Below are 57376 nucleotides of genomic sequence, written 5' to 3'. Positions count from 1 at the left end.
TCACCCCGTCGAGGTGCAGCAGTGCCAGCCGGCGCGGCGGACGGCCCAGGTTGTGCACCCGGGCCACCGTCTCCTGCCCCCGGTAACAGCCCTTGTCCAGGTGTACGGCGGTGGTCACCAGTCCCACCTCGGCCGGGATCGTCCGGTGGTCGGTCTCGAAGCCGACCCGGGGCAGCCGCTGCGCCACCCGTACCGCCTCGTACGCCCACAGTCCGGCGACCGGGGTACCGGCGGCGGTGAGCGTGTCGACCACCTCCGGCATGCTCGGCCGGGGCACCAGTAGGTCGACGCCGAGCCGGACCCGACGCGCCCAGCCGCCGCCGGGAAGCGCGCGTACGTCGTACACCACGGTCGGCCGGGGCGGCACGGAGCCTGCGGCGAACTTCGGACCCGGCACCCCGAGCAGGTCCGGTTCGGCCAGTCCGGTGACGCCGAGCGCGGCGACCGCCTCGGTCGCGCGCGGACCGACGAGCGAGAGCAGTGCCCAGTCGGCGGTGGCGTCGCGGGGGTCGACCGGGGTGAAGAAGCGCATCTTCTCCAGATAGCTGAGCAGCCCGCCGGTGTCGCCGGGCTCGGTGTCCAGCCAGGTGGTCTCGCCGTCCTCGGCGACCATGGCGTGCTGCTCGACATGCCCGTGCGGGGAGAGCACCAGCAGCTCGCTGCCCTGCCCGGCGGTGAGCGCCGCGAGGTGCTGGCTGGTCAGGGTGTGCAGCCAGCTCGCCCGCTCGGTGCCGGGTACGGCGATCACCCCCCGGTGCGACCGGTCGACCAGGCCGACGTCGGTGGCGAGCAGCCGCTGCTCGCGGCTCGGATCGCCGTAGTGCGCGGCCACCGGGCGTACCCCGGCCGCCGCGTGCTCCGGCTCCGGCTGGTCCCGGGTCTGCTCGTCGATCGCCTCGACGGCCACCGCCCCCGCGATGTCGATCATGCTTGCCGCCCCTCGGCCACCGCACCCGCGATATCGATCATCCTCGCCGCCCCTCGGCCACCGTACCCGCAGTCTCGATCATGCTCGCCGCTCCTCGCAGTCGCTCCGCCCGCAGACGCCGAAGAGCGCCACGTGCCCGATGTCGACCTGGAAGCCGCGTTCGGCCGCCAGCTTCTCGGCCAGCGGGCCGAAGACCTCCGGATCGACCTCATCCACCGCCCCGCAGACCCGGCAGACCAGGTGCACGTGGGTGTCCTCACCCGCGGCGTGGTAGGTCGGTGACCCGTGGGACAGGTGTGTATGGGTAACAAGCCCGAGGCGTTCGAGTAGTTCCAGGGTCCGGTAGATCGTGGTGATGTTCACTCCGGCAGCGACCTCACGGACCGCCGAGTGCACCTGCTCGGGCGTGGCGTGCCCCAACTCCAGCACGGCTTCGAGGACCAGTTGCCGCTGCGCCGTCAACCGCAGTCCGCGGGAACGCAGCATCTCCGCAAGTGACGATTCCGACACCGACAAAGCATAGTTCGGGTTGGCGAGGCCGGCTCCCCGGCGCCCACCTCCGGCGGGATGGCTACCCTCGGCGGCATGTCGAGCGAGCAGCCGATCGTCGTGTCGAGCGAGCAGCCGATCGTCGCCGTACTGGGTCGAGGGCTGGTGCCGCCCGGTGAGCCGGTCGTCCGGGCCGACGACCGGGGCGTACTCCGGGGTGACGGGCTCTTCGAGACGATGCACGTCCGGGCCGGCCGCCCCTGGCTGGTCCGGGAGCACCTGTCCCGGCTGGCCCGCTCGGCTGCGGTACTGGAGCTGCCGCTGCCGCACCCCGACGAACTGCGCGACCTGCTCGACACCGCCTGCGCCGGCTGGCCGGCCGAGACCGAGGGGATGCTGCGGCTGGTCTGCACCCGGGGACCTGAGAGCGGCACCGGACCGACCGTCTACGCCACCCTCTCCCGGGTGCCGGCCGCCGCCCGGCAGGCCCGGCGGGACGGCATCCGGGTCGCGACCCTGCCGCTCGGGATCGCCGCCGACGCCCGCACCGGCCGCCCGTGGCTGCTCGGCGGCCTCAAAACCACGTCGTACGGGCTGAGCGAGGCCGCCCGGCGCTGGGCCGCCGGCAATGGCGTGCACGACGTGCTCTGGACCTCGACCGACGGGTACGCCCTGGAGGGGCCGACCGCCAACCTGGTCTGGCTGACCGGCGGCGAACTGCGCACCGTGCCGGCCGAGCGGACCGGAATCCTGCCCGGCGTGACCGTCGACTGGCTGCTCGAACACGCCGACGACCTGCCCTGGACGCCGGCCCGCCGACTGGTCACCCCCGCCGAGCTGCACACCGCCGACGGGGTCTGGTTCGCCTCCTCGGTACGCGGCCTCGCCGAGATCCGCGAACTCGACGGACTGCCCCTGACCCCCTCACCGCACACCGCAGCGCTGCGGGACCTGCTCGGCTTCGAGTGTTAGGAGGGGGCCCTTCTACAACAGAAAACGATAAGAGGGGGCCCTTCCTTACATCTCAGCCGCCGACCCGGGTCAGCCGGGCGGAGAGGTGCGGGGAGAGCGGGTGCCCCACCGCGGCCATCTCCTGGGCGTAGAGCAGCGCCCCCTCCACGATGCCGAAGAGCCGGTGCCCGGCGGTGACCTCCTTGGCGGTCGCCGTACGCAGCACCGCGTCGGTGGCGATCTCCACCCGGGTACCGGTGACCTTGCCGAGGTGCAGCTCCATGATCCCGGTCGGGGTGCTGAGCATCACCTCCAGCTCGTCGGTGCCCTTGCCGTCGGCGTCGAGTACGGCCCGCCACCAGCCCACCTCGCGTCCGGCGGGCCGGACCGGCCGGCTCTGCTCGTCCAGGATCCAGGCCCGCGACTCGTAGTAGAGGAACGGCCGCCCGTCGTGGGTGATCCGGATCTCCTGGGCGTAGTCGAAGTCCTCGATGCTGGGGAACCCGCCCCGCCCCCGCCCCCGCCAGAGCCCGACGTACGGCAGCAGGCCGAGCAGCGCCGGGTGCAGGTCCGGCCCCTTGCGCAGGTCGTACGTCTCCTCGTACGGGTACGGGTCGACCGGCGGTGCGTTCAGCCACGGCGGCGGCTCGATGGGGTTGTCGCTCACTGTTTCCCTTCCGTTCGTGACTGCGGGGCTCGCAAACCCGGCTCACTCCTCGCACTCACCAACGTCCCTTCCGTTCGTGACTGCGGGGCTCGCAAACCCGGCTCACTCCTCGCACTCACCAACGTCCTCTCGAAATTCTGACTGCCAGATACACCAGGTAACCGGCGAGCGCGCCGAAACCCGCGACCAGCAGGCTGACGAACCCAATCTCGGTAACCATGACGGGTAGATCCTATGCTGGCGCCATGGCTCGTACCCTGGTCGTCAAGGTCACCGCAGGTTCGGATTCGCCGGAACGCTGCGCCCAGGCGTTCACCGTGGCCGCCACGGCGGTCGCCTCCGGGGTCGACGTGTCGCTCTGGTTGACCGGCGAGTCGAGCTGGTTCGCGCTGCCCGGCCGGGCCGAGGAGTTCGAGTTGCCGCACTCCGCGCCACTGGCCGAGCTGCTGCACGTGATCCTGAGCAGCGGTCGGGTCACGGTCTGCACCCAGTGCGCCGCCCGCCGGGAAATCGGCGAGTCCGACCTGCTTCCCGGGGTACGCATCGCCGGGGCGGCGGTCTTCGTCGAGGAGGCGATGGCGGACGGCGCCCAGGCGCTGGTCTACTAGTCAGCCACCTGGTCTACTAGTCAGCCACTTCGGTCAGCCGTCACAGCCTCGGCTGACGGCTACCCGGATCCGGCCCTCGCCGCTTTCGATAAGCACGCTGACCGGGCCGCTGCGGTAGACGTACAGCTCGGTGGTGTCGGCGATCACGACGGCGCCGGGCGGCCGGGGCAGCGCGGCGCTCGGCGGACCTGCCGGTGTTCCCCGGCCGGCGGCGTGCGCGGTCCAGGTGGTGCCCTGTCCCGGGCAGCGCGCGTCGGCCAGCTCGACCGGGGTCGGCTCGGTCGCGCCGAGGGCGGCGAGCACCCGCAGCGGGTCCGGCTCGGCCGGTGGCAGCGGCGGGACGGTCCGGTCGTCCGGGTCGCCCGAAACCGGTCGGCAACCGGTCCGGGCGGTCAACTCGACCACTCCCGGACCGACCCGACCGCCCTCGACTGCCACGAACTCGCCCGCATCGGCGCGCAGGGTGTGCCGGCTTCCGTCGGCACTGTGCCGGACCCCGGCCCGGTACGTCGCCGGCAGCCGGTCGGCGATCCGGTCCAGCAGTGCCGGTATGTCCGCGTCCGGCGCGTAGATCACGACCGTCGCCTCCAGCGAGGCACCGTCCCGCAGCAGGGTGAGATCGCAGTCCTCGGGCGCCCGCCCGGCGACGATCTCGACGGCGACGTCCGGGCCGGCCGCCGCGATCAGGTCACCGAGCGCCCGGTCCACCACGGGCTCGGCCTGCTCGATGGTGCGCTGCTCCGGCACGGTCGGCTCGTCGCGGTAGACCGAGACGACGGTGAGCACCAGCAGCAGCACTCCCCAGCCCACCAGGCCGACGAGCAGCCAGCGCCGCTGCCGGGGCGGGGTGGGCGGGTCCGGCCGAGCGGGCCAGGCCGGTGCCGGGGCGTCGAGGCTCACGCCCGCCATGGTGGCATGACGCCGCCGCGACGTCGGCACCGAGCCGGCCAGACCGGTCAGGCCGGCCACAGCGGTCAGGCCGGTATGCGGCACGGAGCCGACGACGACAGCGGTCAGGTCAACGCGGCGGGAGCGAGCGGGCCACCCGGACGGGGGTCAGTGCGCGGGGGCGAGCCGGTAGCCGACCCCGCGTACGGTCTGCACCTGCGGGGCGCCCTCGACGGCGCGCAGCTTGCGGCGCAGTCGTTTCACCGCCGAGTGCAGGATGGCTGTGTCGCCGAGGTAGGCGCCGCCCCAGACCGACCCGAACAGCCGCTCGTACGTCCACACCCCGAGTGGTGCGCTGGCCAGCCGGGCGAGCAGTTCACGTTCCAGCCGGGTCAGCGCAAGTGGCTCGCCCCGCCAGGTGACCAGGTGCCCGCCAGGGTCGACCGAGAGGTCACCGAGGCTCACCCGCCCCGGTCCGGAATCCGTCGGATTGCCGACCATCGGAAACAGCATTGCCCGCAACTCGGACAGGTCCGAACAGATCACGACCGTGCCGAAGTCGTCGAGTCGTCGGATCACCCGCTCGCGTACGGCCACATCCGTGGACACGCACACGACGAGCGGGACTTCTCCGTTTGCCACCTCGCTCCACTCCTCCCCCGCGGCTGCGGGCCCTAGCCAAACGGGTTTGACCGGACGAGTCAACAACGACGCTAACCGATATAGGTCGGCCGGCTAACTCCTGACCGAGACACGCCTAGTTACTGCCTAGATACTGGCCGACATCGGGCATTGATCACCACCCCTGGCGAGCAAGAGCATTACTCCAAGCCGATGTGGGGGGCGCTGTCCGTAAACGAAAACGTCGGACCACGCGTGCCGGCAGCCCGGACACCCGGAGCTGGGAAGTGGCTCCCGAGACCGCTCGGGAGGCCGAACAGTGGGGGAGGAACCATGCCGCACCGATCCGGACGGAACCGGGCTGACCGGCCAAGACGCTGGCGTTTGCTGGTCGGCGCGACCGCCGTGCTGCTCGGCGTCACCGCGCAGCCCGCGCTCGCCACGGCGGCCGGTCCCGAGGCGGAGGTGAGCCGGGAACTGCTCGCCGAACTCGCCACCGAGGGCACCACCACATTCAACGTCTACCTGCGCGAACGCGCGGAGCTGAGCGGAGCGGCGAAGCTGGCCGACGCCGACGACCGGGCCACCGCGGTCTATCGGACGCTCACCGCCACCGCCGACCGCAGCCAGCGCGACCTCCGCGCTGAGCTGGACAAACGCGGTACGACATACCGGTCGTACTGGATCGCGAACATGGTACGGGTGGAGGGCGACCGCGCCCTGCTGGACGCGATCGCGGCCCGCGACGACGTACAGAGCATCGAACCGAGTCGTACCTACGAACTGATCAAACCTGAGCCGTTCCGTGCCACCACCGACGCCGGTACCAACGCGGCTGAGTGGAACATCACGAACGTCGAGGCGCCCCGGGTCTGGTCCGAGTTCGACATCCGGGGCGAGGACGTGGTCGTCGCCAACATCGACAGCGGCGTGCAGTTCGACCACCCGGCGCTGCGGAACTCCTACCGGGGCAACACCGGCAGCGGCTTCGACCACAACTACAACTGGTTCGACCCGGCCGAGGTCTGCGCCAACCCGGCGCCGTGCGACAACAACGGCCACGGCACGCACACCATGGGCACCATGGTCGGCGACGACGGTGCCGGCAACCAGATCGGCGTGGCGCCCGGCGCCCGGTGGATCGCCGCCAAGGGCTGCGAGACGAGCAACTGCTCCGACGGCTCGCTGCTCGCCGCCGGCGAGTGGGTGCTCGCCCCGACCGACCTGAACGGGCAGAACCCCCGGCCCGACCTGCGTCCGGACATCGTCAACAACTCGTGGGGCGGCGGCCGCGGCGACGAGTGGTACAAGCAGGTCGTGGTCTCCTGGCGGACCGCCGGCATCTTCCCCAGCTTCTCCGCCGGCAACGACGGGCCGGGCTGCAACACCACCGAGAACCCCGGCGACTATCCGCTGACCTACGCGGCCGGGTCCTACGACAGCAACAACAACATCTCCAGCTTCTCCGGCCGGGGAACGTCCAGCATCGACGGCTCGGTCAAGCCGAACATCGCCGCGCCGGGCAGCAACGTCCGGTCCAGCCTGCCCGGCAACGGCTACGGGACGGGCAGCGGCACCTCGATGGCGGCACCGCACGTCTCCGCCACGGTCGCACTGGTCTGGTCGGCGGCACCCGGGCTGCGGGGCAACATCCCGGCCACCGAGCGGCTGCTCGACGACACCGCCACCGACGTCGACGCGCTGGGCTGCGGCGGCACGATCGACGACAACAACAACTTCGGCGAGGGGCGGCTCAACGCGTACCAGGCGGTGCAGGCGGCACCGCGCGGCGACTCGGGCCGGGTCACCGGCACCGTCAGCAGCGCCAGCACCGGTGACCCGGTCGCCGGTGCCGAGGTACGCAGCGGCGACTTCAGCGCTCTCACCGACGCCGAGGGCCGGTACGCCCTGGTGTTGCCGGTCGGCACCCACGAACTGACCGCCGCCGGGTACGGCTTCACCCCCGCCACCGCCACCGTGACGGTGGCCCGGGGCGACCTGATCACCCAGAACTTCGCCCTGGCCACCGCCCGGATGGTCACCGTCGCCGGCAAGGTCACCGACGGTTCCGGGCACGGCTGGCCGCTGTACGCGAAGATCGAGGTCTCCGGTCGGCCCGGCGGCCCGGTCTTCACCAACCCGGTGACCGGCGCCTACTCGTTCACCGTCCCCGGCAGCGCCACCTACCGGCTCGACACCACGGTCGTCTACCCCGGCTACCGTCCGGTCAGCACCGAAGTGGCGGTCGGTACCGGCTCGAAGACGGTCAACATCACCGCCACCGTGCTGCCGGCCTGCACCGCCGCCGGCTACGCGGCCGGGATCAGCGACCCGCTGCTGACGGAGAGCTTCGACGGCGCCTCGGCCCCGGACGGCTGGTCGGTGGTGAACCGCACCGCCTCCGGCGGCTGGAGCTTCGACGACCCGGGCGGCCGGACCAACCTGACCGGCGGCACCGGCAACTTCGCGATCATCGACAGTGACGCGCTGGGCAGCGGCAACCGGCAGGACACCGACCTGGTCACGCCGCCGCTGGACCTCTCGGCGACCGGTGCGCCGCTGCTGCGGTTCAACAGCGACTGGCGGGCGGTCGGGGTCAGCGACACCGCCGACGTCGACGTCTCCACCGACGGCGGTACGACCTGGACCAACGTCTGGCACCAGACGGCCAGCCGGCGCGGCCCACGGGTCGAGGAGGTACCGCTGGACGGGGCGGCCGGTGCGGCGAACGTCCGGGTACGGTTCCGCTTCACCGGCACCTTCGCCTGGTGGTGGCAGGTGGACAACGTCGCGTTGGTCAACCGGACCTGCACCCCGAAGCCGGGTGGCCTGGTGGCCGGCTTCACCACCGACGCCAACACCGGCGACCCGGTCAACGGTGTGACGGTGGTCAGCGGCAACCAGCCGGCCGACCGGGGCGTGTCGGCGGCGACGCCGGACGACCCGAACATCCCGGACGGCTTCTACTGGCTCTTCTCCAGCCTGACCGGGGCACAGCCGTTCACCGCCAGCCTGTCGCAGTACCGGGCGCAGACCAAGCAGGTGACGGTGACGCCGGACGCCACCCGGCGGGCCGACTTCGCGCTGAAGGCGCCCCGGCTGACGGTCACCCCGAAGTCCCTGGAACTGCACCAGCCGTACGGCACCACCCGGAACGTCACCCTGACGGTCACCAACACCGGTAACGCGCCGGCCACCGTGGCGACGATGGAGCGGGCGGCCCGGTTCAGCCAGTTGACGGCGAAGGGTGCCGAGCTGGTCGAGTACCGGATGAAGGGGCTGAGCAAGGGTCGCACCGGTACGGCGTACGGGCCGGGCACCGGGACCGCCGCCGCGGCGCCGCTCGTCGACCAGGCGTGGACCCGGGTGGCGAACCTCCCGGCTGCGGTCTACGACAACTCGGCGGTGACCCTGGACGGCAAGGTCTATTCGATCGGTGGCGGCTCCGCCACCGGCACCGAGCGCAAGAGTTGGGTCTACGACCCGGCGACGAACGTCTGGACGGCGTTGCCGGACATGCCGACCGCGCGCTCGAAGCCGGCGGTCGCCGCCCTGAACGGCCGGATCTACGCGGTCGGCGGCTGGGGCGACGGTGACACTCCGGTGGAGACGGTCGACATGTTCGATCCGGCGAACGGGACCTGGAGCACCCTGGCCGGGATCTCCAACCCGGCGCCCCGGGCGGCGGCCGCGTTCGCGACAAGCGGCGGCAAGCTCTACGTCATCGGCGGCTGCGGCGACAACGCGTGCTCGGTGGACAGCTCGGACGTGACGGTCTTCGACCCGCTGACCGGCAAGTTCGACACCGCCGCCGACTATCCGCAGGGCTCCTCCTGGATGTCCTGCGGCGGGATCGGCGGCCGGGTCTACTGCGCCGGTGGCGTCGGGGTGGCCGAGTTCAAGAACGGCTACGTCTACGACCCGGGGACCGACGCCTGGAGCCCGCTGCCCGACATGCCGCTCGACCTCTGGGGTTCGCAGTACGCGGCGGCCGGCGGCATGCTGGTGCTGGCCGGTGGCGCCACCGCGGCGTCGACCACGCTCACCAACCGGACGATCGGGTACGACCCGGTGGCCGGTGCCTGGGTGAACCTGCCGAACGCGCAGTTCGCCCGCTACCGGGGTGCCGGCGTCTGCGGGGCGTACAAGGTGGGTGGCTCGCCGAGTTCGTTCGTCGGGTCGGCCGAGAGTGAGCGGCTCGGTGGGCTGGAGGCGTGTCTTGAGGGCGGCGAGGCGCCCTGGCTGAGCACCACTCCGGCCAGCTTCACCCTGGCCGCCGGGGCGTCCCGGACCATCACGGTCAGCCTGACCGCCACCGCGGCGGCCGGGGTGGCGCAGCCCGGCACCTACAACGCCGAACTTGGCCTGATCACCGACAGCCCCTATCCGGTACCGGTGGTCGGGGTGGAGATGAACGTCTCGCCGCCCGGCAGCTGGGGCAAGATCCAGGGGACGGTGATCGGCCGGACCTGTGGCGGTGCCGAGGTGCCGTTGGCGGCGACGGTCCGGGCCAACCTGGTCGGCGATCCGGCCACCGGCTACACCCTGTCGACGAGCAGTCAGGGAAGCTACTCCTGGTGGCTGGCGAAGGGCCGGTACGACGTCATCGTCGCCAAGGACGGCTGGGTGCCGCAGGTGAAGCGGCAGCAGATCCAGGCGAGTCTGGTCAGCACCCTCGATTTCACCCTGGAACCGGTGAACCCGTGTCCGGAACGGCTGGGCGGAATCTGAGCGGCGGCTCGACCGGAGTGCCGATCCGGCGGTGACTGCCGAGCGGCGGTGCCCACCGTTCCCGTACGGGGACGGTGGGCACCGCCGCCTGCGTCGGGCTCCCAGCCGGTACCGGGTACGGGCGATCCGTTGTGCCGGAGGCGTTGACAGTGCGGCCGTACCCGTTGGTAACCTGCCGGGCGTGATCGACGAGGCCGAATCGACGCCACCGCAACATGTCCTATGTGTACTCGGCGCGGGGCTGGACCTCGACGTCGTCGCCCGGCTCGCGGCCGAGGTCGGCGGCCCGGAGTGCGCCCTCGATGCCGAGTACTCCCGTCCGGAACCCGATCCGAGGATGGTCGCCTCGTTCCGGCTGTCGCTGAGCGGCCCGAGTTTCACCGAGGCGGACCGGCGGGCGGTCAAGGAGCACGACACGGTGGCGTACCTGCTCTCGCCGCCGGCGACCCCGCAGACCGCGATCGAGGTGTCCCGGCGGATGCTGGCGTTGACCGCCGCGCTGCTGCGATCCGGTGCCACCGCGGTACGCAACGAGAGCAGTGGCCTGGCGCACGGCCGCGAGCGCTGGCTCGACCTGGCCGACCGGGCCGCCGCCGCGACCGACGAGCCGACCCTGGCGGTGGTGTTGCACCGGGCCTGGGTGAAGCGGCCGATCACCGACGGCGTCGCGGTCTACAGCTGTGGCATGCACCTGCTCGGTGCCCCGGACGTCGAGCTGCGCGCCGGGCGGCCGACCGGGCCGGCCGAGGTCGAGGAGCAGGTACGCCTGCTCGACGCCCTGGCCCGCTATCTGCTGACCGAGCCGGCGGGGCGGCAGATCCGCGACGGTGAGACGTTCGCGCTCGCGGCGGACAGCCCACGCTGGGTGCTGGGCGCCCGCGACTGTGCCCGCTACGACCCGGACGACCTCTACCGCAATCCGTACGGCTACTGGTGCCTGACGCCCGGATAGCCGCGTCCGGCGCGCGGTTAACTGGTCGGGGTTGCCGGTTTGGGCGTCGTCTCGAAACTGGGACAGGCGATGGCGAGCGCCAACATTCCGGCGAAGACCGCTATCCCTCCCTGCCCTGGATGTACGTCTTCGATGTCGGCGAACGGCGTGCCGAAGTGGACGGCGATCATCGACGCGAAGAGCAGCACCTGGAGTATGCCGGCCCAGGGAGCGTGCCTGCCGGGCCGACTCACCGCGATGGTCACGGCGGTGGCGACGAAGGCGACGACGGCGTGCAGCGGTCCCAGTCCGAGTGCGTAGGCGCGCTGCCATCCGCTGGCCGGCAGGTCGGCCGCGTCGATCCAGCCGGCGAAGTTGAGATAGTGCACGGCTATCGGCGGCACCCCGGGGCGGAGGATGTGGCCCCACGGCAACATCACGAAGCCGGCCACCAGTAGGCCGAGTGCGACGACCAGCAGCAGGATGCGCCAGGTGAACCAGAACACCAGCCGCCCGGGGTCGGTCGGAGGGACCGCCCCGGACCCCGTGCCCGGCCGAGCCGCTGGCGCACCGAGCGGAGGCGGCATGCCGGGCGGGGACGGCGCACCCGGCGGAGGTGGTGTATTCGGCGGAGGTGGTGTATTCGGTAACGGCGGTCCGGCGGGAGCGTCGGCCACGGCGGGCAGCGGGTCGACGACCGGCCGCTGCCATCCGTCGAGCGCCTGCGGTGTCCACTGTGTCCCGTCGAACCACCGGAGCGGGTTACGGCCGGACGGATCGGGATACCACCCCGGTCGCATACCGTCCTCCTGAGTCGGCAATCAGCCGAGTCTATTACGACTACCCTCCGGGCCAACGGATTGGCGCACGAGGAGCAAGCCCGAGTTCGAACGTCTGTCCACTTAGTACGGACAGCGGATCTACACCGTACAGTGCTATCGTCCGGGACGCCCGCGATCAACATCGGGCCGATCCGCATCACTCTGCAAACGGGGAGAACCAATTTTGAAGCAAAGATCCAGGCTGCCGCGTGTCCTGGGGTCCGCCCTGGCCACCACGATGGTGGCGACGGTCGCCACGGTCGGCGGCCTTTCCAGCCCTGCGGCGGCCGAACCAGTCGTCCCGGGCAATCTTGCCCCCTCAAGCTGGAGCTATGTCGACAGCACCCTGCCGACCAGCAACATCAAGGCCGCCGACCCGGACGTCCCGGTGGGCAGCTGGCGGGACGCCAGCAACGTCCTGCACACGACCCGGAGCTACATCACTTTCGACCCCAGTGCGTACGCCGGCCGGATCATGCAGGGCGGGCAACTCGTTCTCGACGAGTCGTGGGCCGCGAGCTGCCCGAAGCGGGCGATCGAGGTGTGGCAGACCGAGAACAACACCGCACCGACCTGGAACAGCCAGCCAAGGGCGTTGAGGCTCCTCGGCACGTTCGGCGATTCGACCCCCTGCCCGACCAGCCTCACCCTGTCGGTCAGCGAACTCGTCGCCGACGCGGTCGCCACGGGGCAGCGCCTGACCTTCATGGTGCGGGTCCCGGCGGCAAAGGAGGTGGACACCCAGTTCGCCCGCAGGTTCCCCTACTGGACCGCCAGCCGTGACCGCGGGGTCCGGCTCCGGGTGAGCTACCTGAACCCGCCGATGCTGGACAACGGCACCCGCCTGGTCAACGGCCAGTCGTGCGCGAGCGCCACGCCACCCCGGCTGCGGCCCATCACCCTCGGCGGAGTCGTCTGGGACGACGGGAGCGAGGCCATCCGGGCCGACTTCGCGTTCTGGCCGGTGAACGACCCGACGAGGCGCACCGTGGTCAGCGTGCCCGCCGAGCCGTACCGTCGGGTGACCACCGCCTGGCTGCCGGAGGGCGCCTTCACGCAGGGCGTGACCTACGGCTGGGCCGTCCAGGGCGTCGAGGTTGACGGGGAGCACCGTTCCGCCTGGTCGACGACCTGCACCTTCGTCGCGGACCTGACCGGGCCGGCCCGGCCCGCCGTCACCTCGACCAACTACCCGGAGGGTGGCACCGCGCCCCGCGCCACCCCCGGTCAGTTCGCCTTTGCCGCCAGCGGCTCCACCAGCACCGTCGCCTACCAGTACGGCTTCGGCAACCTGGTGCCGCCGCTGCCCGGCGACACCTACACCGGTACCGGCTGGGTCAAGCCGACCACCGCCGGTGGCTCGGCGACGGTCACGCTGGTTCCGCCCGCCGCCGGTCAGAACATCCTGCGGGTACGGGCCTGCGACACCGCCCAGCGATGCTCGACCGAGCGCACCTGGACGGTCAACGTGTCCGACACCACCCCGACGATCAGCCTGGACGGGCCGGTCTACGTCGGCGTGCCGTTCACGGTCACCGCAGCGGCTCCGGCCGGCCTCACCGGAGTGACGGCCTACGACTTCTACCCGTTCAACGCGACGGCTCCGAAGACCGTGGCTCCGAACCCGGACGGCACCGGGACCAGGGTGGACAGTGTTCCCGAGACCCAGGAGACCAGGTACCGGGTGGCTGCCCGCCTCGCCAACGGCTGGGTGACCCCGCAGGCCCTCGTCACCTTCCAGGGCGGCCGGGCCGTGGCGATCTCGTCGACCGAGTACCCGGCCGGGGAGACCTCGGGTGGGGTCGGCGTTCCCGGCACCTTCACCCTGACCAGGGCCACCGACAAGGTCACCACCTTCCGGTACTACGTCAACTCCGGAACGATGATCCCCGGGCAGTTCGACGCCAACGGCAGGGCGACCATCAACTGGACGCCGACCGCCACCGGCTTCCACCGTCTGGTGATCCAGATTCCGACCACCGTCGGCGGTAACACCTGGTACTCCATGGCCGCGGGGCACGACTTCTACGTGGCCGGCTGACCGCCTGAGCGCTGTCCGGGGGCAACCGGCGATCCCGGCTGCCCCCGGTTGCTCCGGCGCGGAAGGTGCCACGGTGTCACCAAGGTGACACCGTGGCACCTTCGTTCGGCAGGTTGGTACCGGTCGGCGCCGCTGCCGTCTCGCGGGTCTGCGTTTCGCGGATTTGCGTCTCGCGGGTCTGCGTCTCGCGGGTCTGCTCAGCGCCCCGCCCGCACGCACTCGACCAGCAGGTCGTACGCCCAGGCGGAGAACGGATGCCCGACCGGATCGGCCGGGGAGACCAGGGTCAGTTCCGTGCCGCCGCCCGACGGGTCCGGTCGATAGATCACGCTGACCGGGCCGTCGCCGTCCGGCATCGGGTCGTAGGCGTGATCGTCGGAGTAGGCGTCCATCTCGGCGTCCCGGAGCAGATAGAGCCAACCCTCGGTGGCCGGCAACGGCCGCATCCGCCGCTGCGCCCAGCTGATCTGGGCCTCCGACTCGTCGCCGGTCTGCACCGTGACCAGTAGCTCGGGCCAGCGTCCGGCCAGCCGGTCGAGGAAGCTCCGCAGCATGTGCGGCTCGACCGAGGGCGCCAGCAGGACGCTGTCGTACCCGGTGATCTGCATGTCGTTCCTCACCGCCCGGCGGCTGAGACTCGTCGGACCCGGGCCTGTCGGCGGCGCCTTCCGATTACCGCGAGGCGATTCTCGCAGGGCGACCAGTCGCGCGGTGGCGATCGAGCCGCTTCGCCAACTGCCGTAACCGTTCGGGATCGAGCCGTCGTCCGGGGCGCTGACGGACCCGGTCAGCGACGATCCGTCGTACGCTGCAATTCGCAGGTGATGGACGGAGGCTGAGGTGGCCGGGACGACGCTGACCGGGACGACGGTGGCCGAGGTGATGGCCGAACTGGCCGCGCTCGAAGACCCGAAGATGCGCGAGGTGAACGAGAAACACGGTGACGATCACGGTGTCAACCTCGGCAAGCTGCGCGCGGTCGCCAAGCGGCTGAAGACGCAACAGGAACTCGCCCGCCAGCTCTGGCAGACCGGTGACAGCTCGGCGCGGCTGCTGGCGCTGCTGATCTGCCGTCCGAAGGCGTTCGAGCGTGCCGAACTCGACGCCATGCTGCGCGACGCGCGCACCCCAAAGGTGCACGACTGGCTCGTGAACTACGTGGTGAAGAAGAGCCCGCACGCCGAGGAGCTGCGGCTGGCCTGGTTCGCCGATCCGAACCCGGTGGTCGCGAGCGCCGGCTGGGCGCTGACCACCGAACGCGTGGCCAAGAAACCGGAGGGCCTCGACCTCGCGGGACTGCTCGACACCATCGAGGCGGAGATGAAGGACGCTCCGGAGCGCCTCCAGTGGGCGATGAACCACTGCCTGGCCCAGATCGGGATCGAGCACCCCGAGCACCGGTCCCGGGCACTCGCCATCGGTGAGCGCCTGGAGGTGCTCAAGGACTATCCGACTCCCCCGGGCTGCACGTCGCCGTACGCGCCCATCTGGATCAACGAGATGGTGCGCCGACAGCACGGCGGGTAGGAGCGCGGTGGCCAGCGGCTCGACCCCGAGGCGACGCGAGCGGCCGTCGATCCGCAGCAGGTCCTGCGGCTGCGGTCTACCGGACATGCCGGGCCAGGACGTCCACCCGGGCCATCAACTCCATGCACGGTAGGTGCGGCGGGACGCTCTCCCAATGGCAGGAGAGCGGATCGTGGCCGCGTACCCACACCCAGAGGTGGCCGCCGTCGGAGCGGGTGATCCGCTTGTCGATCCGGACGACCCGGATGTCGACGTACCCGTGGACGTCGGCGCCCCGGTAGTAGTGGGACCACTCGCCGGGCTCCAGGCGTACCCGGGTGTCGATCGGCAGGTCCGGAATCTCCGGCGGCGGAATGTGCGGCGGCCGGGTCACCGGGCCGGCCCCGGCACCCGCAGCCAGCGTCGGCCGTCCCAGCGGTAGTCCCGCACCCGGCGGCGCCGGAGCCATCGTCGTACGGTCGTCAGCACGCGGTCACCTCCAGGATGCGCCCACGGCGCCCCGGAACACAGTTCACGGAGCGCCGCTCAGTGGGCGGATCAATGGGGCCGGTCCGGGGCGTCCGGGGGGACGGCGTCCCGGACCGGCAGAACACCGGCGGGGGCATCGGAGCCACATCCCCCCGGTCGGCGTTCCTACACGCAGCGTCGCCTGACAACCACGGTGCGATCCAGTAGGTCGCCGTCCGCTGCGATGCCCCGCTGTCCGCTACTGCGGCGACGGCTGGTACGCCTCGTAGGCGTCGCGCAGCTCCCGGGCTTCCCCGATTCCCGTGGCCTCGATGCTCGCGACCACCTCGGACGCCCGCCACCAGTTCGATGCCACCACCCGGCCGGACGTGATCGCCGCTTGGGCGGCAACGCTGGCCTCGTCCGGCTTGCCGGCGGCGACCAGCGCCAGGCCGAGGTCCAACCGCGCCGACGCGGTACGGCGTGGCCGGGTGGACCCGGCCAGCTCCGCGACCGCCGCTCGGGCGTACTCCTCGGCCGCCGGATCGCCTGCCCACGCCAGCGTGGTCGCGGTGTAAGAAAGCGCCTTCGCCGGGTCGTACCGGTAGTGGTGCTCTGGGCGGTCCGGCACTGCCAGCGGCGACACCAGCCGGGAGAGCCGGGACAGTGTTCGACGGGTCTCCCGCTGGTCACCCATCCGAGCCCATACCCGCCCCTCCTGCGCGGTCGCCTGGATGTACGCCGAACTGCCGCGCGGCGCCACTTCCTGGGCCTGACGGGAAAGGTCGAGCGCCCGCCGGTAGTCGCCTGCGATGAGCACGTCCCACGCCACGGTCTCCAGGCACCACGCCTGGATCTCTCGGTGCTCGGTCTGCTGCGCCATCTGCTCGGCGATCGACAGATGGGCAGCGGCAGCGCGGCGGTGTCGCAGGTCAATATGCACCGTGGCCCGTAACAGGCTGAGCCATCCACCGGCGACCAGTAGGCGCCGTCGCTGGTCGAGCGTCGCCCTGGCGTCGAGCAGCCGGCCGATCTGGGCGAGGTGCCGGCGGATTGGGTCGAGCAGTTCACCGGGCGGGGTGGTGGCGTACGCGCTCGCCAGGTCATCGACGGCCAGTTCGACGGCGCCGAGCACCTCGGCGCTGACGTCGGTCGCATCGATCAGGTGGGCGAGGGAGGCAGCTTCCGTCTCGTCCCGGGCGGACTGTACCGGGGACAGGCAGGCTGCCAGCGCACCGTTGGCGCCGAGCAGCTCATCGAGGTGCTGCACGACGTGGATCGTCGGGACCTTTCGGCCGGTCTCCAGCTCGTGCAGGTGGCTCTTTGACCGGTGCGCGAGTTGCGCCAGGGCGCGGATCGAGAGCCCTCGCTCTCGGCGTAGGCGGCGAAGCAGCGGGCCGAAATACGGATCGACGTTGTGCATCGAAGCCTCCCAGGTAGGGCTGGGGTGGCGGCGGCCCAGGCCCTACCTCGGACCGCCACTCCGGAAGGTACACCGAGCAGTCGCAGAGAGCGACCTCTTCACGCTCGACTAGCCTCCACACCTGCCCGCAGAATGCCCAACCTCCCCTTGCAGAATGCGTAGACCTCAGAGTCAAGCCCTACCTGGTCAACCCCTCTCCACCGTGGCTGCAACGGCCGCGCGACTAGCTTCCATCCTCGGAGGACTCAAGGTCGCCGAGGGCGCGCCACGCCAACTCGGCCAGCGTTTCTCCCGTGGCGATAGCCCACCGGGCAGTTCCTTGATTCGCGACTGGCCGCTCCTGCCATTTCGCCAACTCCCACATCAGCGATATCAGGCCCGATGGTGAATATTGAACACCATCTGCGGCCCAAAGTATCGGTTTGGTCCGATGCGGAACCCAAGTGGCCCTTGCTCGCTTCGGATCCTCGGCAAGCCAACCCTTCAGCGCCTCGGCTTCAACTCGATTTCCCAAGGAAAGCACCAGTGCATCCCCTTCAGCGAGGATGCCTTTATCAATCAGTACGGCAACAGCATTCGGACGCCGCTTGCGCCGGACAGGGACCCGACGATACTTGTTCGGATCAGTAGGCCTATCTTCCCCAAGGTCCATCAGTACTCGCTGCACGATTTCCCGACAACGAGACACATCGGAGCACACCGCCCGGATCTGCGAACGTTCGGTGTAGTCGTCGATAGCACTGGCAACCGCGGGCAGAAGTTCCTCAACCAATTGCCCCGTCTCCCCGACGGCACGATTGGCCCACTCAAGTCTGGAGTCGGGTTCGTCAATCGCATCAGTGTCGAGGCGACGAAATACCAGATGCGCAAGCAGGTATACGCCATGCTCGGTCAATGCGGAACCGCGACCCGTATAGCGAGGGCGCAGCTCGTGAAGGGTCCGCCTAACTTGCCTAAGGACCTGAACCGCGTTCCAGAGAAGGTACACTCCGGGTTGCGGCCGGAATAAGACATCGTAGATGCCTTGAGATCCCCGCTCCCATAGCACCTCGAGTTTCGTTGCGATACGTGCAGCGTATTGACTGTCAGAATGGGCACAAGCCAGTGCACACGCAGCTTCCACGACGGAGCAGCCAGTGTCCGGCTGGGGTTCCAATTCGCTGCGACGCACGCTGTAGTCAAGCCCTAGCTCGGTCCGCATCTCCTCCAGGATCGCAGCCTGGACAGGGTCGAGCGCAATGAAATCCCTTGCGTCGACACGGTTTTGGCGATTAGTGGCCTGGGTCGCCTGCTTGGCGAAATCCACCGCCTTCCCAGTGACGATAATGCGAACGCCAACTTGGGCAGAAGCGGCGGACTCATCGGCAGCAACAGCTTCGGCGATTGAACGAACTGTTTGCGCTCCGTTGACAACGCTAGCATTGTGCAACTTCAACCCAAGAGGACGCGTCTGCGGCGCCCGAATCGATTGTTCGACCTTTTCGACCGACTCGCAGAGGATAGTGATTCCGTTATTGAAGTACCAGAAGTGAGCGGGCTCCCGGCGAAGGGTCTCAATAATCTCATTGTTGATCGGGGTCCGCCCCAGAGGGTTTCGAATATTCAGACTGAAGAGATCTGGACCACGATCGACCCACTTCGATACCTGTTCCGCCTCCACGACCCCCTGGTACGATTCGTGAGGCGTGGTAATAGGAAACCACGGGAACAAACTTGCCGATAGTTCAACCGGCCTTGGCGCCATATCCTCCCGGACCGACATCCATAACTCCGGCGACAATATGATGCGATGGTCCAACACACTACCATGACGGTTGAACTCATTCTCACCGTTTTCGATTGCCAGCGCAAACCCTTGGTTCACCTCCTCAGCACGCATGAGCACGAAAACCTGGGTAACGGGCACAGGTCCTCGCGCCATGACGTTCTTAGCATGCTCAGCCAACTGCTGACCACGAGGATTGAAGGGCGCAAAGTCTTCGTCGTCGATCAACCGCAATCCGGTGAGAAGCTCCATAACTGCGGAGCGATCACTGCTAGCCTTACCGTTCTTGCTCCACTTTGCCTGGACTAGGACGACATGAGGATCCACGCCATCCACGACCGCGATCGCGTCTATGCCTTGATCCCCCACACCATCGATGACAGCCTGTGCAGCTTCCTGCGGCGTCCAACCCGTGACGAGCCGTACCGCTTGAGCAGTAAGAGCGCGTGACAATTCTCGTGGTTTGCGTTCCTCGTCTGGCTTGCCCTCAAGGTCGCTAAGATCCAGCAACCCACCCTCGATGTACACCCTCCGAAGGACCGCTTCGACTTGGCGAACCTGAAGGGCTACGTCTCGGTGGCCGGCATTCGGACTAGTCGGACTCAACTGTTACCCCTAAGCATCCTGGTGGCCGTCAAGATCGCTCGTTTGCCAACTCCTGATGGACCGCAGCGGGACCGGCTCCATCTGCGGAGGCAACTCAACTGCTTGGCTCCGGCGTAGAAATGGCTCTCGACGAGGCCAGTGCCTCGGCGATGGCGGTGAATTCGCGCAACGCCGCCTCCAGGTCCTCCACGATCTCCTGGGCGATCACCTCCGGCGGCAACAGCGCGTCGGCGTCCTCCAGCGAGGCATCCTTGAGCCAGGTGATGTCGAGGTTCACCTTGTCGCGGGCGAGCAGCTCGTCGTACCCGAAGGGCCGGAACCGTTCGGTCTCGACCCGCTCGGCGCGGTCCTTGCCCGGCAGATAGCACTCGACGAAGTCTTGGAGGTGCTCCCGGCGCAGCGGGTTCTGCTTCAGCGTGAAGTGCTGGTTGGTGCGGAAGTCGTAGACCCAGAGTTTGGTCGTCCACGGCTCCTCACGGGCGCGCTTGCGCTCGAAGAAGAGCACGTTGGCCTTGACCCCACCGGCGTAGAAGATCCCGGTGGGGAGCCTGAGCAGGGTGTGCAGGTCGTACTGCTTGAGCAGCCGGCGCCGGATCGTCTCGCCCGCGCCGCCCTCGAAGAGGACGTTGTCCGGCAGCACGACGGCGGCCCGGCCGTCGATCTCCAGCAGCGAGGCGATGTGCTGGACGAAGTTGAGCTGCTTGTTGGCGGTGGTGGCCCAGAAGTCGTTGCGCTCGATCTCCCGCTCCTCGCGGGTCGCCCGGCCATCCTCGCCGACCATCCGGATCGAGGAGCTGCGCCCGAAGGGCGGGTTGGCGAGCACCAGGCTGGCCCGCCGGGCCGGCTCCCGGCTCAACGCGTCCTGCACCTCGATCAGCGACGGCCCGTTGGGGGTGCCGATGCCGTGCAGCAGCATGTTCATCGCGGCCAGCCGGGCGGTACCGTCGACCAGCTCGGTGCCGGTGATCGCGCCACTGGCGAGCCGACGCCGCTGGTCGGGTGTGAGCGCGGCGCTGTGGTGGCGCTGGATGTGCTCGTACGCGGCGAGCAGGAAGCCGCCGGTGCCGCAGGCCGGGTCGGTGATCGTGTCGTCCGGCGTCGGCAACATGCAGTCGACCATGGCGGCGGTCAGGGCGCGCGGCGTGAAGTATTGCCCGGCGCCGGATTTGGTGTCCTCGGCGCCCTTGGCAAGCAACTCCTCGTAGGCGTCGCCCTTGACGTCGACACCCGCCTGCGACCACTTCTCCTTGTCGATCAGGTCCACGATCAGCCGCTTCAGCTTCGCCGGATCCTGGATCTTGTTCTGCGCCTTCCGGAAGATGGTGCCGAGCGTGCCGGGCTCGTGCGCCAGCCCGGTCAGGATCTTCCGGTACTGCACCTCCAGGTCGTCGCCGTCGGCGTCCAGCAGCGTCTGCCAGCTCAACTCGTCGGGGACGATCTGCTCCGGCTTGATCTCACGCTTGGCCCGCTCGTCGGCCATCTTCAGGAACAGCAGGAAGGTCAACTGCTCGACATAGTCGATTGTGGACACGCCATCGTCGCGAAGCACGTCGCAGTAGTTCCAGAGCTTCTGCACCAGCCGGCGCGAATCAACATTGCTCACAGCGGCAGCTCTCCCTGCTGGTAGTCACGGCCGATCGCCCTGGTCGGCGGCGCCGGCTTGTCTTTCTGGGTACGTCGTCCGCGCGCCGCCCGCTGCTTCGGCGGTACGGCCGCCCGCTCCGCCCTGATCCGCGCCAACAACTCGGACGCAGGCTCGTCATTCGGGTCCTGTGGTACGAGCCGACCGGCGAACGCTGTCGCCAGCAGTGCAGTGCGTAGCCCGACAGCCTTGCGACGGGCGGACTCGATAGCCTTTTCCATCCCGTCCAACAACGACAGGTATTTCTCTGCCAATTCAACCAAGGACGCCTGCTCGACTAACGGCGGAACAGGGACAGGGAACTCTTTCATCTTACGCAGACTAATCGAGGCGAGATTTACACTTTGAAGCCCGTTAACCTCAAACCATCGTCGCCCGAATCCATTCGCATGCCACGCTAGCAACTTGGGATGGAGGACGCCCTCGGAGATCCGGGCACGGAATACATGGTTCTGATGGATGCAACCGGGCACCTGATCCTCCCAAATCCAGCCCCGACCAAGCTTGTCCCGATCGCCCCCCTCATTGAGAAGCACGTCCCCATAGCGTAGCCGCAATTTCTCCGCCTTTTGCGGTGCGACCCGGATATGCGCCACTTCGGCAAGGTCCAGATAAGCCCGTTGCACATTCGCAACCCGTAGGTACGGAACCTCGACGAAGCTCGGATCAGATTGTCGCTTACTGTCCTTCGTAATTCCACCCACAACGTCAGCAATTTCCCGCAGTCGCATCCATTTCCACGCTTCAGGAAGAGGCGGCAGCTCACCGTCATCAACGCCGGCTGAGGCAGGACGGAAGGACGTGACACGATCGGAACGCAGGTTGAGTTGACCGGTACTTGCAGCCAGCATAACTTGATCACGAAAACGGTTGACACGAACGGCAAGCGCAGATAGCTGCGCAACTCCCGAGTCAAGTACCGATAGATGATTTCCAAGGATGTCTACTATGCGGCGCTGCTCAGCGAGCGGCGGAAGTGGCATCAGGAGGCTCTCCAGATAGGCCCGCGGCACGCGCCGAAGGCCGACCGCCCCCGTCATGTGCCGCTCAGCATCCTTCCGCACAGACGGCTGCAATAGAAACGACGCCAAGTATTCCGGGTCGACGGCTCCCGAGGAGCGTAGGGCGTAAAGCTCAGTACTGCCTAGCGCCCTGCCGCCGATTAATCCTCGCGCGACAGCAACCTTCCCGTTCTCCATGCAGGGTGTGACCTTGGCGAACAGCACGTCGCCCTCTTGGAATGGCGTCAAAGAACGCTGTTTGATGTCGCCGAAGATGGCGCCTTTGGTGGCATCAATGCGGCCAGTCTCCGCCTCGACCGACGCCATTGGTACAACCGAGATGACTTCGGCGTCATCCGGGGTTGTGTCGAATCGCCTGGGGTTGATTAATACAAGTTCACCAAGTGGCACGGTTGCCCAGCCGTTCGGAAGTCCGTTCACGCGGAAAGCTCCTGGTTGAGTTCGGTGATCAGGGGGGCGGCCCGGGTACCGAAGGCGTTCACGTACCCGTCGACGCCGCCGCGCTCGGTGAACGGTGCGCCGTCCAGGTCCTCGGGGGTGAGTTCCACGCTGACCGCTATCACGTCCTTGATCCTCTCCAGCCACCACACCTGGTCGGCTGTGAACGTAGCTCCACCCTGCTGCTGCTGGTGCAGCCACCCTCGGAAGCGCTCCTCGACCAGTGACCGGTACGGCTTCAACTCCTGGTCGATGCCCAGTTCATACCTGACCAGCGAGATCAGGTCGGTGACGCTCCGGTTGCCGGGCTCCGCCGCCGTCCGCCCCAGCAGGACGTACGCCTGCCAGAGCTTGTCCGGGGTCCATGCCTGCGGGGGGCGGGCGATCCGGGCGGCCAACTCCTTGAGCTGGTCGAAGCCGATCCGGCCCTTCCCCTCGTAGAAGACCTGCAACGCGGTGATCTCGTCCCGGTGCGTGTCCAGGTAGTCGTGCCAACTCCGGACGGTGACCTGGGCCCGCTCCTCCAGCGGTACGCCACGTGCCTCCAGCAGGGTGTCGATGTTGCCCTCGTCGATGACGATGTCGTGCGCCCGGCGGATCTCCATGATTCGTTCCCGCAGCTCGGGCTTGGCGGCGAGCGGTCGCAGTGCGGTCGCCATCAGTCCGCGTACCGCCTCCGGGCCGGCCTCCCGCGCGGAGTTCAACTGCTCCGGTGCCACCGCGTCGACCAGACCGCGCACGATCTCGGTCATCGGCTGGCCGGCCAACTCGTCCAACTCGCGCTTTTCGTCGTCGGTGAGCTTTTGGCTGAGCCTCGACAGCCGGGACGCGAGTGTGGCGACCTCGTCCGGGGTGGCGCTGAGCCGGCCGGCCTTGCCGAGCAGTTGACTGAGCGACACCTGCCGCTCGGTGTGCCGCTCCAGGGGTACGGCCTCGTCAAGGTCCGCCTCCGTCACCCCGACCGCGTCCACGAGAACGAACCGGTCTTTCACCTCGGCGTCCTCGGTGACCGCCTGGAACTCGGCCGGGTCGATCGTCCGGGCGCCGCGACCCTTCATCTGCTCGAAGTACGTGGCGCTGCGCACCGGGCGGAGGAAGAAGACGCACTCCAGCGGCCGTACGTCGGTACCGGTGGCGATCATGTCGACGGTGACGGCGATCCGCAGCTCGGGGCTGTTCCGGAACGCCTGGATCAGGTCGTCCGGGTTGTTCCCCTCCCGCCGCGAGGCGTAAGTGATCTTCTGCGCGAAGTCGTTGCCCTTGGCGAAGACCTCCCGCACCATTTTGACGATCTCCTCGGCGTGGTTGTCGTCCCGCGCGAAGATCAGCGTTTTCGGCACCTTCGACCGGCCGGGAAAGATCTCGACGAACAGCCGGTCCCGGAAGGTCTCCAGCACCAGGCGGAGCTGCCCCCGGGAGATGACGGAGCGCCCGACCTGGCCGCCCTCGTACGCGAAATCGTCCTCCAGCTCCTGGTAGCGCTCGGCCCGGGTCCGCCGGTCCCGCAGCGGCACCACCGTGCCGGCGTCGATCAGGTCACCGGACTCGGTGATGTGGGTCTTGATCCGGTACACGTCGAAGTTGACGTTGACGCCGTCGGCGACCGCCTGCTCGTAGGTGTATTCCGAGACGAGGTTCTGCTGGAAGAAGCCCATGGTCTGCTTCACCGGGGTCGCGGTCAATCCGACCATGAACGCGTCGAAGTATTCGAGCACCGCCCGCCACTTGCCGTAGATCGAGCGGTGGCACTCGTCCACCACGATCAGGTCGAACGTCTCCGGCGGGATCTCCGGGTTGTAGCCGACCTCGGCCGGCTCGTCCAGGTCGTAGTCGTCGTAGGCCTGGTCGTCGGAGTCGACGTCGGGCAGCTCACGCCCACGCAGCGCGCCGTAGAGCCGCTGGATGGTGGAGATGACGACCTTGGAGGAGCCGAGCATCCCCGCCCCGGAGAGCCGGTCGACGTTGTACAGCTCGGTGAATTTTCGCCCGTCGCCCGGCGTCTGGTAGGCCGCGTACTCCCGGAGAGTTTGCTTGCCGAGGTTGTTGCGGTCCACCAGGAAGAGGATCCGGTTCGCCCGCGCGTGCTTGAACAACCGGTAGCTGCTGGTCACGGCGGTGAAGGTCTTGCCCGCACCGGTCGCCATCTGGATCAGCGAGCGGAGCCGGTCCTCCGACAGCGACCGCTCCAGGCCCCGGATCGCGTCGACCTGCGCCGGCCGCAGGCCGTCGCCGTCGAGCACCGGCATCCGCCGCAGCCGGGCCCGCAGGGTCGGCGTCACCGGGTCGTCGTCCGCCTCCCGCATCCACCGCGCCAACGTTTCGGGCCGGTGGAAGGCGAAAACCTCCCGGGTACGCGGAGACGGGTCCAACCCGTTCACGAACGCCGTCTCGGTGCCGGTGGCCAGGTAGCCGAAGGGCAGCGGCTCGTCCCGCCGCCACGCCCGCATCCGCTGCTCGGCGGTCAACCCGCCCCGGTACCGGTCGAGCTGCGCCTCGGCACCCCGGGGCGCGGTGCCCTCCCGCTTCGCCTCGACGATGCCCACCAGCTTCTGGTCGACGTACAGCAGATAGTCTGCCCGGCCGGTGGCGAGGGTGACCTCGCGGACGGCCACGCCCTGCGCGGCGAAGAGGTTCAGTTGGTTCGCGTGCTGGACGACCCAGCCGGCCGCCGTCAACTGGCGGTCGATCTCCTCCCTGGTCTGCAACTCGTTGAGCGGCTCCCGGGACGCCCGCCGGGCCCGAGAGATGAACTCCTCCCGCTTGGCCGCCGAGACCCGCACCGGCTTGCGGCTGTCGAACTCGCGCTGGGCGTGCTCGGCCTGCGCCTCAAGGGTCGCCACCAGGTCCACTGTGGTCTCGCGGCGCGCGTCGGCCTCCCGCACCGCCCGGTCCGCCGCCGCTACCGCGTCCGCCCTGGCAGCCGCCAGCGACCTCTTGCCGGCCAGCAGCAGTTTCGTCTGCGCCAGCTCCTCCTGATAGCGGCGAAGCTCGGCGTGCAGCCCGTCCACCACCGTCTGCGGGACCTGCTGCGGCGGCGGGCTCGGCGGCACGAAACCGATCGGGGTACGGTCCCCGGTCAGCGCGCGGTGGAACCACACGCCGAGCTCGAAGCTGGTCCGCAACAGTTCCAGTGCGCTGCGCAGCTCGTCCAGGTGGTCGTGCACCGCCTTGTTGCCCACGTCGCGGAGGCGGTTGAAGGCGGCGAAGATGTGCGGCACCAGCGCGCCGCTGGCGTTGAGCGCCTGCACCTGGTGATAGAAACTTCCACCGGCCGGTTGTGCCCCGGTACGCCGTACCAGCTCCCGGGCCATCACGTCGCCGAAGGTGCGAGTCTTGAACATCGCCGCCTGGGCGTCCACATAGATCAGTGTCTCGGCGCTGGCGCCATACCAGAGCAGCAGCGGATGTGCCTGTAGGAAGCCGAAGTTGGCGGACTGCTCCGCCAGTTTGCGTATGTACCGAGGATCCATGTCCCACTCGCTCCGTGTGGCCGTCGGCGAACAGGTCAGGATAGTGGGCAGGCAACGGTGACAGAGACCCACGAACGGCGGACAAATAAGCTGCCGTAGATCGTTCAGTCGTTACCAGGGTTATGAATATCGGCTGCTCAGGCAAGTGTTGATCAGAGTGTCAGTCGCACTCCGATCCGGCCGGCGGGCAGCGTACGGCACTGTCGAGAAGCCGACACCGCAGCGGGAGCCCCGACCGCAGTGCCGGCCGGGGCTCCCGCATTCGGTATCAGGTCAACCGCCTATCGCTCTGCCTCGAAGTGCGCTTTCATCGCCGGGTAGTAGTCGTCGAATTTCGGCGCCGGCCGGCCCTCGTGCGAGGCGACAAGCGCGTCGAGGTAGTACTCCCAGCCCGGCCCGACCTCGCCGATCTCCTCGGTGGTGGTCAGGTGCTGGGTGAAGCGCAGCTCTGTCACGCCGGCGGTCTCGACCAGCGTCATGTCCAGGTGCCAACTGCCCTGCTCGTCCGTGGCGGAGACAGCCAGCCGGTGCGGCGCCTCGCACGCGTCGATGGTCACCTCCATCCAGGGCTGCCCCTCCTCGTACGCCATCTGGAGCTTGACGGTGCGGCCCGGTCCCGCGTCCCCCTGCCAGGGGCCGAACCAGCGTGCCGTACGCGTCGAGTCGGTGAGGCTCGCCCAGACATCGGCGATGGGTGCCCGGAAGGTACGGGTCAGTACGAGGTCGTTGCCGATCAGACGACCGGTGGGTGTCGGGCTCATGCTGTCTCCTTCTGGGATTGGTGCCGCTCGGCGGCCGTTTGCCGTCCGGCAGCCGTCTGCCGTCCAGTGGCCGTTTGCCGATCGGCGGCCGTTTGCCGCTCACGGCGGGTGCGGTAGACCTCGGTCTCCAGCGCGTCGAGGCGGTGTTGCCAGCCGGACGGGCGCATCAGCAGTCCCAGCCATCCGGTCAGCTCGTCGAGCGGCGCGGTGACCAGGGTGTAGACGCGTCGTCGTCCCTCGGCGGTGTCGCGCACCAGACCGGCCTCGCGCAACACCCGCAGGTGCCGGCTCACGGCCGGCCGGCTGATCACGAACCGGTCGGCGATCTGCCCTGCCGAGAGCGGTTCGTCACGCAGCATCAGCAGAATCTGCCGCCGCACCGGATCGGCGATCGCACCCACCACCTCGTCCACCCGTGAAGTGTAACCGATGAGTTACGCGTCTGCCGACAGGGCGCCCCGAGCCTCGAACGGCGGGGCCGATCCGACGACTCAGCGGGCCGAGCCGGCGAGCCGGCGGACTGAGCCGCGGAACGGCGGCGGCCCGGGCCGCGAAGGGCGGCCCGGGCCTTTGACGGATCGGGGTCAGGGGCGCAGGGCGAGCTTGCCGGTGGTGACCCCCGCCGCGAGTCGGGCCAGCACCTCCGGCCCCTCGGCCAGGTCGTGGACGCTCGGCTCGTCAGGGGTGTAGACCCCGGCGGCGACGAGGCTGTGCAGTTCGTCCAGCAACCCGCTGAAGACCTCCGGCGCGGCCTGCGCCAGCACCCCGATGTGCAGGCCGATGACCTGGATCTGGTGCCGGAACACCAGATCCGCGTTGGTGATCGACGCTTCGCCGCCGGCCAGCCCGTAGACGACGACCCGACCGGTGACCCTTCGGGTGGCGGCCAGGCTGGCAGCGAGTGTGGTGCCGCCGACCGATTCCAGCACCAGATCGGCACCGACACCCGAGGTCAGCCGCAGCACCTCCGAGGTGACGTCTGCGGCGCCCCGATCGAGGACGTGGTCGGCGCCGAGCTTGCGTACGGTGTCGTGCTTGCCCGGCGAGGCGGTGGCGATCACTGTCGCGCCGTAGTGCCTGGCCATCCGTACCGCCGCCTGGCCGACCCCGCCGGCCGCCGCATGGATCAGCACGGTCTCTCCGGCACCCACCCGACCCAGTGGCTTGAGCGCGGCCAGCGCGGTCGCCCAGTTGAGGACCAGACCCAGCGCCTGCTCGTCCGCCCAGCCCGTCGGCACCGGCACCGTACCGGCGGCAGGCATGGTCATGTACTCGGCGAACGCGCCGTACCCGGTGCCGATCACGTGGGCACCGATCGCCGGTACGGTCACCCCGTCCCCCAGCGCGACGACCTCGCCGACGGCTTCGAACCCCGCGAGGTACGGTGCCGCCGGCCCGCCGCCGTACGTCCCGTACGTCTGCATCACGTCGGCGAAGTTGACGCCTGCGGCGGTGACCCGGACCAGGATCTCGCCGGGGCCCGGCACCGGTACCGGCACGTCGGTGAGCAGGCGCATCCGCTCGGGACCGTCGAGGGTCGCCTGCTGGAGAGCGCGCATGGTGGCATCGTTCACGATCGTCATGCCACCGACGCTAGGACCCTGACGTTTGCGTGAGGGTCAAGCCCGTTGCCGGGCAGCCCCCAGGTAGGTGTCGAGCGCGTCGCGGTTACGGGTCAGGCAGGAGATGCGCCGGTCGAGCTGATCCCGCTGCCGTGCCAGCTCGTCGAGCATGTACGCGCACGGTTTCTCCGGCAGCAACTCCCGCGGGCCGTCCAGATAGGGCAGGATCTCCCGGATCAGCCGGGTCGGCAGGCCGCTCTCGATCAGCCCACGGATCTGCCGCACCGCCTCGACGGCGGAGTCGGGATACTCGCGATAGCCGTTGTCGCCACGACTCGGGCAGAGCAGCCCCTCGTCCTCGTAGTAGCGCAGCGCCCGCACACTGGCGCCGGTCAACCGGGCCAGCTCGCCGATCCTCATCCCCCACCCCTCCCAAGCAACCCATACCCACGGTACGGCTGCCGGCCCGGCCACCGACGTCGACCGACGCCGGGCCGACGGGCGCTGGGCCGGCAGACGCGACCTGGGCCAGCAGACGCGACCTGGGCCAGCAGACGCGACGATGCCTCCCGGCGGGGATCGCCGGGAGGCATCGTGCTGCGGTACGCCAGCGGAGCTACTTCGCGGTGGCCGGGGCGGGAGCCTCGCTGTGCAGGTCCTTGAGCACCGAGTCCGGCACCGGCTTGTCGAGCATCTCGCAGACCGAGGCTTCGGTCGCGGCCGTCATCACCCGGTAGTAGTGCTCCCAGCCGGGGTTCGGCGCGGCGTCGAAGGGCTCGCCGGTGGCGACGCTGACCACGGTACGCCGGCCGTCGACCGTGGCCAGGGCGACGCTGTGGTGCCCGAGGGTGTCACCGCCGTGGCCCCACACCGTGCCGCACGCCGAGTCGACCCGGATCACCCCGAGGCCGTAGCCACCCTTCATGCCGAAGCCCTCCGGCAGTTCGACGGTGGCCTTCATCTGGTTGAGCTGCGCCTTCGAGAAGAGCTTCCCCTGAAGTACGGCGGAGAAGAACCGGGCGAGGTCGTCGGTGTTGGAGATGACGGCTCCAGCCGCACCGCCCCAGCCGCCGATCGGCCAGCCGGTGGTGTCGACGTAGACCGGCTCCGGGCCGGCGTACTCGATCCCGTAACCGTGGGCGTAGCCCGGTCCGGTCTGCACCGCTCGCGGGTTGGCGTAGTAGGTGTGCTTCAGGCCGAGCGGTCCGGCGATGCGCTGCTGCACCAGTGCCGCCAGGCTCTTGCCGGTCAGCTTCTCCAGGATCATGCCGAGCAGGGTGTAGTTGGTGTTGGAGTAGGACCAGTCCTTGCCCGGCGGGAAGTTCGGGTCGTGCTTGAACGCCACGGCGAGCAGTTCCCGGTCGGTCCAGAGCCGCTGCGGGTCGCTCGCCAGTCCGGCCATGAAATCACTGTCGGCGGTGTAGCTGTACAGCCCGCTGGTGTGGTTGAGCAGCATTCGTACGGTGATGTTCCTGCCGTTCGGAACGACACCCGGCAGGTACCGCGAGACCGGTGCGTCGAGCTTGAGCTGTCCCCGGTCCACCAGTTGCAGGATGAGTACGGCGGTGAAGGTCTTGGTGTTGCTGCCGGCCTCGAACTGGTCGCGTGCGGCCATGGGGCGCTTGGTCTCGATGTCCGCCAGCCCGACTGCCGTACGGCTGACCCGCTGGTCCTTGCCGATCCGGGAGGCGAATCCGGGCGGGCCGGCCGCCAGCACGCTACGGCCGACGTCCTCCATCACGTCGTTCCTGCCGGGCCAACCCGGCCCGCCGGGCTTACCGGGCTTGCCCGGCTTGCCGATGGTCGTCGCCGCCGGGCGCTCGTCAGCCGCCACCGCAACGGCGGTGCCGGCACCGGTCGCGGTCAGCGCGGCCGCGGCGGCTACCGCGATCGCCGTCATTGCGACCAGTCGGGCTTTCCTGCCGGTGCTGTTCTGCGTCGTCGTCATGCGTCGATCCTGTCGAGCTTCCCCGGCAGAATCATTGCCGCCAACTAATCAATCCACGTGCAGGCTCTGATACCGACAAGGTAGTGCCAGCCCTACCTCGCCCACTTCAGAGAGCTGGCTCTGTCCTCGTAAAAGATCATTTCAGAAGATGTACCAACCAGTCACGATGCGACAAAAAACAGCCATAACGGCCTGAACCGGCTACCGTTGACGTAGAAAGCGTCACACCCAACCGCTACCCTGATCGCACCCAACAGCGGGATACCTTGGGGAGGTCCCGCGGGAGGTGGACACTACGATGGCCAACGTCTACGACGTCGCCGCCTACATCCTCGCCAAGCAGGGCGAGATGTCGTCGATGAAGCTCCAGAAGCTCGTGTACTACTCGCAGGCATGGCACCTCGTCTGGGACGACAAACCGCTGTTCCCGGAGCAGATCCAGGCATGGGCAAATGGGCCCGTCGTCTACGACCTGTACGTCCTCCACCGGGGCCAGTTCTCTGTCTCCGAGCTGCCGCGCGGCAACCCAGCCAACCTCGCGCAGCCGGAACGCGAGACGATCGACGCCGTGCTACACGCCTACGGGCACCTCGACGGCCGGAAGCTCAGTCACCTGACGCACGGGGAGGACCCGTGGGCGCATGCCCGGCGTGGCCTGCCGGCGACCGCTCGATCGAGCGTCGAGATCACGCCTGAGGCGATGCAGATGTACTACTCGACAATCGACACCGCTGAGGAAGCTGTCCCCGTGGAGGACATCAGCTGGGATGAGTGGGCAAGCGACAGCGGCGCTGAGCGGTAACCACCTGTGTCGCCGAGGAAGAGCCCGAAAACTGTCGCGGCTGCCCTGCAGAAGGCCGCAGGCGAACGGCAACCGAAGACGGTTGTCCGGCCCCAGGGCAACGATCGAAAGCTGACCTTTTCGTTCCAGTACGTCGATCGTGGCTACGACGGGATGTGGTCGTGGCCTCGATCTGACGGAGGCGACGCGCACGAGATCCTGACGTTCCTGTGCGAGGCCAGCCAGTGCACCTGGGGCGAGATCATGGCCCAGATGACCGGGCCGAGCCACAATCGGAAGAAGAAGCACCACGCGTACCCGCTCAGCAGCGTGTGCCCAGCGGCGCAAGCCCGAATTGCAGAGCTCCACCTGGATGAGATCTTCGATGAGCTGTTTCGGTTCCGGATCTCTGGGGAGCGGCGGCTGTGGGGATTCCGCGCCGAGGACGTGTTCCATGTGCTGTGGTGGGATCCCAACCATCAGGTGTACCCGACGGATCGAAACTAGAGTTTCGCGAATCCTGTGAACGAGCCACGCCGACAGCCGAAGACGGCGGAGCCGAACCCTGCTGCCAGCTCGTCACAACGCTCCCGATGATCGTGCCACCGCTGGTCCAGTAGTCGGCATCAGTCCGTCGCTCTACAGTCGATGTCAGCGTTGGAGTCAGGGCCTCCGCAGCCAGGTCTTCGGATCGGTCACGAAGACCCCCTTGCCCTGGTGCCGGTCGATGACGCCGAGTGCCTCAAGGCGGACGTTCACCAGGTTGATCGTCGACGCGCTGGTCCTGTAGAGAGAGCATTGCTCGGCTATGGATGGCAGCCTGTCACCAGGCTTGTACTTCCCTGACCGAACGTCGGCGATGATCTCGTCGGAGATCCGGATGTAATCCGGGGTCGCTGGCATGGCACTCCTCGCGTGGCTCCCCAATCTGATCACGCCCGAGGCGACACCTGCAACAACTCATTGACTTCCTCCAGTTCTTCCAATAACTTTCTCGCGGGCACTCCTCGCGTGGCAGCTGGGAGCGCTCATCCCCCCAGGTCGGGGCGGGTGACGGCAGGAAGGGGACTGCCCGTCCCGACCCCCTCGCAGACGGCCCTGTGGCCGTACCGCCGCTGGTCGAGGCTGCGGTCGCAGGGCGGGTGGCCCGGCTCACGACTCCCGATCGGCGAGCCGGGCCACCCATCCCATCGTCGGAAAGGTGCTCCGCATGCGCAGACTGTTCCGATCCTTCTTCCCGTCCTTCTTCCCGGTGGCAACCTCACCGCCACCGTTCACCCCGGCCGGGCCGCCGAACGCCGGCAACCACTACGCACGCGTCGCGTACCCGCCGTTGACCGCCGGCCAGATCCGCTTCCAGCAGTTTTCCGACTCACGTCGCGGGCTCGATCCAGAGGAGGTGCGGACCTTCCTCTACCGGGTCGCGGACGAGTTCGCCGACGTCCGAGCCGAGCTGGCCCGAACGCGCTCCGAAAACAACCGCATCAAGGGTGCCCTGCGCGCCTGGCAAGCCCACCACCAACGAACCAACCGCCCGTGACCCGGTCGGCCCCGCAAGATTCTTGGCGAGTTCCGGCTCAGCGTGGACCGTAAGTCGCCAAGAATCTTGGGGACTCCCGCCGCGCGGAGGCCGCGCGGAGCTATTCCAGGTTGGTGTTGAGCATGTTGTTCGCGCCGACCAGCAGCTTGCCGCCCCGCAGGTGATCGCTGGCGAGCATCACGTTGTCGCTGATCAGCCAGCGGTCACTGGTGCCGCTGGTGATGATCGGCCGGCCCTGCCGCTTCGGAGTGCCGAGATCGTAGAACTGGTTTCCGACCACCTGGCAGTACGCGGAGTCGTTGCCGCGTACGCCCGCGTCGCCGTTCTCGTGGATGTCCAGCCCGGTGACCCGGCTCCGGGGAGAGGCGTCGAAGCTCGCGCCGTTTGTGGCGTTGCGCCACAGCCGCCCGCCGACGATCTGGGTACCGGTGACCTGCCAGGCGTTCAAACCGCTGCCCGTACCGCCGGCTCCGTTCGTCTCCAGATAGACGTTCTGCATGACGGTACCGTCGGCGCCGCGCCGCAGTTCGACACCGTTGCCCCGGCAACCCCAGACGTGCAGGTTCGTCAGCAGGCATGCTCCGCTGGAGATCCGCATTCCCACCTGGCACTCGCCGATCCAGGTGTTCAGGAACTCGTTGTCGTAGCCGTACGGGCCGACGACGATACCGGTGCCGACGCAGTCGTCGATGTTGATGTCGGTGAGCTTGTTGGCGTGTGCGGAACTGCTCGCGGCCGTACCGACGAACTCGATCGCGTGCGATCCCGAACTGGTCAGGTGCAGCTGGCTGAACATCGATCGGGGCTTGCGGATGGTCAGCAGCACCCCGGAGGTGAGCCTTCCGTGGAACTGGAGGTGGGAGATCCGGTTCCAGCCACCGGTGCTGAGCAGCCTGCCGGTGTAGCCGGCCGAGGGTCGGATGACCGAGGCGCCGATGCTCGCGCCGGTCAGCGAGACGTTGGCCGGCAGGGTCACCTCCGCTCCCAGGCCGAGGATGCCGGGCGGGAGGTGGAGTTCACCGCCCCCGGGCAGCAGCGCGAACGCCGCCGCGAGTTTCGCCGCCTCGTTGCTGCCGTCCAGCAGGCAGCCGACCCGGGGATCCCGCAGGCTCAGCGGCCCCTCGACCACCGTCGCGGCGGCGGCTGCCACTGCCGGGCCGGGCAGCGTGGCCGCCACCGCGGCTCCCGCACCACCGGCGAAGAGCGCCCGCCGGCCGAACTCCGCCCGGGCCGACCGCCCGGCACCGCCCGCGCCCGCCGATCCAGCTCCCTCCGGTACGACCGCACCCGCTCGCTGTCCCGTGCTGTCCGGCTCCACGACGCCTCCCCCGGTTTGCCCCGCTCGCACCGACCGCCCCTGCGGACGCTGCCCGGATCCGGTGCTCGGATCCGGCTGCCCGGGATCCTAGCGAGCGCCCCGGCTTCGACCACTGTGGACCAGCCAGGCCAGGTCCTAGTCGGTGCCGGCCGGGTCGTAGTCGATGCCGGCCGGGTCCTAGTCGGTGCCGGCCGCGTCCGGTGCGGTGCCGGCCGCGTCCGGTGCGGTGCCGGCGGGCGGCTTCGCCAGCCGCTCCAGCCGGGTCCAACCGGCCCAGCCACGTTCACGCATCAGCCTGAGCAGCCGCCGCGCCCGAGGGTCGGATTCGATGGCGAGTGCGTGCATGAGGTCGAACGGCAGGGCGTCACCCAGCACCTCGCCGAGATCGGCCTGACCGGAGGCGTACGCCTGCTCCAGTATTCCGGCCATGAGGTCGGCGACCTCCTCCAGACGCGACTCGTCGCCCGCCTCGGCCGGGTCCCCGTCGACGATCTCCGACAGGAGCCGGTAGAGCTGGACGTGTCGAGGGTCGTCGAGCTGCGCGATCTTTCCGGGCATGAACTCGCGGATGTGATCGGGCCAGCGGGCCCCGAGCAGGATCCACCCGTCCCGCTCACCCTGCACGATCCGCTCCGACACCCCCGCCTCCCGCATCCGATCGAGATAGCCGGTCACCTCCGGCGGAAGTACCAGGCTGTCTCCGGCGGCAAGCTGCGCGATCTGCTTGCGGCTGGTCTCCAGCCGTTCGATCTCGTCGCGCAGTTGGCTGTCGATCCGCTCGACCGCTTCGGTGAAGCTCGACGCGTCGGCTTCGAGCAGTTGACCGATCTGGGCGAGCGGCACGCCGGCGTTGGCGAGGGTACGGATCTTGATGAGCGACACCACCGCCGTCGCGCCGTACCGCCGGTAACCCGAGGAGTCCCGTTCCGGCTCGGGCAGTAGCCCGATCTGGTGATAGTGCCGCACCGTCCGCACCGTGACACCGGCGTACGCCGCCAGTTGGCCGATCGTCAGCATCCCCTGATCCTGCCCCCACCCCGCCCGCGCCGGGTCAGGAAATCCTGCGCCGGTAGGTGATGTTCGCGAAGAGGTACGCGACGAGCAGGATGCCGACGCACCAGGCGAGGGCGATCCAGATGTCGTTGCCGACCGGTTGCCGGGTGAGCAGGTCGCGGATCGTGTTGACGATGGAGGTCACCGGCTGGTGCTCGGCGAAGGCGCGTACCGGGCCGGGCATCGTCTCGGTGGGCACGAATGCCGAGCTGATGAAGGGCAGGAAGATCAGCGGGTACGAGAACGCGCTCGCGCCGTCGATGGACTTCGCGGTGAGTCCCGGGATGACGGCGAGCCAGGTCAGTGCCAGGGTCAGCAGGACCAGGATTCCGACGACCGCGAGCCAGGCCAGCACCCCGGCCCCCGAGCGGAAGCCCATCAGCAGGCCGACGGCGACGACGACCACGAGCGAGATCAGGTTGGCGAGCAGCGAGGTCAGTACGTGTGCCCAGAGCACTCCCGAACGGGCGATCGGCATGGACTGGAATCGCTCGAAGATTCCGCCCTGCATGTCGGTGAAGAGCCGGAACGCGGTGTAGGAGATGCCGGACGCAATGGTGATCAGCAGGATGCCGGGAAGCATGTAGTTGACGTACGAGATCGACCCGGTGTCGATCGCGCCGCCGAAGACGTAGACGAAGAGCAGCATCATGGCGATCGGTGTGATCGCGGTGGTGATGATGGTGTCCATGCTGCGCGTGACGTGGCGCATCGTCCGTCCGGTGAGGACCGCAGTGTCGGCGAGGAAGTGCGTGGCCATTGTCGTGTCCCTACTTTCTGGTCGATCCGGCCGAGCCAGCATTGAGATCCCGGTCGCCGCCGTCGCGGTCGACGCCACCGTCACCGACGACCGCGAAGAAGACGTCTTCGAGGGAGGGCTGCTTCTCGACGTACTCGACCTTGGCTGGCGGCAGCAGTTGCTTCAGCTCGGCCAGGGTGCCGTTGACGATGATCCGGCCCTGGTGGAGGATCGCGATCCGGTCGGCGAGCTGTTCGGCCTCCTCCAGGTACTGCGTGGTGAGCAGTACCGTCGTGCCGCCCTGGGCGAGTTCCCTGACGGCCTGCCAGACCTCGATCCGCGCCTCCGGGTCCAGCCCGGTCGTCGGCTCGTCGAGGAAGATGACTGGCGGGTTCCCGATCAGGCTCATCGCGATGTCGAGCCGGCGGCGCATGCCACCGGAGTACGTCGCCACCCTCCGGCCGCCCGCCTCGGTCAGCGAGAAACGCTTCAGCAGGTCGTCCGCGATCGTGCCCGGGTTCTTGCGGTGCCGCAGCCTGGCGACCAGGACGAGGTTCTCCCGCCCGGTGAGGATCTCGTCGACCGCCGCGAACTGACCGGTCAGGCTGATCGACTCGCGTACCTCGGCGGCCTGGGCCGCGACGTCGAACCCGTTGACCCGGGCGGTTCCGGCGTCGGCCTTCAGCAGCGTACAGAGGATCTTCACCAGGGTCGTCTTGCCGGCCCCGTTCGAGCCGAGCAGGGCGAAGATGCTGCCCTGGGCCACGTCGAGATCCACACCGCGCAGTACCGACAGATCCTTGTACGACTTCTTCAGGCCCTGCACCTGGATGGCGGGCCCTCGGGCCCGATCGGTTGTTGACGGGATGCTCATGCCCGGCAGCATGGCGGGTTGACGTAGCGTCAGGGTCAAGCCCTGACCGCCGAGTTGGTGGTGTCCGACAGGTGACTCAGCAGGTGCAGGGCGAGCAGGGCGAGCCCGAGCAGGCCACTGACGATGACGATCCGCTGGTAGAGACCGGCGAGGTCGACCAGGCCGGGCACCTGAGCGAAGCCGGCGCCGGCCAGGATGTTCCCGGCCAGGGAGACGAGACCGGTCAGTGCGCAATAGCTGGCCCAGCCGTACCGGCGCTGGCCGACGAACCTGCGGGTGAAGACGAAGAAGACGGCGAGCAACGCCGGAAACCCGAACACGGCGCCCCCGTCGTGCAACGCGCCCGAGATGGTGTGCTCGGTCAGCCTGTCCGGAGTTCCGGGCGGATAACCGCTGACCGGGTCGGTGACGAACACACCCGCGTTGAGCAGGACGATCGCCCAGACCCCGATCAGCAGCGGTCCCCAGGTCCCCGCCCTGCCGCCCCGCAGCGTCCGGCGCACCCCGACGGCGAAGGCCAGGGTGAGTAGGCCGCACAACAGGAAGTTGGCCGTCTGGATCCAGCCGTACGGGCCGAGGGCGAGCGAGCTGACCGGATGCCGGAGCTGGTCGTAACCGTCGCGGGTGGCGCCCTGGAGCAGGAACGTCAGGACGAAGAGCGGTCCGGCGATGACGCCGCAGCGCAGAAGAACCCTTGTCGCCCGGCTCGGCCGGGTCGGTGGTGTGGTCGGGGGGACGAGAACGGTGGTGACCATCGCTGACTCCTGTCGGGAATCGCCACTCGGATGCGTGTCAACCTACGTTGACACGCATCGCGTTGTCAACCATGGTTGACAGCCACGGTTGGGTATCGGCCCAGGAACGCAGAGATTTATAGGATCTCCGGGACGTAACCGTTACTGCGCTCCATAAAGCTCGGGAAGACCCAGGGGACCTCGTCGCTGTCGCGGGGGATAGCGATTAGAGAGCGCATCTCCGGCATGCGATTGACGTAACGGTAGACCGTTCAATTGCCTAACAGAGCTGCTCGATTGGGCTGGCCGTTCCCTATACCGATGTGCGGCCGGACGAAGTGAATCACCGCTGGCCAAGGCCACAACCCCCGCCCGAACCGCAAGGCAACGAGACTTTTGTCTCTGCCGGCAGCGGAACCGAGCGACCTGGAGAAACCGGCCCTACGATGGCCACCGGAATGCTTCTGAATCGATCGCAATAAGAGGATTCGCGAATGCTCCGGAATTCTGCTCTGGACAACGGCACGGCGACCGCCGCAATCGCCGAGGAACAGGGCTTCCTCGACCGGGCCACGGCCCGGCGCGACAAACTTGCCGACCACCTGCGGGCCGAACTGTCGGCGGATGCGCTGGACGCGTTGGAGCGGGCGCGGCTGCGGATGCTCCGCGAGCAGTACGAGGAGCTACGTCGGGCAACCGAGGGATTGGTCTTCGGCCGCATCGACGGCCTCGACGGCACCGTGCGACACATCGGCAGGGTCGGCCTCCGCGACGACGAGGACGGCGAGCCGCTGCTGGTGGACTGGCGCGCTCCCGCGGCCCGGCCGTTCTACACCGCGACGGCCGTCGACCCGCAAGGCCTGGCCCGGCGCCGGCACATTCGCACGAGCGGACCAGTTGTGGTCGGCGTGGACGACGAGCCCCTCGACGGGACCATCACGACGGATCTCGTCGGCGAAGGTGCCCTCCTTGCGGCCCTGGACCAGCGGCGCACCGGCCGCATGTCCACGGCGATCTCCACCCTGCAACGCGAACAGGACGACATCATCCGAGCCGAGGCGACTGGCCCGCTTGTCGTCCAGGGCGGTCCCGGCACCGGCAAGACCGTGGTGGCCCTACACCGTGTCGCCTACCTGCTCTTCGCCCACCCGACAATCGCCGAACAGGCGGTCCTGGTCCTCGGCCCTTCCCCCCGGTTCCTCGAGTACATCGGCCAGGTGCTGCCCGCGCTCGGTGAGACCGCGGTCGTCGCGGCGACCTGCGACACCCTGCTGCCCGGGATCAGCGTGGGCCGCGACGAGAACCGGTCGCTCGCCGAGATCAAGGGCCGCGCCCTCTGGCAGCCCGCACTCGAGAACTACGTCGCGTCGCTGCTCCCCCGGGCCCGAGACCTCGCACTGCGCTGGGAGGGCGAGGTCTATGTCATCCCCGCCGCGACGGTGGCACAGGCGCTCGCCGCCGTGCGGGAACGGCCCTACCACCAGGCCCGCCGGGCGTTCGCCGAGCAGCTGCACAACATCCTGACCGACGCCGTCGTCGATCAGCACGAGACGCTGATGAACGAGATGGAGGAGGGCTTCGAGGACATCCTCGCCCGCATCGACCGGAGCATGCACTACGACCCCGGCGCCGCCGCCGGCAGCGACACCGACGGACTGCTCTCCGAGGAAGAAACCGAGAACCTTCGCCAGCGCATCGCGGAGAACGCCACCATCGCCCGTTTCGTCGAGGCCTGGTGGCCCACCCTCGACGCCGAGACCCTGCTGAGCGAATTCCTGACCGACAGTGACCTGCTGGCCCGGTTCGCCCCGCAGCTGTCCGCAGAAGAGATCGCCGCCGTCGCGGCCGAGCCCGCAGCATGGGCATCCAGCGACATTCCCCTGCTCGACGCCGTCGCCGATCTGCTCGGCGACGGCGACGCCCCGCAACAACAAGGCGAGTTCGTTGCCGACCACGCCCGCCGGCAGCGCGGCTGGGTATACGGCCACATCGCCGTCGACGAGGCGCAGGAGCTGTCCGAGATGCAGTGGCACATGGTGTTGCGGCGTTGCCCCAGCCGCTCCATCACCGCGGTCGGCGACATCGACCAGGCGGAGGCGGCGCACCGACACACCAGCTGGGCCCAGGCGGTGCAGGCCGTTCTCGGCAACCGTTGGACCCCCGCAGAACTCACCATCTGCTACCGGACACCGCGCGAGGTCATGGAGCTCACCGAACCGGTCCTGCGGCAAGCCGGCAGCCACAACGCCCCGCCCCGGGCCGTCCGTGCCTCCGGCATCTCACCCTGGGAGCTCACGGTGACGCCCGCCGAGCTCGGCAACGCGGCCGCCGAAGCCGTACGCGAATTGCGCGAACGCTGGCACGGCGGCACGGTCGGCGTCATCGCCCCGGCCAACCGCCTCGCCGGGCTCCACGCCGCGCTGGATGACGACGTGCCGGTGCTGACCGCGACCCAGTCCAAAGGCCTCGAATGGGACGCGACACTCGTCGTCGACCCCAAGGGCATCACCGCCGAACCACGCGGCTGGAACGGCCTCTACGTCGCACTCACCCGCTGCACCCAGGAACTCGGACAGCTCGTGCTCGCGTAGCAATTCGGCGGCCAGCTCGGTGGTGCGACCGAGCCACCAACAGCTGGCTTCGGTCGTGGGAATCGGCGACCAATCCGCAGGCCAACTGCCTCCCTGGCCATTCTCGCGCCAATGCTGAGCCTGGCCATTCTCGCGCCAATGCTGAGCTCCGCGCACCCGGCGCGCGTGGCGGCAAGGCTCCCCGGGACGGATGGCGGCACGGCCGGGCCATAGCCAGGTGAGCGCGATTCGTGCTCGGCTATGGCCCGGGTGCGGGCGGCCCGAGATCAGCTCGTCTGTCGAATGATCGAATCGGTGATTCGCTCGGTGAGCCCTGGGGAGAAGAACGGGTGGTGGCCCATGCCAGGCACGATCTCCAGCTGCGCCCCCGGGATCTGCGCCGCGAGCGCTTCGCCGTGAGCCGGGGGGAACAGCGGGTCATCGCTGCCGTGCAGGACCAAGGTCGGCGCGGTGATCGCGGACAAGGAGGCCCGACGGTCGTCGTCCCAGCGCCGCCCGGCGAGATCGTGATTCGAGGCAGCAGCAATGTTGTTGGCCCGGGCGTAACACTGTTCGACGAACCGCCGTGCGGCAGGCTCGTCAAAAGGTAGGACATCCCCGTTGAGCACTCGCCAGGTCTGCACGTCGGCGTCCATGCACTGCGCCAGCGTCGTCCGGGACGCCCTCGCCGAGGCCATCACGTGGGCGAGAAACCGTGCAGTCGGAGCCGGGAGCTCGCCGGCCGAGGCCGGTTCTCCTGCCATGGCTCGTGCCCAGGCCGGGCCGGGGTTGTTGCCCATCGGAGACGACGCCATCAAGGTCAGCGTGTGCACCCGGGCTGCCTGATGCACGGCAAGCCACTGCCCGATCGCCCCGCCCAGAGATATCCCCACGAGGTGCGCGGCTGTGACGTCGTAACCATCTAGAACGGCGAGCGTGTCGGCTGCCATGTCGGCGAGCGCATACGGATGCGCGGCGAAATCGACGGAATCGGAGCGACCGGTATCGCGGTGATCGAACCGGATCACCTGCCGGCCACTGGTCACCAGCGCCTTCACCAGCTCATCGGGCCAGCCGATGCCCTGGGTAGACGTGCCCATGACCAGCAGAACGGTCGGGTCAGCAGGCCGGCCGAAACGCTGTGCCCACAGCCGCACCCGCCCGGAACCAACAAACTTCTCGTCACCAGTAAGCACACCGGGCACCGTAGCGGTCGCCGGACCAACGACAACGAACTACCGGCTGTAGCCGAAAAGCGAGCTCATGAGATAATGGAGGAAGGCTGAGGGTGCCTGCGAGGCTCGCGCGACGAAGGCCGGTCAACGAAATTTGCCCAGCTCAAGCCCACTGTGGACAGCACAAACGTTCGACGGGTGCCACTGCCTGAGGATCGTCGACCAGCTCGAGAGCAAGCCTTGACGTTGCCGAACGCCCGACATCCCGGTTGCCCTCACGCGATACCCCTACCGTTGAGCACCTTGCCAGCGGGTGAGTCCTGGTAAACCCGCCGCCAGCCGCCTCACTTGTGGTCGACGCACTACTTCGGCAGACGAGCGTATGCAGAGGTGGCTAAAGATCTTGCCTTTGGGCTGCTCTGGAACCCGCAGTGCGACTATGCGTGGGGCGGGGTGGCTCTGTTCACGGTCGGCGTTCGGTCGAACTCGTCGCGGTTGCGGACGATGTCGCCCTGGTGATCACGGACCCAGTGCACGAGTCCATTGACGGCCTCGCTCAGCGAGCGGCCGAGCGGCGTCAGGGCATATTCAACCCTCGGGGGCACTTCCGGGTACGCGGTCCTGGTCACCAGCCCGTCGCGGTTGAGGGCACGCAGCGTCTGGCTGAGCATCCGTTGGGAGACGCCAGCGACCTGCTCGTGCAGCGCGGTGAAGCGCAGCGGGCCGGACGCCAGGACCGTGATGGTCAGCAGCGTCCACTTGTCACCCACCCGCGCCAGCACGTCGCGGACGAGCTCGATCGTCTGGATGCAGTCCGGCGCGACCCCGCGCTGCGCGAGTTCGGTACCAAGGAGGCTTGTCATGCTCTTCTGTTCCTCGCGCGTCAGTAGCTGACTTCAAAGTGCGTATTGGACAGCCGGACTAAATCCGGTGGACGCACGTTTCTTACTAATCGTAACTGACGTGCGGCCACCCGTTCGTGGCCGCAACAGCGGGAGGACGGCATGGTCCTACACGACACGTTCACCATCACGCGGCACCTCGACGGGCCACCGGGCGAGGTCTTCGCCGCGTTCGCCGACACCGCGATCAGGCGTCGATGGTTCCGGCTTCCCGGCAGCGGAGCCTCGTACGAGCAGGACTTCCGGGTGGGCGGTGGTGAGACCGCACGCAGCACCTTCACCGCGCCGGACACGGCGCCCGAGCGACTGGAATACCGGTCGCGGTACATCGACATCGCGGACGCACACCGGATCGTCTACGGCTACGAGGCCGTCGTCGACGACGTACTGCGGTGGACCTCGCTGGTCACTGTCCGGCTCGACGGCGAGACGAACGGAACCCGCCTGGAGTGGACCGAACAGGTGACCTTCCTCAAATACACCGGGGACGGCAGTACCGACCTCGCGCACCTCCGCGGCGGGAGCGTGCTGCGGCTGAACGGACTCGACGCCGCTCTGCAATCCGGACGTCCGCGGCGGTAATCCGCGCGACACCGCGTTCTCCGACCATCAGCAACCATCGAATCGACTAGAACGGACCACGCATGACGAACATCGGGATCATCCTCGGCAGCACCCGACCCGGCCGGGTCGGTCACCAGGTGGCCGAGTGGGTCGCGAAGCACGGCAGCCAGCACGATGGCATCGACGTCGAGGTGGTGGACATCAAGGACTACGACCTGCCGGTCTTCGACGAGCCACAGTCACCGCTACTCGGCTCCTACGTCCACTCCCACACCCGGGGCTGGAGCAGGAAGATCGCCGAGTTCGACGGATACGTCTTCGTCACCCCGGAGTACAACCGATCGATCCCCTCGGCGCTGAAGAACGCCATCGACTACCTCTACGCCGAGTGGAACAACAAGGCGGCCGGATTCGTCTCCTACGGCAGCAACGTCGGCGGCGCCCGCGCGGTGGAACACCTGCGCCTCATCACGGCAGGTCTCCAGTTGGCCGGCGTACGCACCCAGGTCAGCCTGTCACTCGCCACCGACTTCGCGGCCTTCACCACGTTCACCCCCGGCGACCGCCACAACGCCATGCTCGGCCAGCTCTTCGCCGAGGTGACCGCCTGGGCCGACGCGCTCGCACCACTGCGCCGACCCTGACGCAGACCGCGCATCAGGTCCAGCCCGGCTAGTCGGGCAGGCCACGCCAGGAGAGCCGGGGTTCGTCGGCCAACGTCGACCGGTAGTCGACCGCCGTCGTCTCCCGGCCCCACTGCGGCATCCCGACCGGCAGGTCCTGCGGGTCGAGGACCACCTCGACCACCGTCGGCCGATCGGGTACGCCGACCAGCTCGGCCAGCACCCGGGCCAGCTCGCCCTCGGTACTGACCAGGTGCGAGTCGACCGCGACCTGTCGGGTGAAGACGGCCGGCAGGTCGGCGTACCGCCAGTTGTCGATGTCGTTGTAGGGCTGGTGCCGCCCGTCGACGGACCGCTCCACTGTGTAGCCGGCGTTGTTGAGCACGAGGATGATCGGTCGCTGACCGGTGGCGATCATCCGGCTGATCTCCTGCGCGGTCAGTTGCAGCGAACCGTCGCCGGTGATCAGCACCACCCGCCGCTGCGGTGCCGCCGTCGACGCGCCGAACGCGGCCGGTACGGCGTACCCGATCGCTCCCCACAGCGGCGCCTGTACGCAGACCGCGCCCCTCGGCAGCCGGATCGAGGCGATCCCGAACGACGGCGTACCGGTCTCGGGCACCACGATGTCGCCCTCGGCGAGCATCGCCGCGACCGCCGGCCAGAGTCGGGCCTGGGTGATCGGCGCGTTGCTGGCCGGATCGAGCCGCGCTGCCGGCGGCCGGCCCGGATCGGGTGCGGTCGCCCAGTCGACCGCGCGGACCGGTCCGAGGGTGTGCAGCCGGGCCAGCGCGGCGGCCGGGGCGACCGGTTCGAAGAGTCGCCCGCCCACCGAACTCGCCCGCCGACCGATCGAGATGATCCTGGCCGGGTCGAGGTCGGCGGTGAAGAGGCCGTCCCAGTCGAAGAACTTGACGCCGACGCAGACCAGCGCGTCGGCGTCCTCGACGATCCGCCGTACCGGTTCGGCGCTGTCCCCGCCGTTGTAGACGCCGACGTAGTTCGGGCCGGTCTCGTCGAGCAACCCCCGACCGAGCCCCTGGGTCGCGGCCGGCCAGTGCCGGTCGGCGAGCAGCGCCGCGATCTCGGCACCGAGGCCGTACCGGAGAGCCAGGTTGCCGACCAGCAGGGCCGGGCAGGTGGCACCGTTGAGCAGCCGCTGGGCGGCGGCGTCGAACGCGTCGAGCTGCTCGCGGTCGACCTCCGGCGCCGGCCGGTCGAACCGCCGGGGCGGCTTCGGGACCGGCTGCCGGGCGACGTCGCCGGGCAGCCGGAGGTAGACCGGACGTCGCTGGGTCCAGCATTCCCGCAACACCCGGTCGATCTCGACGGTGGCGTTGTCGGCGGTCAGTGTGGCCTGGGCGGCGGTCACCTCCCGGGCGATCCGGACCCACCGGTCGAAGTCACCGTCGCCGAGGGAGTGGTGCATGGCGGCCCGCCGGTCCATGATCTCGGTCGTCGGGCCGCCGACGATCGAGACGACCGGCACCGACTCGGCCATCGCGCCGGCCAGGCCGTTGACCACCGACAGTTCGCCGGGGCCGAAGGTGGTGACGATCGCGGAGACACCGGCGAGCCGGGCGTACCCGTCGGCGGCGTACGCCGCGTTCACCTCGTTGCAGCTGCCGACCCACTCGATGTCCGGAAACGCCTCGACCTGGTCGAGGAACTCCATGTTGTAGTCACCGGGCAGCCCGAAGATGTGCCGTACGCCGAGATCGTGCAGCCGGCAGAGCAGGTACTCGCCCACGGTGGTGCTCTCGGCCGAGTTCTGCGGCATGACGTCCCCCGTCGACCGTTCCAGCCCGTTTTCCGCCACCCGAGCGGGTTCCCGTTCCCGACCGTCGCACACGTCCCGGCCCGCTGCCGGCGGCACGGACCCGGCCAGGCGGGCCAGCCCGTCCCGGGCCGCAGCTCCGGGTCAGCTCGGGGATTCCGGGTCAGGCTTCCCGGCTACGGCGGACCGCGCGCTCGACCGTGGCCTTCAGCGCCCGTCGGGGTACCGGGCCCAGGTCGTCGACGACGTCGATCAGCAGGGCGAGCTGTTCGAGGGCGGCGAACGCCCGGTCGGCTCCCGCCCGGTCCACACCCTCGTAGAGTTCGAGGCCGACGAACGCCCCGGAGATCGCCCGGGCCAGCCCGCCGACGTCGGCGATCTCCGCGAAGGGGGAGTTCACCAGCAGCCGGCGGAGCACCGACTCGATCTCGTCGACCCAGAGCCCCAGCGCGGCGGCGACCGGCTCGGCGAGCCGCTGGTCGGTCTGGGCGCCGGCCAGGAGTTGGGCGAGCACCGATACGTGTCCGAGCTCCTTCTCCCGCTCGTGCAGCTCCCGGCCGACGTCGAGCAGTTCGCGCAGCGTGCGTACCTCGGCGAACCGGGCAGAGTAGGCCGCGACCCGGTCGGCGGTGTTGGCGGTGCAGGCCGCCGCCAGCAACTCGTCCACGCTGCCGAAGTGGTAGAAGACAAGTGCCTGGTTCACCCCGGCGGCGCTGGCGATGGTCCGGGCGGAGATCCCGGCGATGCCGTGCGTGCCGATGGCGGTGAGGGTCCCGTGCAGGAGTCGCTGCTTGGTGTCGGACATCCGTCTCCTCGCGGGCACGTCGGGTGCGGCGGTGCGATCATCGCATCGGTCACCAGTTGCGCCAGCCAGGCCACTCCCGGCAACCGCAGCAACCATCCCAGATAGGCCCAGCCCAGGGCGACGTGATCCAGTGCGCGGGCGACAGCGGCCACCCCCAGCTCCTCGTACCCGTCGTCGTCGGCATAACGGGCACGGCGCAGCGGGCGGTCGTACTCCGTCGCGGGTCGGCGGAGAAGTCGGCGAGGATCACGCCGATCCAGGAAGTCACCGACGGCCGAGCAGGGTCCGCAGTCGTCGTCGAGCCAGAGCTGCGCGTCCGGCCCGTCCGACGGGTACGGCCGCAAGCGGGGCCACCAGTCGCGGACCTGGGTGCGATATCGACGCCACTCCGGGCCGTACCGGTGGTCGAGGTCGCGCCGCTCGTGCGGGCCGGCCACGCCGATCCCGAACGCCACGCTGGCCAGCGCCGTGACGGCAAGCCAGCCACTGCCGGTCGCCGCCGCCAGCAGCAGGAGCAGCCCCACGGTACTGACCTGCATCGGGTTGCCGACATAGCCGTACGGCCCGGTGCTGACCAGCCGGCGCGGCGGATCCCAGGGGTACGGCGTGCCGCCGCCCCGGACGGCGAACTCGCGTACCGCCGCCAGTGCCGGTACGGCCAGCAGCAGGCCGAGCTGGGCCAACCCGAACAGCCAGTTCCCCGGCAGCTGGCCGAGCCGACTCCACGAGCCGTCGCCGACCTCGAACACCACTGTCGGCAGCAGCCAGAACACCAGCGCGGTGAAGACGCCGAGTTGCATCAACACCCGGGCGGGCAGCCGGCGCCGGTCGGCGCTCCACGCAGCGAGCAACTGGGCGGGCAGTGCCACACAGAGCAGGCCGACAACCTCACCGACCAGCCAGGACGGGCCGAGCTGGACCAGCGGACGCAACTGCGGCATCGCCACCGCGTCGAGCCACAGGAGCAGACCGAGCGCCACCGGCAACGGCAGCACCCGGCGCAGCAGCATCGGGATCGGCCCCCAGAGCAGAGCCCAGCCGAGCCACAGGTCGACCGGCATCCGCAGGATCGCGCCGTCGACCGGGCGGAATGTGTACCACCCGGTGAACCGGGCCAGTTCGTTCAGGGCCGCGATGCCGACGGCTGCCGTGAGGAAGGCGAGCAGTGCGGCGAACCGGGCGTCGCGGCCCCGCTCCAACCGTGCCGCGCCGAGGGTCAGCGCCACGGGTACCAACAGGCAGAGGTAGCGGACGGCCGTCAGGCTCATCCCGGCACCGCCGGGCCGGGAGGTGGCGGCGTCGTCGCGGTGGCCGCCGCCCCTGTCGTCATCGCAGGTCGAGCATGTCGAGCAGGTGGCCGGTGCCCTCGTGCACCAACGCGTCCTGGAGGGGCCCGAAGTACCAGGAGGGGTCGAGGCCCCGCTGGTACGCGGCGGTGACCCGTACCTCGGTGTGCCCGGCGTCGACCGCACGCCAGTGCAGGTCGGCCCGCTCCCAGGTCAACCACCGACCGGTGATCGAGGTGTCCTCGACGAAGCGGAAGCCGATCCGGTCCGGCGCCACCGAGTCGACCTCGGCCACGAGTTGACCGCCGGGGCCGTGTGACGTGCCGTGGTAGCCGAACGTCCACCGGTCGCCGACATCCAAGCCCCTTCCGTGCACGTGGTGCGGCACGGGGACACCGAGCATCCGCAGTGGAATGGAGCGGACCGGGGTGGGGCGTGGGCCGGCGGTCAGTCGGCCGGCGAGTTCACCGGCCGGCACCGGAACCGTCCGGACCACCTCGACCGACTGGTGCGGCGCGATCCGCAATCCGTCGACGCTGCCCTCGACCCCGCCGAGCAGCAGCACCGGCAGCACCAACGCCCCGTAGGCGCGCGAGGACGACCTGCGGAGCCAGCGGATCAGCGCGGTGCTGCCGTGCACGACCGCGTACACCAACGGGGCGGCGAGCAGCACGCAGATGGCGCCCTCGTGCAGGGCGACCGCGGCCAGCAGCAGCACGATGGTGGTGATCACGAAGACCCGGCCGTGGGTGGTCTCCGGCGACATCAGCGCCAGCCCTGCGGCGAGCAGGATCGGCAGCCCGACGAAGAGCATGGCGCTGTCTGCCCGCCCGCTCCGCACGGTGAGCACGAAGGCGATCAGGCCGACGCCGGCGATCAGCCCGGCCAGGATCCAGTTCGCTCTGCCGGGCCGTTCTGGTCTCTCCGGCTCGTCCATCTGCACACCCCTCGCATCGCAGGCGCTTTTGAGCGATCGCTCAAAAGCGAGGGTAGCCGAGTTTGAGCGATCGCTCAAACCAGCTGCTCCGCCTCCCGCACCCCAGGCGGATACGACAAAGTCCCGCCGATCGGTGGGATCGGCGGGACTCCGTTGTGGAATCGGCGGCGGATCAGGCGACCGTGACGGCCACCTCGTTGACGCCCCGGCCGGCGGTGACCGAGAGGTCGCCGTTGCCGTGCCGGGAGAGCGCCCGCAGCGTCCAGGTGCCCGGTGCGGCGAAGAACCGGAACTGCCCGGCCGGCGAGGTGACCACCTCGGCGGTGAACTCACCCGTGGAGTCGAGCAGCCGGACGTACGCCCCGGGGACCGCCTCGCCGCTGGCGGCGCTGACGATCCCGGTGATGACGGTTTCCTTCTCCAGGTCCAGCCCCGCCGGCAGCGGAGCCGCCTGGTCGGGTGCCGCGCAACCGGCGGCGATCGGAGCGGTCATGGTACTCACGCCTCCCCCGGCTCGTCGCCGAGCGCCACCGGCACGCCGACCAGCGAGCCGTACTCGGTCCAGGATCCGTCGTAGTTCTTCACGTTCTGGTGCCCGAGCAGCTCCTTGAGCACGAACCAGGTGTGCGAGGAGCGCTCGCCGATCCGGCAGTACGCGATGGTGTCCCTGCTGCCGTCCAGCCCCGCCTCGCCGTAGATCCGGCGCAGCTCGTCGTCGGACTTGAAGGTGCCGTCCTCGTTCGCCGCCTTCGACCACGGCACGCTGATCGCGGTCGGGATGTGGCCACCCCGCTGCGCCTGCTCCTGCGGCAGGTGCGCCGGGGCGAGCAGCCGGCCGGCGTACTCGTCGGGGGAGCGGACGTCGACCAGGTTCTTGTTGCCGATCGCGGCCACCGTCTCGTCGCGGAAGGCCCGGATCGACAGGTCCGGATCCTGTGCGACGTACTGCGTGGCGGGGCGGGAGACCGGGTCCTTGACCAGCGGGCGGGCCTCCAGCTCCCACTTCTTGCGACCGCCGTCGAGCAGCTTCACGTCGCCGTGGCCGTAGAGCTTGAAGTACCAGTAGGCGTAGGCGGCGAACCAGTTGTTGTTGCCGCCGTAGAGCACCACCGTGTCGTCGTTGGAGATGCCACGCTCGGAGAGCAGCGCCTCGAACTGCTCCTTGTTCACGAAGTCCCGGCGTACCGGGTCCTGGAGGTCGGTCTTCCAGTCCAGCTTGATCGCACCGGCGATGTGCCCGCCATCGTAGGCGGTGGTGTCCTCGTCGACCTCGACGAAGACCACGCCGGGGGCGTCGAGGTTCTTCTCGGCCCAGTCGGCCGAGACGAGTGCGGTGTCGCGACTCATCAGATCACTCCTTGGTGAGGATTGTGCGTGAGCCTGCGCGTGGGGGTCGACCGGTGTTGTTGTCGCATGTCACGCGCGGGACCCATGGATAGGACGGATCACGGGTACGTGCGACGGCGCCGCTGCCGGGCGTCAGGAAAGGCCTCAGAGGGTACGCAGAACAGCCCCGCCGTCAGATGACGGGGCGACACAGGCAGGTGGCCACGCGGCACAGGTCGACCGCGCGCCGTTTGGTGAGGAGCGTCCCCATGACCAGGGAGCCTAGCAGCGCCTCGGACGGGTCACCCAGGATCAACCACGATCCGGGATCGACGACGACCGAACAGGGCCACTCTGATCAGCTGATCTCACTCAACGCCACATCACGGGCGCTCGCCGTGACCACGAGTCCGTCCGGCGCTGGCCGTACCTCGTGCAACTCGAGCGCGAACGGCAGCGGCGGCAACGGCACCCGGACCGAGAGCTGCCGGGCGAAGTTGCTGACGAAGGTCTTGATCAGCGGGTTGTTCGGCAGGTCGGCCGAGGTGAGCTGGTCGAAACCGATCACGATCTCGTCGCCCTCGACGGTCAGGTTGGCGATGCCCTCGACGGTCAGCTCCTGGTTGATGATCGGCACCTGGACCGGTGCGGTGACGCCGAGCTTGCCGTCCAGCTCCCGCAGTTGCACACCCGGCCGGTTGATCAGCGCCACCACGCTGTCGTACGTCACCGTGCCGGTGCCCTGGACGGTCTTGGCGGTCACCTCGCCCTGGCCGGAGCGGAGCGTGTCGATGGAGGCGGTAACGTCCCGCGCATCGACAGTCAACTCCGGCACCTTCACCGTCGCGTTGCTCCCCTCCACCGGCCCCTGTACGTCGCGGAGCAGCACCTTGACGGAGTCGTACCGGCCGTTGAGCACCTGGGTGAGGAACGGGAAGCCGCCGACGGTCACCTCGGGCGAGGAGGACTGCACGTTCTGCCGGGATATCTCCTTGTCGATCTGGTCCGCGACGACCCGCTCGGCCACCCCGGCGGCGACCCGGTCGGCCACCACCAGCAGCGCGGCCAGCACCAGGAGCAGGATGACCAGGACGATGAGCACCCGACGCCCCCTGCGGCGGCGGGGCCGTTCGCCGTACGTCCCGTCGTCTGCCGGATAGCTGTCCGCCACGCCGTCCCCCTGATCCGGTGCCGTCGCACCCATCAACCACCGTCGCCGGGACCACTATCTACCCGACCGGACACATCTCCAACCGTCGAGGTACCCGCCTTACCGGGTGCCGGGAAGCGCACGTTTCATCCCGCCGGAAACGGGCCTGGTCAGAGGAAGAAGACGCTCATCGCGTACGCGGCCGGTGCGGCCAGCGCGAAGCCGCCGAGCGGGCCCTGCATGTGCCGGGCCACCCACATGGTCGGGGGTTCCCCGGCCATCTGCCGGCCTGCCTCGCCGTAACCCACCCCGAGATCGGCCAGCACGGCCGCGGCGGCGGCGACCAGCCCGACCATCGCGCCGCTGGTCGGGGTGAACGCGACGAGATAGCTGCCGAGGATGCCGGCGGCGAGGGTGCCGAGCATCGCCCCGATCACCACACCGGCGGCGCCGCGCGGCACCTGCGGGGCCAGTCGCGGCCAGGGCAGCAGCGCGTCGGTCACCCGGGCGACGGCCAGCGCCACCGCCGCCGCGGTCAGGCAGACGAGGATCGCCTGGGTACCCTTCGGGATCCGGCTGAGCACTATCAGCGTGCCGAAGGCGACCACGCCGACCACGATGAAGAGGGTGGCGCCGAGCGACTCGGTCACCCGGGCGCGGTCGGCCCGGCGGACGAGCTGCCCGAGCACCCCGACCAGGAAACCGCCCGCGGCGACGTACCCGAGGGGGGCCAGCGCGGCGATCTGCGGCAGCACGGCGGCGAAGTCGGCGGCGGCCGCGACCACCACCGCGACGCCGCCGACCAGCAGCAGGGCGGGCGGGCGCATCGCCATGGTCCAGGCCAGGACGAAGAGCAGCTGCACCCCGAAGACGACCACGGCGAAGGGCAGCCGGGCGCCCGGACCGGCCGTCTGGGCACCGAAGATCAGACCGACGCCGAGCAGACCGGCGAAGCCGGCGATCGCCACCGACAGCAGCCGGCGGATCGGTACCGGCGGCAGCTCCTCCTCGGCGTCGAGGTCCTCCGGGTCCGCCTCGCCGTCCGGGCGCGGGCCGTCGGCGCCCCGGATGCCGTCGCCGGGCCTGGCACCGTCACCGCGCCGGGCACCGTCCGACGGTCGGGGCGCGTCGGGCGGGCGGGGACCGTCGAACGGGGTGCGGGGGTCCGGGCCGGCGGGGCGGGCGCGCGGGTCCGGGGCGCGGTGCGGGCCGGCCGGGCCGGGGTGGTTCTCCGGCCAGGGGTCGCGGCCGGTCTCCGATGGCGTCGAGGGGTGCACGGTCCCGATCGTGCCAGACCGACCGCCCGACGCGCCGGACCCGGCTTCCCCGAACCGGGAACGGATCCGGAAACCTGCCTGTAATGACCGATCACACAACCGATGAACCGAAGGTGTGAGAGCGCACAGCGGAACTTCCGATAAGGTTGAGCCTTACCTACCCGTCAGCGACGCCGGGACGACCCCAGTCTCCAGCGGTCCCGGAACCCCCGACCGAGTGCCGCTGGCCACCGCGCGGCACCCCAGGTGTCGCCGGGACGGAGGTGATGTGTGGAGATCCTGCTGCTGGTGACCGCGCGCGCAGGCGAACCATCCGTTGTGCTGCCGGCTCTCGACCTGCTCCCCCATTCGGTGCGCACCGCCCCGCGCGATGTCCGCACCCTTGTCTCCGGGCCCAGCCCGGACGCCGTACTCGTCGACGCCCGCTCGGAACTGAGCGAGGCCCGGGCGACCTGCCGGATGCTGCACGCCACCGGGCTCGGCGTGCCACTGGTCGCGGTGGTCACCGAGGCCGGCCTGATCGCCCTGAACGCGGACTGGGGCGTCGACGACGTGATCCTGGCCAGTGCCGGTCCGGCCGAGGTGGAGGCCCGGCTGCGGCTGGCGGTCGGCCGGCTCAGCAACGCGAGCGCGGCGGCCGGCGGGCTGATCCGGGCCGGCGAGTTGACCATCGACCCGGACACCTACGCCGCCAAGCTCAAGGGCCGGCCACTCGACCTGACCTACAAGGAGTTCGAGCTGCTCAAGTTCCTCGCCCAGCACCCGGGCCGGGTCTTCACCCGGGACCAGTTGCTCCGCGAGGTCTGGGGCTACGACTACTTCGGCGGCACCCGCACGGTCGACGTGCACGTACGCCGCCTGCGGGCCAAGCTCGGCTCGGAGTACGAGTCGATGATCGGCACCGTACGGCAGGTGGGCTACAAGTTCGTCACCCCGCCGTCCCGCCCGCTGCCCGAGTCGGAGAGCGTGCCGCTGCCCGTCTGAGCCGCGCTCGACGACCTGCCGCCTCGATCGGCCTCGACGACCTGCCGCTTCGATCAGGAAGGCCATCCGGCATCGCGCCGGGTGGCCTTCTGACGTATCCGCATGAGGATAGTTCGCAGCAGATGCGAGAAACCATAATGATTCGGGCAATACGTACGTAGCCTTTTACCGGGAGCATCCGGAGGAGGCGAAGGTGGCACCAGCGGTTTCCACGGTGGTTTTCGGAACGGGGCGGACCGATGCGGGGACGGCCCGCTGATGCCGACCATGTCCCGCAGAAACATGCTCGCGATCGCGATGCTGGTCGCCGTCACCGTGCTCGGCGGCGCGTACGCGCTCGGCCACACCCTCGGCCGGCCCGGAGGACCACTGGCTGCCCGGCCCGAGAACCGGGCCCAGCACCAGGCCGACGGGCAGCCTGACGGGCAGCCGGAGCAGCGCTCCGCAGACCGGGAAGGTGGGCCCACCGAGGGGGGGCGGGCCGACCCGGGGCAGCCCGCCGGGCCGACCAGCGCGCCGAAAAGTCCGGCACCATCCGCCGCCGTACCGCCCGGCGGGGGTCCGCAGCCCGCCGACCCGGACCGGCCCCGGACGCACGAGCCGCCACGGCTGCCACCCGAGCAGGCCGGGCCGCATGGCGCCCGGATCAGCACCGGCGCCAGCTACGTGGCGCTGACCTTCGACGACGGCCCCGATCCCCGGTACACCCCGCAGATCCTGGCGGCGCTGGCCGAATACCACGTCAAGGCCACGTTCTGCCTGGTCGGCGAGAACGCCCAGGCGCATCCGGAACTGGTCCGGGCGATCGTGGCGGAGGGGCACACCCTCTGCAACCACTCGTGGCGGCACGACGTCGGGCTGGGCAGCCGGCCCAGCGCCAGCATCCGGGCCGACCTGGTCCGCACCAACCAGGCGATCCGGGCCGCCGTACCCGACGCCCGGATCGACTACTTCCGGCAGCCCGGCGGAGCCTGGACCGCCGCCGTGGTCGCGGTGGCCCGGCAGTTGGAGATGACCTCGCTGCACTGGGCGGTGGACCCGCAGGACTGGACCCGTCCCGGTGCCGTGGCCATCGCGGGGCGGGTCAGCTCCGGCGTCTTCCCCGGGGCGATCGTGCTGCTGCACGACGCCGGCGGCAACCGGCAGGGCACCCTGATCGCGCTCTACTGGTTGCTGCCCGAGCTCGCCCGGAACTACGCCCTGGCGACACTGCCGGCCGGGCCACCACCGGCCGGGCCACCGTCCGCCGGTACGCCGCCGCAGGCCGGACAGCCTCCGGCCGGTGCACCGCCGGGACAGCCCCCGGCCGGACAACCCTCGGCGGCCGGGTAGCCGGTGCCATCCTGATCGTCCGGCCGGCGGTCGCCCCGGAGCGGGTTACGGTGAGAAGATGACCATGGAGCAGGCGGCGGACCCCCGGGTGGCCAGGCTCGACCGGCTGGCGCCGGACGAGGTCGACGAGGTACTCGCCCTGGCCGGCGTCGCCAGCGCCGCCGACGGTGCCGACCCGCTCTCCGAAGACACCACGCTTCGGCTGCGGCAGACGGCCGGGGAGAGCACCGCCACCCACCTCGTCGTCCGGGAACCCGCTGGACCGGTGGTCGGGTACGCACACCTGACGCCGGACGCGACGGGCGAGGTCGCCGCCGAACTCGTCGTACATCCGATGTGGCGTCGACGAGGGCTCGGCCGGGCGCTGGTCTCGGCGGCGCTGACCGGCGTACCCGAAAACGGCACGCTGCTGGTCTGGGCGCACAGCGACCACCCGTCGGCCGCCGCGCTCGCCCTCGACCTCGGACTGCACCGCTCCCGGGTGCTCTGGCAGTTGCGCCGTTCGCTGCGGGACCCGCTGCCGCAGCCCGACCTGCCGGACGGGATCTCGATCCGCGCGTTCCGGCCCGGCAGCGACGACGAGGCGTGGCTGGCGGTCAACCGGCGGGCCTTCGCCAGCCATCCGGAGCAGGGCCGCTGGACCGAGGCCGACCTGCGGCTGCGGCTCGCCGAGCCGTGGTTCGACCCGGCCGGCTTCCTGCTCGCCGTCGAGGAGTCGTCGGGACGGCTGCTCGGCTTCCACTGGACGAAGGTGCACGGCGAGGTGAAGGCGGAGGCACACGGCCAGGCGGAGGGGCACGGCCAGGCGAACGCGGAGGGGCACGGCGCGACGGAGGGGCACGGCGCGGCGGTGCGGCCCGACCGGCCGGTCGGCGGTGCGCCGATCGGCGAGGTGTACGTGCTCGGGATCGATCCGGACAGCCACGGGCTCGGGCTGGGCCGGGCGCTCACCCTGGCCGGCCTGCACCACCTGCGCGACCGGGGACTGACCCGGGTGATGCTCTACGTCGACGAGTCGAACACCGGCGCGATGGCCCTCTACACCCGGCTCGGTTTCGCGAACTGGCTACGGCACGTGCGGTACCGCTGGTCACCGGCGCAGGCGCAGAACAGCTGACCGACCCCCGCCCCCGTGGTCCCTCTCGGGAGTGCTGAACCGCACCAATAGCCCTTACCTGACGCAGCGGTCCCACGGTTCACGGAACGGACATCCTGCCCTCAGGATCCGGCCACCCAGCCGGCTCCCCCTGTTCACCCTGCGTTCACTCCCGACCGGCGAACCGGCTACCTGGCGCTCCTAACTTCCCTACTAGCCGACCACCAGTCGGCTCCCGGGGCGGCGCCTCGGGCTTGTTTCGCAAGGTGAAGGGAACCTTTCAGGTGAAGCTCCAGCGGCACGGCACCATTGCCTGCCTCGCTCTGGCCACGGCACTGGCAGTCAGCGCGTGCGGCTCGGACAATAACGAGCCCACCGAGGCCTCGGCCTCCGGGTCCTCCACGGTGGCGGCCGACTGTGCCACCGGCACGATCAACGCCCAGGGCTCGTCGGCGCAGAAGAACGCGGTCGACGAGTGGCGCAAGGCGTACCAGCAGAAGTGCACCGGATCGACGATCAACTACGAGCCGAGCGGCTCCGGTGCGGGCATCCAGGCCTTCATCGCCGGTACCGCAGACTTCGCCGGCTCGGACTCGGCGCTGAAGGAGGACGAGCAGCCGAAGGCCGACGCCAAGTGCCCCGGCGGCAAGGCGATCCACCTGCCGATGGTGATCGGCCCGGTCGCGGTCGTCTACAACGTCAACGGTCTGGACAACCTCCAGCTCAAGCCGGCCACCCTGGCCAAGATCTTCGCGGGCAAGGTCACCAAGTGGGACGACGCCGCGATCAAGGCCGACAACCCGGGTGCGACCCTGCCGTCGACCACGATCCAGACCGTGCACCGCTCGGACGAGTCGGGCACCACCGACAACTTCACCGACTTCCTGGCCAAGACCGCCGAGGCGGACTGGACCTTCGGCAAGGGCAAGGCCTGGAAGGCGCCGGGCGGCACCGGTGCGGCCAAGTCGGACGGCGTGGCCAGCGCGGTCAAGCAGGCCGAGGGCAGCATCAGCTACGTCGAGATGTCGTACGCCGAGAACGGCGGCCTGAAGATGGCCAGGATCGGTAACGGGGCCGGCGAGTTCGCCGGGCTGACCGCCGAGTCGGCCGGCAAGACCATCGCCGGTGCCAAGGTCACCGGTGCGGGCGACGACCTGAAGATGTCGATCGACTTCAACACCAAGGAGGCCGGGGCGTACCCGATCGTCCTGGTGACCTACGAGATCGTCTGCTCCAAGGGCCTCGCCGCCGACAAGCTGGCGCTGGTCAAGGGCTTCCTCAGCTACGCCGCCAGCACCGAGGGGCAGGCCGACCTGACCGAACTGGGCTACGCCCCGCTGCCGGAGTCGGTCCGCAGCAAGGTCGAGGCGTCGGTCAAGGCTCTCGCCTGATCCATCGACAGATCATCCTCATAACTTCGTCAGACGGAGCGAGCGAGCAGATGGGCGACACCCCAGACCGCTCGGCCAACGCCGGCACCGGCGGACCCGCCGTGACCATCGGTCACCCCGGGTCCGCCGGTGCCGCGCTGTCGGTCGACGTACCAGTGACACCCATGGGCCGCGCTCCGGACGGAGCCGGCTGGGGCGGCGGGAGCCTGGGTGGCGGCGGGGCGCTGCCCCGGCGACGGGCCTTCGGCGCCGAGCGCCTCTTCCAGGGCTTCACCATGGCGGCCGGGACGATGGTGCTGGTCATCATCGTGGCGATCGCGATCTTCCTGATCGCCAAGGCGGTACCCGCACTCAACGCCAACACGGTCAACTTCCTCACCTTCGAGGGCTGGTTCCCCAACGAGGCGCAGCCGAGGTTCGGCATCGGGGCGCTGGCCTTCGGCACCGTACTCACCTCGGTGCTGGCGCTGCTGCTGGCCGTACCGGTGGCGCTGGGCATCGCGCTCTACCTGTCGCACTACGCGCCCCGCCGGGTCGGCACCGCACTGGGCTTCCTGGTCGACCTGCTGGCGGCGGTGCCGAGCGTGGTCTTCGGGCTCTGGGGGCGGGACTTCTTCTACAGCCCGGTGCAGGAGTTCTCGGTCTGGCTGAACAGGTACTTCGGCTGGATCCCGATCTTCGGCGGTGACGGGCCGTTCGGCCGGTCGATCCTGCTCGGCTCGCTGGTGCTGGCCATCATGGTGCTGCCGATCATCACCTCGCTCTCCCGCGAGGTGTTCCGGCAGACCCCGACCGCCAACGAGGAGGCCGCGCTCGCGCTCGGCGCCACCAAGTGGGAGATGATCCGCACGGCGG

The 57376-nt window shown here is 69.4% G+C and carries 53 protein-coding genes and 1 pseudogene (2 of these 54 cut by a window edge); 17 read left to right on the top strand and 37 right to left on the bottom strand.

Annotation, left to right across the window (positions count from 1 at the left end):
• Together ygfZ and CLT71_RS25685 are read right to left on the bottom strand one after the other, a co-directional pair.
• Positions 1-928: the 5' portion of a CAF17-like 4Fe-4S cluster assembly/insertion protein YgfZ gene (ygfZ, locus tag CLT71_RS25690; protein WP_101369371.1), read on the bottom strand. 185 nt of this gene lie to the left of the window's left edge; only the first 928 of its 1113 coding nucleotides appear in the window; its start codon is at positions 926-928; the stop codon falls past the left edge of the window.
• 78 nt (positions 929-1006) lie between these two features.
• Positions 1007-1438: a Fur family transcriptional regulator gene (locus CLT71_RS25685; protein ID WP_199187722.1), complete on the bottom strand. Its 432-nt coding sequence runs from the start codon at positions 1436-1438 to the stop codon at positions 1007-1009.
• A gap of 75 nt (positions 1439-1513) precedes the next feature.
• On the opposite strand from CLT71_RS25685, the gene CLT71_RS25680 reads away from it, so the two are divergent.
• Complete coding sequence (locus CLT71_RS25680; protein WP_101371775.1) at positions 1514-2389, top strand: aminotransferase class IV; 876 nt, start codon at positions 1514-1516, stop codon at positions 2387-2389.
• Between the two features lie 52 nt (positions 2390-2441).
• Here the strand turns inward: CLT71_RS25680 and CLT71_RS25675 are convergent, their stop codons facing one another.
• Entirely contained in the window at positions 2442-3035 is a 594-nt protein-coding gene (locus CLT71_RS25675; protein WP_101369369.1) for a heme-binding beta-barrel domain-containing protein, read from the bottom strand.
• A gap of 115 nt (positions 3036-3150) precedes the next feature.
• On the bottom strand, positions 3151-3255 hold the full coding sequence (gene mtfM / locus CLT71_RS38225) for a small membrane protein MtfM (protein ID WP_278065698.1): 105 nt from the start codon (positions 3253-3255) through the stop codon (positions 3151-3153).
• A gap of 25 nt (positions 3256-3280) precedes the next feature.
• On the opposite strand from mtfM, the gene CLT71_RS25670 reads away from it, so the two are divergent.
• The gene (locus tag CLT71_RS25670) at positions 3281-3643 is read left to right on the top strand and encodes a DsrE family protein (RefSeq protein ID WP_101369368.1); all 363 of its coding nucleotides are present in this window, start codon (positions 3281-3283) and stop codon (positions 3641-3643) included.
• A gap of 33 nt (positions 3644-3676) precedes the next feature.
• Here CLT71_RS25670 and CLT71_RS25665 read toward each other — a convergent pair whose 3' ends face one another.
• Entirely contained in the window at positions 3677-4543 is an 867-nt protein-coding gene (locus tag CLT71_RS25665; protein WP_143743618.1) for a hypothetical protein, read from the bottom strand.
• A gap of 156 nt (positions 4544-4699) precedes the next feature.
• On the bottom strand, positions 4700-5128 hold the full coding sequence (locus CLT71_RS25660; protein WP_101369366.1) for a winged helix-turn-helix domain-containing protein: 429 nt from the start codon (positions 5126-5128) through the stop codon (positions 4700-4702).
• A 357-nt stretch (positions 5129-5485) separates the two neighbouring features.
• Here CLT71_RS25660 and CLT71_RS25655 point away from each other — a divergent pair, with 357 nt between their 5' ends.
• Both CLT71_RS25655 and CLT71_RS25650 read left to right on the top strand, forming a co-directional pair.
• Positions 5486-9883: a S8 family serine peptidase gene (locus tag CLT71_RS25655; protein WP_101369365.1), complete on the top strand. Its 4398-nt coding sequence runs from the start codon at positions 5486-5488 to the stop codon at positions 9881-9883.
• A gap of 181 nt (positions 9884-10064) precedes the next feature.
• On the top strand, positions 10065-10835 hold the full coding sequence (locus tag CLT71_RS25650; RefSeq protein ID WP_101369364.1) for a hypothetical protein: 771 nt from the start codon (positions 10065-10067) through the stop codon (positions 10833-10835).
• A 17-nt stretch (positions 10836-10852) separates the two neighbouring features.
• Here the strand turns inward: CLT71_RS25650 and CLT71_RS38220 are convergent, their stop codons facing one another.
• Positions 10853-11320 (bottom strand): hypothetical protein, encoded by a 468-nt coding sequence (locus tag CLT71_RS38220; protein WP_486483762.1) that lies wholly within the window; start codon positions 11318-11320, stop codon positions 10853-10855.
• 222 nt (positions 11321-11542) lie between these two features.
• Positions 11543-11614 (bottom strand): annotated as a pseudogene (locus CLT71_RS38215) (DUF2510 domain-containing protein); the annotation flags it as partial.
• Positions 11615-11819: 205 nt separating this feature from the next.
• Between CLT71_RS38215 and CLT71_RS25640 the strand changes: the two are divergent.
• Positions 11820-13676: a hypothetical protein gene (locus CLT71_RS25640; protein ID WP_143743616.1), complete on the top strand. Its 1857-nt coding sequence runs from the start codon at positions 11820-11822 to the stop codon at positions 13674-13676.
• Between the two features lie 197 nt (positions 13677-13873).
• Here CLT71_RS25640 and CLT71_RS25635 read toward each other — a convergent pair whose 3' ends face one another.
• Positions 13874-14284 (bottom strand): hypothetical protein, encoded by a 411-nt coding sequence (locus tag CLT71_RS25635; protein ID WP_101369361.1) that lies wholly within the window; start codon positions 14282-14284, stop codon positions 13874-13876.
• 274 nt (positions 14285-14558) lie between these two features.
• Between CLT71_RS25635 and CLT71_RS25630 the strand changes: the two genes are divergently transcribed.
• On the top strand, positions 14559-15203 hold the full coding sequence (locus CLT71_RS25630) for a DNA alkylation repair protein (protein WP_199187951.1): 645 nt from the start codon (positions 14559-14561) through the stop codon (positions 15201-15203).
• A gap of 76 nt (positions 15204-15279) precedes the next feature.
• Here the strand turns inward: CLT71_RS25630 and CLT71_RS25625 are convergent, their stop codons facing one another.
• The 11 genes from CLT71_RS25625 to CLT71_RS25575 all read right to left on the bottom strand — a co-directional run bounded on the left by CLT71_RS25625 (position 15280) and on the right by CLT71_RS25575 (position 30287).
• Positions 15280-15651, bottom strand: coding sequence for a hypothetical protein (locus tag CLT71_RS25625; RefSeq protein ID WP_143743615.1), 372 nt, complete (start codon positions 15649-15651; stop codon positions 15280-15282).
• 258 nt (positions 15652-15909) lie between these two features.
• Positions 15910-17073 carry an NsdA family TPR-like regulatory protein gene (locus tag CLT71_RS25620; RefSeq protein ID WP_101369358.1) on the bottom strand — a complete coding sequence of 388 codons (1164 nt, stop codon included), beginning with the start codon at positions 17071-17073 and terminating at the stop codon, positions 15910-15912.
• Positions 17074-17296: 223 nt separating this feature from the next.
• On the bottom strand, positions 17297-19366 hold the full coding sequence (locus tag CLT71_RS25615) for an AIPR family protein (RefSeq protein ID WP_199187721.1): 2070 nt from the start codon (positions 19364-19366) through the stop codon (positions 17297-17299).
• Between the two features lie 172 nt (positions 19367-19538).
• Positions 19539-21047, bottom strand: a complete 1509-nt coding sequence (locus CLT71_RS25610) for an HsdM family class I SAM-dependent methyltransferase (protein ID WP_101369356.1) — start codon at positions 21045-21047, stop codon at positions 19539-19541.
• Positions 21044-22528, bottom strand: a complete 1485-nt coding sequence (locus CLT71_RS25605; protein WP_101369355.1) for a restriction endonuclease subunit S — start codon at positions 22526-22528, stop codon at positions 21044-21046. Before CLT71_RS25605 ends, CLT71_RS25610 begins: the two co-directional genes overlap by 4 nt.
• Positions 22525-26016 (bottom strand): DEAD/DEAH box helicase family protein, encoded by a 3492-nt coding sequence (locus tag CLT71_RS25600; protein WP_101369354.1) that lies wholly within the window; start codon positions 26014-26016, stop codon positions 22525-22527. The genes CLT71_RS25605 and CLT71_RS25600 overlap by 4 nt, the downstream gene beginning before the upstream one ends.
• A 281-nt stretch (positions 26017-26297) precedes the next feature.
• Positions 26298-26777 carry an SRPBCC family protein gene (locus CLT71_RS25595; RefSeq protein ID WP_101369353.1) on the bottom strand — a complete coding sequence of 160 codons (480 nt, stop codon included), beginning with the start codon at positions 26775-26777 and terminating at the stop codon, positions 26298-26300.
• On the bottom strand, positions 26774-27190 hold the full coding sequence (locus tag CLT71_RS25590) for a metalloregulator ArsR/SmtB family transcription factor (protein WP_101369352.1): 417 nt from the start codon (positions 27188-27190) through the stop codon (positions 26774-26776). The genes CLT71_RS25595 and CLT71_RS25590 overlap by 4 nt, the downstream gene beginning before the upstream one ends.
• 171 nt (positions 27191-27361) lie before the next feature.
• Positions 27362-28360 carry a zinc-binding dehydrogenase gene (locus tag CLT71_RS25585; RefSeq protein WP_101369351.1) on the bottom strand — a complete coding sequence of 333 codons (999 nt, stop codon included), beginning with the start codon at positions 28358-28360 and terminating at the stop codon, positions 27362-27364.
• A gap of 36 nt (positions 28361-28396) precedes the next feature.
• Positions 28397-28759 (bottom strand): MerR family transcriptional regulator, encoded by a 363-nt coding sequence (locus CLT71_RS25580; RefSeq protein WP_101369350.1) that lies wholly within the window; start codon positions 28757-28759, stop codon positions 28397-28399.
• A gap of 196 nt (positions 28760-28955) precedes the next feature.
• Complete coding sequence (locus tag CLT71_RS25575) at positions 28956-30287, bottom strand: serine hydrolase domain-containing protein (RefSeq protein WP_101369349.1); 1332 nt, start codon at positions 30285-30287, stop codon at positions 28956-28958.
• Between the two features lie 298 nt (positions 30288-30585).
• Here CLT71_RS25575 and CLT71_RS25570 point away from each other — a divergent pair, with 298 nt between their 5' ends.
• Both CLT71_RS25570 and CLT71_RS25565 read left to right on the top strand, forming a co-directional pair.
• Positions 30586-31089 carry a type II toxin-antitoxin system antitoxin SocA domain-containing protein gene (locus CLT71_RS25570; RefSeq protein WP_101371774.1) on the top strand — a complete coding sequence of 168 codons (504 nt, stop codon included), beginning with the start codon at positions 30586-30588 and terminating at the stop codon, positions 31087-31089.
• A 6-nt stretch (positions 31090-31095) separates the two neighbouring features.
• Positions 31096-31575, top strand: a complete 480-nt coding sequence (locus CLT71_RS25565) for a hypothetical protein (protein WP_143743614.1) — start codon at positions 31096-31098, stop codon at positions 31573-31575.
• Positions 31576-31731: 156 nt separating this feature from the next.
• Here CLT71_RS25565 and CLT71_RS25560 read toward each other — a convergent pair whose 3' ends face one another.
• A complete protein-coding gene (locus tag CLT71_RS25560) occupies positions 31732-31971 on the bottom strand; it encodes a winged helix-turn-helix domain-containing protein (protein ID WP_101369347.1) in 240 nt (79 codons plus the stop codon).
• Positions 31972-32278: 307 nt separating this feature from the next.
• On the opposite strand from CLT71_RS25560, the gene CLT71_RS25555 reads away from it, so the two are divergent.
• Positions 32279-32608 carry a DivIVA domain-containing protein gene (locus CLT71_RS25555; protein WP_101371773.1) on the top strand — a complete coding sequence of 110 codons (330 nt, stop codon included), beginning with the start codon at positions 32279-32281 and terminating at the stop codon, positions 32606-32608.
• 100 nt (positions 32609-32708) lie between these two features.
• Here the strand turns inward: CLT71_RS25555 and CLT71_RS25550 are convergent, their stop codons facing one another.
• The 5 genes from CLT71_RS25550 to CLT71_RS25530 all read right to left on the bottom strand — a co-directional run bounded on the left by CLT71_RS25550 (position 32709) and on the right by CLT71_RS25530 (position 37347).
• Positions 32709-33926, bottom strand: coding sequence for a right-handed parallel beta-helix repeat-containing protein (locus CLT71_RS25550; RefSeq protein WP_101369346.1), 1218 nt, complete (start codon positions 33924-33926; stop codon positions 32709-32711).
• A gap of 177 nt (positions 33927-34103) precedes the next feature.
• Positions 34104-34943 carry a MerR family transcriptional regulator gene (locus CLT71_RS25545; protein WP_101369345.1) on the bottom strand — a complete coding sequence of 280 codons (840 nt, stop codon included), beginning with the start codon at positions 34941-34943 and terminating at the stop codon, positions 34104-34106.
• 34 nt (positions 34944-34977) lie between these two features.
• The gene (locus CLT71_RS25540) at positions 34978-35739 is read right to left on the bottom strand and encodes an ABC transporter permease (RefSeq protein WP_101369344.1); all 762 of its coding nucleotides are present in this window, start codon (positions 35737-35739) and stop codon (positions 34978-34980) included.
• A gap of 10 nt (positions 35740-35749) precedes the next feature.
• A complete protein-coding gene (locus CLT71_RS25535; protein WP_486483445.1) occupies positions 35750-36592 on the bottom strand; it encodes an ABC transporter ATP-binding protein in 843 nt (280 codons plus the stop codon).
• A 35-nt stretch (positions 36593-36627) separates the two neighbouring features.
• On the bottom strand, positions 36628-37347 hold the full coding sequence (locus tag CLT71_RS25530; protein ID WP_101369342.1) for a DUF998 domain-containing protein: 720 nt from the start codon (positions 37345-37347) through the stop codon (positions 36628-36630).
• Positions 37348-37820: 473 nt separating this feature from the next.
• Here CLT71_RS25530 and CLT71_RS25525 point away from each other — a divergent pair, with 473 nt between their 5' ends.
• Positions 37821-39917, top strand: a complete 2097-nt coding sequence (locus CLT71_RS25525; RefSeq protein ID WP_101369341.1) for a UvrD-helicase domain-containing protein — start codon at positions 37821-37823, stop codon at positions 39915-39917.
• A gap of 266 nt (positions 39918-40183) precedes the next feature.
• Here the strand turns inward: CLT71_RS25525 and CLT71_RS25520 are convergent, their stop codons facing one another.
• Positions 40184-41092: an alpha/beta fold hydrolase gene (locus CLT71_RS25520; RefSeq protein WP_101369340.1), complete on the bottom strand. Its 909-nt coding sequence runs from the start codon at positions 41090-41092 to the stop codon at positions 40184-40186.
• 416 nt (positions 41093-41508) lie between these two features.
• Entirely contained in the window at positions 41509-41934 is a 426-nt protein-coding gene (locus CLT71_RS25515) for a winged helix-turn-helix transcriptional regulator (protein ID WP_101369339.1), read from the bottom strand.
• 141 nt (positions 41935-42075) lie between these two features.
• On the opposite strand from CLT71_RS25515, the gene CLT71_RS25510 reads away from it, so the two are divergent.
• Positions 42076-42555, top strand: a complete 480-nt coding sequence (locus CLT71_RS25510; RefSeq protein WP_101369338.1) for an SRPBCC domain-containing protein — start codon at positions 42076-42078, stop codon at positions 42553-42555.
• A 62-nt stretch (positions 42556-42617) separates the two neighbouring features.
• Positions 42618-43181, top strand: coding sequence for an NADPH-dependent FMN reductase (locus CLT71_RS25505; RefSeq protein ID WP_101369337.1), 564 nt, complete (start codon positions 42618-42620; stop codon positions 43179-43181).
• Between the two features lie 28 nt (positions 43182-43209).
• Here the strand turns inward: CLT71_RS25505 and CLT71_RS25500 are convergent, their stop codons facing one another.
• The 9 genes from CLT71_RS25500 to CLT71_RS25465 form a co-directional block, all read right to left on the bottom strand.
• Positions 43210-44940 carry a thiamine pyrophosphate-binding protein gene (locus tag CLT71_RS25500; protein WP_101371772.1) on the bottom strand — a complete coding sequence of 577 codons (1731 nt, stop codon included), beginning with the start codon at positions 44938-44940 and terminating at the stop codon, positions 43210-43212.
• Positions 44941-45100: 160 nt separating this feature from the next.
• Positions 45101-45742, bottom strand: a complete 642-nt coding sequence (locus tag CLT71_RS25495) for a TetR/AcrR family transcriptional regulator (protein WP_101369336.1) — start codon at positions 45740-45742, stop codon at positions 45101-45103.
• A complete protein-coding gene (locus CLT71_RS25490) occupies positions 45637-47004 on the bottom strand; it encodes a methyltransferase (RefSeq protein ID WP_101371771.1) in 1368 nt (455 codons plus the stop codon). Before CLT71_RS25490 ends, CLT71_RS25495 begins: the two co-directional genes overlap by 106 nt.
• 64 nt (positions 47005-47068) lie before the next feature.
• Positions 47069-47965 (bottom strand): hypothetical protein, encoded by an 897-nt coding sequence (locus tag CLT71_RS25485; protein WP_101371770.1) that lies wholly within the window; start codon positions 47963-47965, stop codon positions 47069-47071.
• Positions 47966-48137: 172 nt separating this feature from the next.
• Entirely contained in the window at positions 48138-48458 is a 321-nt protein-coding gene (locus tag CLT71_RS25480) for a DUF1416 domain-containing protein (RefSeq protein WP_101371769.1), read from the bottom strand.
• Positions 48459-48463: 5 nt separating this feature from the next.
• On the bottom strand, positions 48464-49312 hold the full coding sequence (locus tag CLT71_RS25475; protein ID WP_101369335.1) for a sulfurtransferase: 849 nt from the start codon (positions 49310-49312) through the stop codon (positions 48464-48466).
• Between the two features lie 172 nt (positions 49313-49484).
• Complete coding sequence (locus CLT71_RS38210) at positions 49485-49562, bottom strand: Ms5788A family Cys-rich leader peptide (protein ID WP_311202345.1); 78 nt, start codon at positions 49560-49562, stop codon at positions 49485-49487.
• An 87-nt stretch (positions 49563-49649) separates the two neighbouring features.
• The gene (locus CLT71_RS25470; RefSeq protein ID WP_101369334.1) at positions 49650-50495 is read right to left on the bottom strand and encodes an LmeA family phospholipid-binding protein; all 846 of its coding nucleotides are present in this window, start codon (positions 50493-50495) and stop codon (positions 49650-49652) included.
• A 116-nt stretch (positions 50496-50611) separates the two neighbouring features.
• Positions 50612-51718: an ICP22 family protein gene (locus CLT71_RS25465; RefSeq protein WP_101369333.1), complete on the bottom strand. Its 1107-nt coding sequence runs from the start codon at positions 51716-51718 to the stop codon at positions 50612-50614.
• Positions 51719-51988: 270 nt separating this feature from the next.
• On the opposite strand from CLT71_RS25465, the gene CLT71_RS25460 reads away from it, so the two are divergent.
• The 5 genes from CLT71_RS25460 to pstC all read left to right on the top strand — a co-directional run.
• Positions 51989-52702: a response regulator transcription factor gene (locus CLT71_RS25460; protein WP_101369332.1), complete on the top strand. Its 714-nt coding sequence runs from the start codon at positions 51989-51991 to the stop codon at positions 52700-52702.
• Between the two features lie 267 nt (positions 52703-52969).
• Positions 52970-54034 (top strand): polysaccharide deacetylase family protein, encoded by a 1065-nt coding sequence (locus CLT71_RS25455; protein WP_486483444.1) that lies wholly within the window; start codon positions 52970-52972, stop codon positions 54032-54034.
• Between the two features lie 58 nt (positions 54035-54092).
• Complete coding sequence (gene mshD / locus CLT71_RS25450; protein WP_199187719.1) at positions 54093-55151, top strand: mycothiol synthase; 1059 nt, start codon at positions 54093-54095, stop codon at positions 55149-55151.
• Between the two features lie 263 nt (positions 55152-55414).
• Positions 55415-56521 carry a phosphate ABC transporter substrate-binding protein PstS gene (pstS, locus tag CLT71_RS25445; RefSeq protein ID WP_101369330.1) on the top strand — a complete coding sequence of 369 codons (1107 nt, stop codon included), beginning with the start codon at positions 55415-55417 and terminating at the stop codon, positions 56519-56521.
• 50 nt (positions 56522-56571) lie between these two features.
• Positions 56572-57376, top strand: partial view of a phosphate ABC transporter permease subunit PstC gene (gene pstC / locus CLT71_RS25440; RefSeq protein WP_101369329.1) — the 5' portion only. The gene runs 305 nt beyond the window's last position; the window shows 805 of its 1110 coding nt (coding positions 1-805); the start codon lies at positions 56572-56574; its stop codon lies off the right edge, out of view.

The sequence above is a fragment of the Plantactinospora sp. CNZ320 genome (assembly GCF_002846275.1).
Note: the sequence above shows the minus strand (reverse complement) of the source record. Positions and strands in the feature narration are given on the sequence as shown.

Bases quoted from the DNA above. Each gene is read 5' to 3' on its own strand.
- CLT71_RS25680 (WP_101371775.1), top strand. From the start codon at position 1,514: ATGTCGAGCGAGCAGCCGATCGTCGTGTCGAGCGAGCAGCCGATCGTC.
- mtfM (WP_278065698.1), bottom strand. From the start codon at position 3,255: ATGGTTACCGAGATTGGGTTCGTCAGCCTGCTGGTCGCGGGTTTCGGC.
- CLT71_RS25670 (WP_101369368.1), top strand. From the start codon at position 3,281: ATGGCTCGTACCCTGGTCGTCAAGGTCACCGCAGGTTCGGATTCGCCG.
- CLT71_RS25655 (WP_101369365.1), top strand. From the start codon at position 5,486: ATGCCGCACCGATCCGGACGGAACCGGGCTGACCGGCCAAGACGCTGG.
- CLT71_RS25635 (WP_101369361.1), bottom strand. From the start codon at position 14,284: ATGCAGATCACCGGGTACGACAGCGTCCTGCTGGCGCCCTCGGTCGAG.
- CLT71_RS25630 (WP_199187951.1), top strand. From the start codon at position 14,559: ATGGCCGAACTGGCCGCGCTCGAAGACCCGAAGATGCGCGAGGTGAAC.
- CLT71_RS25625 (WP_143743615.1), bottom strand. From the start codon at position 15,651: ATGGCTCCGGCGCCGCCGGGTGCGGGACTACCGCTGGGACGGCCGACG.
- CLT71_RS25620 (WP_101369358.1), bottom strand. From the start codon at position 17,073: ATGCACAACGTCGATCCGTATTTCGGCCCGCTGCTTCGCCGCCTACGC.
- CLT71_RS25600 (WP_101369354.1), bottom strand. From the start codon at position 26,016: ATGGATCCTCGGTACATACGCAAACTGGCGGAGCAGTCCGCCAACTTC.
- CLT71_RS25595 (WP_101369353.1), bottom strand. From the start codon at position 26,777: ATGAGCCCGACACCCACCGGTCGTCTGATCGGCAACGACCTCGTACTG.
- CLT71_RS25585 (WP_101369351.1), bottom strand. From the start codon at position 28,360: ATGACGATCGTGAACGATGCCACCATGCGCGCTCTCCAGCAGGCGACC.
- CLT71_RS25580 (WP_101369350.1), bottom strand. From the start codon at position 28,759: ATGAGGATCGGCGAGCTGGCCCGGTTGACCGGCGCCAGTGTGCGGGCG.
- CLT71_RS25575 (WP_101369349.1), bottom strand. From the start codon at position 30,287: ATGACGACGACGCAGAACAGCACCGGCAGGAAAGCCCGACTGGTCGCA.
- CLT71_RS25570 (WP_101371774.1), top strand. From the start codon at position 30,586: ATGGCCAACGTCTACGACGTCGCCGCCTACATCCTCGCCAAGCAGGGC.
- CLT71_RS25560 (WP_101369347.1), bottom strand. From the start codon at position 31,971: ATGCCAGCGACCCCGGATTACATCCGGATCTCCGACGAGATCATCGCC.
- CLT71_RS25555 (WP_101371773.1), top strand. From the start codon at position 32,279: ATGCGCAGACTGTTCCGATCCTTCTTCCCGTCCTTCTTCCCGGTGGCA.
- CLT71_RS25545 (WP_101369345.1), bottom strand. From the start codon at position 34,943: ATGCTGACGATCGGCCAACTGGCGGCGTACGCCGGTGTCACGGTGCGG.
- CLT71_RS25540 (WP_101369344.1), bottom strand. From the start codon at position 35,739: ATGGCCACGCACTTCCTCGCCGACACTGCGGTCCTCACCGGACGGACG.
- CLT71_RS25535 (WP_486483445.1), bottom strand. From the start codon at position 36,592: ATGAGCATCCCGTCAACAACCGATCGGGCCCGAGGGCCCGCCATCCAG.
- CLT71_RS25530 (WP_101369342.1), bottom strand. From the start codon at position 37,347: ATGGTCACCACCGTTCTCGTCCCCCCGACCACACCACCGACCCGGCCG.
- CLT71_RS25525 (WP_101369341.1), top strand. From the start codon at position 37,821: ATGCTCCGGAATTCTGCTCTGGACAACGGCACGGCGACCGCCGCAATC.
- CLT71_RS25515 (WP_101369339.1), bottom strand. From the start codon at position 41,934: ATGACAAGCCTCCTTGGTACCGAACTCGCGCAGCGCGGGGTCGCGCCG.
- CLT71_RS25510 (WP_101369338.1), top strand. From the start codon at position 42,076: ATGGTCCTACACGACACGTTCACCATCACGCGGCACCTCGACGGGCCA.
- CLT71_RS25505 (WP_101369337.1), top strand. From the start codon at position 42,618: ATGACGAACATCGGGATCATCCTCGGCAGCACCCGACCCGGCCGGGTC.
- CLT71_RS25500 (WP_101371772.1), bottom strand. From the start codon at position 44,940: ATGCCGCAGAACTCGGCCGAGAGCACCACCGTGGGCGAGTACCTGCTC.
- CLT71_RS25495 (WP_101369336.1), bottom strand. From the start codon at position 45,742: ATGTCCGACACCAAGCAGCGACTCCTGCACGGGACCCTCACCGCCATC.
- CLT71_RS25485 (WP_101371770.1), bottom strand. From the start codon at position 47,965: ATGGACGAGCCGGAGAGACCAGAACGGCCCGGCAGAGCGAACTGGATC.
- CLT71_RS25480 (WP_101371769.1), bottom strand. From the start codon at position 48,458: ATGACCGCTCCGATCGCCGCCGGTTGCGCGGCACCCGACCAGGCGGCT.
- CLT71_RS25475 (WP_101369335.1), bottom strand. From the start codon at position 49,312: ATGAGTCGCGACACCGCACTCGTCTCGGCCGACTGGGCCGAGAAGAAC.
- CLT71_RS38210 (WP_311202345.1), bottom strand. From the start codon at position 49,562: ATGGGGACGCTCCTCACCAAACGGCGCGCGGTCGACCTGTGCCGCGTG.
- CLT71_RS25470 (WP_101369334.1), bottom strand. From the start codon at position 50,495: ATGGGTGCGACGGCACCGGATCAGGGGGACGGCGTGGCGGACAGCTAT.
- CLT71_RS25455 (WP_486483444.1), top strand. From the start codon at position 52,970: ATGTCCCGCAGAAACATGCTCGCGATCGCGATGCTGGTCGCCGTCACC.
- mshD (WP_199187719.1), top strand. From the start codon at position 54,093: ATGACCATGGAGCAGGCGGCGGACCCCCGGGTGGCCAGGCTCGACCGG.